Origin of the sequence: Allomesorhizobium aridi (assembly GCF_043769475.1) — a bacterium.
Taxonomy (GTDB): domain Bacteria; phylum Pseudomonadota; class Alphaproteobacteria; order Rhizobiales; family Rhizobiaceae; genus Allomesorhizobium.
Window position 1 is genome coordinate 3,234,966 of sequence record NZ_CP171729.1, and the last position, 56,070, is coordinate 3,291,035.

Below are 56,070 nucleotides of genomic sequence, written 5' to 3' on the forward strand. Positions count from 1 at the left end.
ATGACGGCGCCCTCGCCGTACACCCTCGCTTGCACCTCGTCGCAGGACATGCTGGTGGAATTGTAGCGCGAAATCGCCTGGGCCTCGGCGGCCAGAAGCGACAGGCAGACGGCAAGCAGCAAAGACTTCATGGCTATCCTCCTGGCTTTTGATACGAACGCCGGCGTGGCAGCGCCGGTTGCAATCCGTCGGCCGCGAAAGCCCGATGTTTCAGCGGCCTGGGAGCAAATCTACGGTCACGCATTTGCGCACGAGGCAGGAATTGGCATCGCGCGTGGGCACGAAGGCTGTCTCCGCCACCTGCTCGGGCTTGCAGTATCGCCGGTTGGCGACATAGCGACCGTAGAGCGGCAGGCCGGGATTACGCATGGAGCGCCATTGCAAAATGACGGCGCCCTCGCTCATCACGGCCGCCTGGATGGCGGCGCAGCTCATGCTGGTTGTGGTGTATTTTGAGATGGCATGGGCGTCGCCGGCGAGCAGCGTGAGGAACAATGCAATAGACGCAGCTTTCATGGTGGCCTCCAATGACTGCCAGCATCCCAAGATACGGCAGTGAAGCCGTGTTTGTTGCAGCCGCCTAGCCCCGCCAGCAACGGTTGCGATCACAAGCCGGTGATCGTTCGTTCGCTCAACCTCTTGTATTCGTCTCCGCTATCCTCTATATGAGCCTCGTTGATATTTTCGGCCGATCGATCTAGTAGTCCCGCGATTTTTCGCGTTTGCTGACGTCCCCAAAAATCTCGATACAGCGGCCAAGTGGCTATCGCTTGGTCAAACAACGTTGCAAACGTAAGGAAACACAGAAATGGCAACTGGTACCGTAAAGTGGTTCAATGGAACCAAGGGTTTCGGCTTCATCCAGCCTGACAATGGCGGCGCGGACGTTTTCGTCCACATCTCCGCTGTCGAACGCGCTGGCATGTCGAACCTCGTTGAAGGTCAGAAGATCAACTTCGAGATCGAGCAGGACCGCCGCACCGGCAAGTCCTCGGCCGGCAGCCTCAGCAAGGCAGGCTGATTTAACTGGCGCGCCCGGACGAAAGTCCGGAGCGCTCAGCAAGTCACGGATGTACTGGCGGCTGCGCGACAAGCGCGCCGGAGCACGTCGATCGAAGACCGGGGCAGCGGATTGCTGCAGGCTTCGCGAGACTGGCTCCAGATCAGTCTGACTGGCAGCGGAAGGCGGGGTAATTCCCGCCTTTTTGTCGTCTGGAGATAGGCTCAGCAATTTCCGACTTCGGTGGCAACTGCCACCCAAGGTCCCATTGCGATTGTTTCCAATGGTCCGCTGTGGGTGGAAAGCGGAAGATTGACGCTTCAGAATCTCTCTCAGTAGAGTCTAATTACTTATTTCACGTTCACGAGCGTTATGGCCCTGATTCGGAACTATCGGCACGAACACTTTGCCGGCGTTGAAGCGCTTTGGCAGGAGGCGTTCCCAAATGATGGTCCTTGGAACGAGCCCTCAATCGCCATTCCAGAAAAGATGCGCTTCCAACCTGAGCTGATGCTGGTCGCCCTCGTAGGCCCGCTTATTGTCGGCTCGGTGATGGCCGGATACGAAGGGCATAGAGGGTGGATTTCCCGTATTGCCGTTCTGAAAACGCATCGCCACAAAAGGATCGGCCAAACGCTGCTTTTGGAAGCTGAAAAGCGCCTAGTGGCACTCGGCTGTATCAAGATCAATTTACAAGTCGTGGAAACCAACTCAGCGATTGTTCGGTTCTATGAGCAAGCGGGGTATTCGATCGAACCGCGCATTAGTATGAGCAAACATTTGCCACGCAAGGTCTGAGTTGGATCGAATGCAGTTCCGATGGCTGCCACGAAATGGCCTGCCCAAAAAACTAAAATGAGCTTCCGGCGGACGTAACCGCTGCTGCGCCGGGCAATCGGGCGTCTTACGGCAGCCATTTCTCCGGCACATGCCCCGGATCCGCCTTCACCCGTTCGAGCCAGGCCGAGACCGCCGGATAGGCGTCGAGCTCAAACCCGCCCTTATGCGCGTCGTGCGTATAGGCGTAGAGCGCGATGTCGGCGATGCTCATATCGTTGCCCGCGAAGAACGGCGTCCGCGACAACTGCTTTTCCATCACGCCCAGCGCCTTGTTGCCGCGCGTCAGCGTCAGTTCGAGCCGCTCAGGCGTGGCGTCCTTGGCGCGTTCGGGAAAGGTCAGGATCGCCTTGCGGACGGCGATATAGGGCTCATGGCTGTATTGCTCGAAGAACAGCCACTGATAGGCGAGACCGCGGAGATAGCGGTCGGCCGGCAGGAAGCGCGTCCCCTCGGCGAGATAGATCAGGATGGCATTGGATTCGGCGAGCAGCCGTCCGTCATCCAGTTCGAGCAGCGGGACCATTCCGTTGGGGTTCTTCGCCAGATATTCGGCCGAACGCGTGGAGCCGTCGTGCGAACTCACCTCGACATGCGTGAAGGGCTGGCCGAGCTTGGCCATCAAGAGCCGCGGCTTATAGCAATTGCCGCTGTCGATCATTCCATAGATTACCGTCATGCGCGTCCGGCTCCTGGCGCATTACTCCGAAAACCGGAGTCGGCTTCGGAAAAGTCATGCGCGGATTACAGTCTCAGAGCGTCCTGCGCGTCCGAAAAGCACGCGCGGCGCTCTAACGTGTGAAGCCAATCTATCGCGTCGGACGCAACAACCATCCAGTCATTTGTTTTGGCGCGACCATCAGCGCTGCTGATGGTTTCTGCCGGAGTTGGCAAGCTTGCCCCCGCGGCGAAGCATCGCCTCGATCTTCCTTGGCTTTTCGTCCAAAGCCGACCCCGCCAGCGTCGACGGCGCAAGCAGCATCCCCTGCAGGTAATCCGCGCCGGCCTCAACTGTCGCTTCCAGTTCGGCGGGCGTTTCGATGCCCTGCACCAGGAGCTTTGCGCCAAGCCCCTTGAACGCCGTGATCACCGCTGGAAACAGCCGGGCGGTCTCCGCGCTTTCCTGCACGCCGCGAAACCAGGCGCCGTCGATCTTGATGATGTCCGGCTCGATCTGCGATATCCGCTCGATCGCCGGCAACCCGACGCGGAACTCCGCAACCGAGACGCGCATGCCGTGGCCGCGCAATTGGCGGGTCAGCGCCGTCAGCGCCTTCGGATCGAGATTCGGCGCGTCGGCGATCTCGCAGATGATCATGTCGGCGGGAACGCCGGCTCGTTCCGCGATCACTGCGACCGAACCTTGCTGGCCATCGTCGTGGCGCGGATCGATCGTCAGGTAGAGGTCAAAGAGTTCGGGATCGTCGACGCCGACATTGCGCTGGTTGCGCAGATGCAGCGTTCTGCACAGCACCTCCACGAATTTCCGGTCGGCTTGCGGCGTTTCCTCGAAGAATTCAGCGGGTGCGACGGGGCTTCCTTGACGGAGCGGAGCCACCCGCGCTTCGACGGCGACCGGAACGAGGTTCCCGCCCTCGCGGCTGAAGATCGGCTGATGGGCGGTCTTCAGGCGGTATTGCCCATAGATGCCGGTTTCGATGCCGACCTCGTCGGCAAAAAGTGCACGCACCAGATCGGATGGAATATTCCTTCGCTCGGTCATTGGCTGCGCTCCCTGGGACGGAAGCGTCTGAGCAGCCCGACGGGGCGTCATCCAGCGAGCGGCTGGGAGACCCGGACTTCACTTAAACGCAACTGCCCTGTTCGTCGGCTCTGATCGGCCGTTGCGCCAGCTTCTATCAGGGCAAGTTTGACCGGCGGTTAACGCGGCGGCAGAATCATCACACGGCGCCCACGGCACTTGCGATTTCGCGCGCAATCCGACATGAGATGCGCGGCCGATTTTCTGTTGCCGAAAACCATGAACCGGAGACATTGCTGTCATGGCCTTCCTTGCCGATGCCCTTTCGCGCGTAAAACCCTCCGCGACCATCGCGGTCACGCAGAAGGCGCGCGAACTGAAAAATGCAGGGCGCGACGTGATCGGCCTCGGCGCCGGCGAGCCGGATTTCGATACACCCGATAACATCAAGAACGCCGCCATCGAGGCGATCCGCCGCGGCGAGACCAAGTATCCGCCAGTTTCAGGAATCGCGCCGCTGCGCGAGGCGATCGCAAAGAAATTCAAGCGCGAGAACAATCTGGAATACCGCCCGGAGCAGACGATCGTCGGCACCGGCGGCAAGCAGATACTCTTCAACGCTTTCATGGCGACGCTTAACCCCGGCGACGAGGTCGTCATCCCGACGCCGTACTGGGTCAGCTATCCCGAGATGGTCGCGCTCTGCGGTGGCACCGCCACCTTCGCCGAGACCACGATCGACAACGGCTTCAAGCTGACGGCGTCCGCGCTCGAAAAGGCGATCACCCCGCGCAGCAAATGGCTCGTGCTGAACTCGCCGTCCAACCCGTCGGGCGCCGCCTATAGCGAAGCCGAACTCCGGGCGCTCGCCGAGGTCCTGTTGAAGCATCCCAATGTCTGGGTGCTCACCGACGATATGTACGAGCACCTGACCTACGGCGACTTCGTCTTCAAGACGATCGCCGAGGTCGAGCCGGCGCTCTACGGCCGCACGCTCACCATGAACGGCGTGTCGAAAGCCTATGCCATGACCGGCTGGCGCATCGGCTATGCCGCGGGACCCGTCGAGCTGATCAAGGCGATGGACATGATCCAGGGCCAGCAGACGTCCGGCGCCTGCACCATCGCGCAATGGGCCTCGGTCGAGGCGCTCAACGGCCCGCAGGATTTCATCGCGAAAAACAAGGCGATCTTCCAGGGGCGGCGCGACCTCGTCGTGTCGATGCTGAACCAGGCGCGCGGCATCACCTGCCCCTCACCCGAAGGCGCCTTCTACGTCTATCCGTCCTGCGCAGGGCTGATCGGCAGGAAAACAGCGTCCGGCAAAGTCATCGACAATGACGAGACCTTCAGCGCCGAACTCCTGGAGGCGGAAGGCGTCGCGGTAGTGTTCGGCTCGGCCTTCGGCCTCGGGCCCAACTTCCGCATCTCCTACGCCACCTCCGAGGCGCTTCTGGAAGAGGCCTGCACGCGCATCCAGCGCTTCACTGCCAGCCTGAGCTAAGCCGCGACAGGACATGCACTTAGATGGGAGCCCGGTCACCGCGCCGGGCTTTTGTCATTTTCGGTCAATCCGGCAGGCCATTCCCGATTAACCGATCCTACACTGCGCATCGGTTAGCTTCGGCGACGTGTTTTGCCAAGTCCGGGGGGATTGGCCGTGAAGTCAGCGACTGCCCGATCGATATTCGTCGCCGTGCTCGGCATGCTGGCGCTCGGAAGCGCCGTCTTCTTCGGCATCGGATTGACGGTCAACAAGGCGGTCTCCGTCGATGCCGACCGCAAGGCCCGCGACTGGGCGGATTATTTTATCGGCAACATGCCGCGCCTGGACGAACTCATCGCCTCCGGCCGGCCCGACGCGGCGCAGTTGGCCGTGATCGCCACGGCCGAGAATGTCGGCGACGTCTTCCGTTTCAAGCTGTTCGACCGCGACGGCCGCACCAAGTTGGTCTCCGACGAGGCCGCATACGTGAAGGAAGGCGCTTCATACGAGCACAGCGCCAAGGCCGCCGCCGTCCTGGAAACCGGCATCAGCAACATCTCGCTCAACGACGGCACCGGCAAGAAGAACCGGCCGCCGCTTTATGTCGAGGCCTATGTGCCGATCGTCGACGGCCAGGGACAGGCGCGGGGCGTCGTCGAGGTCTATATCGATCAGACCCAGACCGCGGCGTTGTTCAAGACGACGTTCACGACCGTGGCGGCCGGTCTCGCGATCGCAGCCGCCCTGATGTTCGGCCTGCCCACGCTCGCCTTCCTGTTCCGCAGCCGCCAGGCGGCGGGAAGCCAAGCGGCATGTGGAATATCTCGCCCGCTACGAACCGATGACGGGTGTGCTCAACCGCGCCAGCTTCACGGACCGTCTGTCGGAAGCCCTCCTCCAGCGACAGGCCGACGAACAGCTTGCCGTCGTGTTTCTCGATGTCGACGACTTCAAGGCGATCAACGATACGCACGGCCACGAAGCCGGCGACGAGTTCCTGAAACACGTAGCGCGCTGCATCCAGCGCCTGTGCGGCGAGGACGACATCGTGGCCCGGCCGGGCGGCGACGAGTTCACCCTGGCGCTGCGAGGTCGCGGCGCCGACGAAGTGGTCGACTTTGTCGAGCGGCTGAGGCGCGCCGTCGGCGAACCGATCGTCATCCGCGGCAAGACCGTTTCCGGGCGGCTGTGTTCGGGCATCTATATCGTCGACCAGCCGACCGATATGGCGGACGCCATGCACAAGGCCGACGTCGCACTCTATCAGTCCAAGATCGACGGCAAGAACACCCACCGCGTTTTCTGCGAGAGCATGGAAGACGCCATGCGCGCCCGCTGGGCGCTCGAGCAGCAGCTCCGCGAGGCCGTGGAAAACGAGCGTTTCGAGCTCTACTACCAGCCGCTTCTGCGCGCCGACACCGGGGCCTGCGCGGGTTTCGAGGCCTTGCTGAGGCTGTCCGACGGCCAGGGCGGTCACGTGCCACCCATCACCTTCATCCCGGTTCTCGAATCGATGGGCTTCATCAACCAGGTCGGCAAATGGGTCATCGAGCAGGCGACTGCCACCGCCGCCTCCTGGCCTTCGCATCTGACCGTATCCGTCAATCTCTCGGTGCGGCAGTTCCAGGACCAGACCCTGGTTGGCCAGGTCAAGCACGCGCTGGCGCAGTCTGGCCTAAGGGGCAGCCAGCTAGAGCTTGAAGTGACGGAATCGATGCTGATGGAAAATACTGATTGCATCGCAAGCCAGCTCAAGGAACTGCGCGCGCTCGGCGTGTCCATAGCCATGGACGATTTCGGCACTGGATATTCGAGCCTCGGCTATCTCTGGCAATTCGGCTTCGACAAGCTGAAGATCGACCGCTCCTTCATTGCCGCGCTCGAGCAGAACGACAGCCAGGCGCGCGAGATCCTCGACACCATCATCATGCTCGGCCACAAGCTCGATATGAGCGTGACCGCCGAGGGCATCGAGACCGACCATCAGGCGCAGGTGCTGGCCTCTCTCGCCTGCGACCATTTCCAAGGCTATCTCTACGGCCGTCCGGCGCCCGCCAGCGAAATCGCGCCCTATCTGCTCGACCGTTTCCGCGGCGAGGTGGCCCTTGCCGAGCGGTCGGGAAAACCCGCCACTGCCGGCACCGGGCCCACGCTGGCCGCCGCCGGCAAGTAGCCACCGCTCCGCCGCCGGGAGAAAAATCTCGACATAAGCCGTGGCCCAATCCGGTCGTGCGGTGACCTTCGCGCCTGCTTGCCTCTTGCCCTCCCGCCTCTCCCATGTGACGATGAAATGACGGCGGGACAAAACCGGTCCCGCTCCGCGACGGCCGGAGGAGGCCGGCCGCCGCCTCGATGTTCAACATTTGAGGAGGAGGTCGTCCGATCATGGGAAATCGCGCAGGAGGAAGGCGTACGGGACCGAAATGCATCGCCATGGTCGGTCCCTTCGCAAGCGGCAAAACAACGCTCCTTGAGGCCATTCTGGCCCGCACCGGAGCAATCCCCCGACAAAATCCCGTCTCGTCAGGCAACACGGTTTCCGATCATTCCGCGGAAGCGCGCGCCCATGCGATGAGCGTCGAGGCGACCGTTGCGACGACAGAATTCATGGGCGAGAGCCTGACCTTCATCGATTGTCCCGGTTCGGTCGAATTCGCCTTCGAGGCCGAACCCGTGCTTGCTGCCTGCGACATAGCGGTGGTGGTGGCCGAAGCCGACGAGAAGAAGATCCCGGGCCTGCAGCTCATCATGCGCAAGCTCGACGACCTCGGAATTCCGCGCATCCTGTTTCTGAACAAGGTCGACAAGGCGGTGGCCGGCGTGCGCGACACGCTGAAGATGCTGCAGCCGGCAAGCTCCACGCCGCTGTTGCTGCGCCAGATCCCGCTGCGCAAGGACGGCATCGTTATCGGCTCGATCGACCTGGCGCTGGAGCGCGCCTACATATACCGCGAGCACGCCGAGAGCGAGATCGCCGAGATCCCGGGCGACGAGAAGGCGCGCGAGGTCGAAGCCCGCTTCGCCATGCTCGAAACGCTCGCCGACCACGACGACCTCCTGATGGAGCAGTTGCTCGACGAGATTCCGCCGCCGCGCGACGCTGTGTTCGACGATCTCGCCGCCGACCTGCGCGAGGGTATGGTGACGCCCGTGCTCATCGGCACGGCCGAGAAGGGCAATGGCGTGCTCAGGCTCCTGAAGGCCATCCGCCACGACGCGCCCGACGTCGAGGCCACCCGGAAACGCCTTGGCGCACCCGAGGGCAACGGCGCGCTGGTGCAGATCATGAAGACCATCCACACCGCCCATGGCGGCAAGCTGTCGATCTCGCGCATCCTGTCAGGCAGCGTCGCCGACGGTTCGGAGTTGGTCCTGCCGGATGGCGCCGTGGCGAAGGTTTCTGGCATCTACCGTATGCTCGGCAAGGACCAGGCCAAGCTGACCGTCGCGAAAGCCGGCGACACGGTGGCGCTGGGCAAGCTCGAAGATGCGCGCACCGGCCAGACGCTGAGCTCGGCCAAGGGCGGCGCGGCGCAACTCGTCGGCCTGCAGCCTGCCCAGCCCGTCTATGCCTTCGCGCTCCGCCCCAAGGAGCGCAAGGACGAGGTCAAGATGTCGGCGGCGATCCATCGGCTGGCGGACGAAGACCCTTCGCTCGGCCTGCGCCACCAGCAGGACACCGGCGAGACGGTGATTTCGGGCCACGGCGAAATGCACCTGCGCGTCACCGTGGAGCGCCTGGAAGGCAAGAACCAGATCGCGATCGAAGGCAGGGCGCCGGCCGTCCCCTATCGCTCTACGATCCGCAAATCGACGCAGCAGCGCGGCCGCCACAAGAAGCAGTCGGGCGGCCACGGCCAGTTCGGCGACGTGGTGCTGGAGATCAAGCCGCTGCCGCGCGGTACCGGCTTCCAGTTCACAGACACTATCACAGGCGGGGTCGTGCCCAAGACCTACATCCAGTCGGTGGAGACCGGCATCCGCGACTACCTGAAATCCGGCCCGCTCGGCTTTCCAGTGGTCGATGTGGCGGTGAACCTGTCCGACGGCTCCTATCACGCCGTCGATTCCTCCGACATGGCCTTCCAGATGGCGGCCAAGATCGCCATGAGGGAGGGCATGGCGGCGTGTTCTCCGGTGCTGCTCGAGCCGATCATGAAGGTCGAGATCTTCACGCCTTCCGATGCGACCGCCAAGATCACCGGCATCATACCCCAGCGCCGAGGCCAGATCCTCGGCTACGACGCCCGCCCCGGCTGGCCGGGATGGGACGTGGTCGAGGCGATGATGCCGCAATCCGAGATCGGCGACCTTATCATCGAACTGGAGGTCGGCGACCTCCGGCGTGGCGAGCTACCGAGCCGAATTCGACCACATGGCGGAACTGACCGGCCGGCTTGCCGACGAGGCGATGAACGCAAACGGCAAGGCGGCTTGAGGGCAAGGCCGAGCTTCCACCCGGCGCTTCCTCTCCCCGTCGAAACGGGGGAGAGGTGTCCGCGAAGCGTTCGGAGTGGGGGTCGAAACGACCCACTCTCAATATGCGATTGACCTGAGTGGTGGGGGGACTCCGCCAAAGCGACGTGAAGCTTTCCGACAAAGAAAAACGGCGTCCGGGGGTCTCGAACGCCGTTTTTCGCGGACCGTACCGCCGTTGGGGAACGGGCGGGAGGATGGCGGCACGTCAGGTCCGCCGCGTCGTTCGCCGTCCAAGGGACAGCGATTGGATTTGATGCCGGACGGCATCTGAATAGGCCGGACGCGACGGCTGCCTAAGCCTCGGATTTTTCGAGTGATGCCCCCATCTCCCGAAACGCCCGAAACGCCGCGTCCTGTTTTCTGGGTAGCAAATCAAGGGCGCTCGCGGCAGGTTACCGGATGTTACATATAACCGTTACGTGCGGGCGAATACGGCGGCTGTAACTGTTGCAAGGCGCGGATATCGGCGGGAACCCAGGCGGCAGCCGCAGGTCCTCGCTTCACAAATGAGCAAGCATCGCGAGCGCCTGCGCGATTCCGATGCAGCTATCCCGGGTGTATGATGGCCGGCTAAAAGCGCGCGGCGAGCCGTTTGACGTCCGCCGCTTGCCGGCTGGTTTCGGTATCCGGCTGATCAAAATAACGGTTGGCCGCTGAAATTTCGGCTGCCGGGCGCCGTTCACCCGTTTCGGGCAACAAAAAAGCCGGATCTGAGAAGACCCGGCTGAGTTTGTTGGAAGTGCCGATTAAGGCTAAACCTCCAGAGGGGAACACTCCCAGGCGCTAATGGGAGGAGGAACGCGCCCGGAAGATGTTTAATATATGGGCTGGTCCTGCTCAGGAAACAAGCACCCAGTTTGCAATGCTCCCATGCAAAATGACGCACCCTGTGGTATAAGCTTCACTTCTACCAGATAGAACCAAGAGACGCGAAGCCGGATGCTTGAACCAGGCCAACCCGGTGCGGTCTATCCGCCTCCGCGGAGAATTGAAAGAAACGACGATGCGTAAGCCTTCGGCCATCGCCGGCAGCGCGGCGTTCCTGATCTTGGTGCCGGGCGTGGTGGCCGGTCTGGCTCCATGGTTGCTGACGAACGGCTACGGCCTGCCCTTGTCTTCGTCGGCCGCTATGATCGCGGCGGGGTCGATCCTGGTCATGGCCGGCCTTGCGGTCCTTCTTCATTCCTTCGCGCGCTTTGCCTTCGAGGGCGCCGGCACGCCCGCTCCTATTGCGCCCACCGAAAGGCTGGTCGTCGGCGGCGCTTATCGCTACGTGCGCAACCCGATGTATGTGGCGGTCCTGTCGATCATCATCGGGCAGGCGCTGCTTTTCGCGGATTGGTCACTGGTTCTCTACGCCGGCGTCGTCGCGGCCGCCGTATTCACTTTCGTCCGGCTCTACGAGGAGCCGACGCTTGCCCGCCGCTACGGCGACGAATATGAGGCCTACCGCCGCGCCGTCCCGGGCTGGCTGCCCCGTCTCACGCCTTGGGTGGCGCCTTAGCGCATGACCCCGAAAACCGGACTCGGTTTTCGGAAAGGCTCATGCGCAAATTCAAAGTCTTAGCGCGTCCTTGGCGCGTCCAAGGAGACGCACGGCGCGCTAATAGGACCAGTTGCGCGCCTTGGCGAACATGAAATCGCGAAAAACCTTGAGCTTGGCCTGGTTCTTCATCGCGTCGGGGTAGACGAAGAAGGTATCGAAGGACGGCGCTTCGACTTCTGGCAGAATCGGCACGAGGCCGGATTCCTTGTCGGCCATGTAGTCCGGCAGCATGGCGATACCGAGGCCGCGTCTGACAGCCCTGCGTATCGACATCAGGTCGTTGATCTGGAGAACCGCGGCGCGTCTGGTTCCTTCCAGCCGGCCGATCGTCTCCAGAGTGTTGAGCCCGGCGAGATAGGCCGGCACCGGTTCGCCGAACGTCACGATGCGATGCTGGTCGAGTTCGGCGACCGACATCGGCTTGCCGTAGCGGTCGATATAGGCCTGCGTGGCGAACACATGCAGATGGACGGTGAACAGCCGGCGCTGGATCAGATCCGGCTGCTGCGGCTGGCGCAGGCGCACGGCGCAGTCGGCCTGCCGCATGGTCAGGTCGAGTTCCTCGTTGGTGAAGACCAGTTGCAGGTTGATCTCCGGATAAAGCTCGAGGAATTCCTTGGCGCGCTCGGTGAGCCAGCCGGTGCCAAGCCCGACAGTCGTCGTCACGCGCAGCGTGCCGGTTGGCTTCTCCAGCGTCTCGGTCAACCGCGTCTTGACGTTTTCGAGCTTCATCAACACGTCGTGCGCGGTCCGGAACAGCATCTCGCCCTGCTCCGTCAGCACCAGTCCGCGGGCATGCCGGTTGAACAGCGGCACGCCGACATCGTGCTCGAGCGCGCTGACCTGCCGCGAGATCGCCGATTGCGAAAGCCTCAGCGTCTCGGCGGCATGCGTGAACGAGCCCGCCTCCGCGGCAGCGTGAAACACGCGTAACTTGTCCCAGTCCAGAGACATCTCTCCCCCTCGTTCGCATTCGCCCGGGAAGCGGCTGCCTCCCGATGACCTGCGCCAGTTAGTTGTTCCCAGCCGGCTTTGCCGGTCTAGGTGTGTCGAGTTTCAGTTCAACACACCTTATTCCGCCGCCTCGCGAACCTCTTCGAGGCTCGCGAGGTATTTTTCCGCTTCCAGCGCCGCCATGCAGCCGAGGCCGGCCGCCGTCACCGCCTGGCGATAGACGTCGTCGGTCACGTCGCCGGCCGCGAACACGCCCGGCACGTCTGTCTGGGTCAGATCGGGAGCGGTCCACAGATAGCCGTTGGGCTTCTGCTTCAGCTTGCCCGCGAACAGTTCCACCGCCGGCGCATGGCCGATCGCCACGAACACGCCATCGACCTTGAGATGCGTTTCCGCTCCGGTCACCAGATTCTTCAACTTCAGCCCGTCGGCCGAAGGCGGCATCGGCGCCTTGCCGGGTCGGCCGGTGATCTCTTCCACCACCGTGTCCCAGATGACCTTGATGTTGTCCTTCTTGAACAGCCGCTCGCGCAGGATCCGCTCGGCGCGGAAGTCGTTGCGGCGATGGATCACCGTCACGCTCTTTGCGATGTGCGAAAGATAGAGCGCCTCCTCGACCGCCGAATTGCCGCCGCCGACCACCGCGACATCCTTGCCACGGTAGAAGAAGCCGTCGCAGGTGGCGCAGGCCGAGACGCCGAAGCCCATATAGGTCTGCTCGCTCGGGATGCCGAGCCATTTGGCCTGGGCGCCGGTGGCGATGATCAGCGCGTCGGTGGTGTAGACGGTGCCGGAATCGCCCGTCGCCCGGAACGGCCGGACGTTCAGGTCGACCTCGGTGATCACGTCGTTGACGATCTCGGTGCCGACATGTTCCGCCTGCTTCAGCATCTGTTCCATCAGCCACGGCCCCTGGATCGGATCGGCGTAGCCGGGGTAGTTCTCGACGTCGGTGGTGATGGTGAGTTGTCCACCCTGCTGCAGGCCGGCGACCAGGACCGGCTTCAGCATGGCGCGCGCCGCGTATATGGCCGCCGTATAGCCGGCCGGACCGGAGCCGATGATGAGGACGGGCGCATGCTTGGAGGTCATGAACGTGCTTTCGACAGAGGGCTGAGCGCAATGCGCCGGCTTGGTGATCCTGAAAATCGGCCCTTAATCTAGGTGTTGCCCGTCAAGTCAGCAAGGCGGCGGCGCAATCGTCCCCGGAAAGCTTCGGCCCCGGCCGGCTTCAAACCGGCATGCGGCTTGCAAAATTCCGCAAAACCGGGCCTGACGGACAACCACCAATGGTTTAATGACAGACCGCCGGCTCCGTCGGGTCCTCAACACGGAAGAAAAAATGCCGATCAAGGCCGAACTCGATGCGATCGACTGGAAAATCCTGCGCGAGCTGCAGAACGAGGGGCGCATCACCAATGTCGAACTGTCGCGGCGCATCGGCATCTCCGCCCCGCCCTGCCTGCGGCGCGTCAAGCGCCTGGAGGACTCAGGCATCATCCGCGGCTACCGCGCGCTGCTCGACGGCCCGTCGCTCGGCATGGATGTCGTGGCCTTCTGCCTGGTCGGCCTGCACCACCAGGCCGAAAGCGAACTGAAGGCTTTCGCCGAGCGCACCCGCGGCTGGCCGATCGTGCGCGAGGCGTGGATGGTTTCGGGCGAATCCGACTTCCTGCTCCATTGCGTGGCGAGCGACCTCGGCGCATTCCAGCGCTTCGTCATCGAGGAACTGACCTCCTCGCCCAATGTCGACACGGTGCGCACCGCGCTCACCATCCGCCAGGTCAAGGACGAAGGCATGGTGGCGATCCAGGTCAAGTGAGAGGCAATGGTCCACATGCAAAGCGCGGCCTCATTCGCGTTCCAACTTGCGACAAAGTAGTTTCTAAATCTATATGACAGTTTCTAAATCTATATGACGACGCTTCTGCCGCCATTCCCAAGGTGATCAGTTCGATTGCAACCCGATATGCGGCGGAACCGCCATATCGGCTGCGATCCTCGTAGCTCAATGAGTCGGATTCGATGATTGGTAAGACTTGATGCGATTTGCATATAGACCTGAGATTGATGGCCTGCGTGCAATCGCCGTGCTGATCGTAGTGTTCTTCCATTTCGGCGTCCCGGGCTTCGCCGGTGGTTTCGTCGGCGTGGATGTCTTTTTCGTCATCAGCGGCTACTTGATCACCCGTCTGATCCAGCAGGAAATCGCAACGACTGGCGAGTTCAGGTTTTTTGAATTTTACGTGAGGCGGGCGCGCAGGCTGTTCCCCGCACTCGCTTGCGTCCTGGTGGTAAGTTTGCTAGCGGCTGTTGTCATCTTTTCACCTGAGCACTTGAAGAGATTTGCCCGCGAGCTGATGACAGCGGTGCTGTCGGTCTCCAACATCTTCTTCTTCTCTGAATCCGGCTATTTTGACATTGATAAACAGTTCAAGGCTCTGCTCCACACGTGGTCCTTAGGCGTTGAAGAGCAGTTCTACCTTGTCTGGCCTGTCTTCCTTTTCTTTGCTCTAAAGCTGGGCCGGAAAGCCTTCTTCAGCGCTTTGATCGTCAGCTCGATTGCAAGCCTCGTAGCAGCAGAATTTTGGATCGACCGATCGGCTGCATTCTTTCTCACGCCGTTTCGCGTCTTTGAATTCGCTTTGGGCGCTGGGCTCGTCTGGTTGGGAAAATATGAAAAACCAGGGTTTCCAGCAGAATTCGCCGCCGTTTGCGGCGTTGCGATGATCGGCGCCGCGGCCCATCTGCTGACCCCCAGCTCTCATTTTCCCGGCATTTTAACTCTCGTCCCCACACTGGGCGCAGCTTTGATTATCTACGCCCGCGACGCGAAGTTCGTCGGCCTGCTCACGAAGAACCCGCTCAGCGTCGGCATCGGAAAGATCAGCTACTCGCTATATCTGGTGCACTGGCCGTTGTTCGTCTTCTACTACTACTTCAATTATCGGCCGCTAACGGGGCTCGACCGTCTGGCGCTGCTAGCGACTTCCATTGCGCTGGCAATAGCACTGAATCGCCTGGTCGAAGAGCCCTTCCGATACGCGAAGCCTCACTCGAAAAGGACAAGACGGTTTGTCACGCGGGTCGTGGCAACGGGAACGGCGATCCTCATATTTGGGGGGTTGGTTGTCCTCGGAAAGGGTTGGGATTGGAGGCTATCACCCGAAACCGCGAGATTGCTTGCCAGCGCCAACAGGCAAATCGCAATCGAAGAGACCTGCCAGTATCAGACGCCGCAAATAACCCAAGATCTGCAAACGAAGCTGGACAGATGCTTTTCTGAACGAGGCTCGGCTGTTCTCGTATTGGGAGACAGTCACGCCGAAGACCTGTTCAATGCGCTCGCCTACAACAGCCACAAACGCCATGTGATCGGGCTGACCGGGCCGGGTTGCAGGCCTGTCGACCCCAAGCCCGGCTGCTATTTCGAAGAACTGCGGGCCTTCCTCGAAGCCAACAAAGGAAAAATCGACAACATCGTATTCACGCAGATGGGGAGCTACTTCCTCACCTATGGCGGCCGCCTGCCAATAGACACGGCCGTCTTACAAAAGACCGTCGACTTCGTGTCGGAGGTAGGGCGGCACGGCGTGCCTACCGTTTGGGTAGGGCCGCAGTGGGAGCCGAACTACGAGGTCGAGCATTTTGTGCCTGTGGCTAAACCCGCAGTGGGGGAGGCGTTCCTCAGCCATCAAAACGAACACATCGACGACGTGGAACTCGAGATTCGCAGATTGCTGAAAAACGTTCCGGTTGCCTACGTGTCCAAGCTCGACACGATTGGAAAGCTGACGCAGGCGCTCTTCGTTGTCGACAATGAGTACACGTATGAGGACACAGACCATTGGTCTGCAAAGGGCGAAGAGGTTTTCGGAGACATCCTCATGCAAAACGCGATACTGAACCACATATTCCTTGCCTATCCGCGCGACTGAGGCAAGGCGCTCAGTTTCGCAAATCGTCGTTCGCGCGACCGCCTTTCGCGGCGGCCGCGCATCGCCTGCCGAAAGCCTCAGATCGGCTTCCAGTTGGGATCGACCTTGGAAGCTTCGGCCCGCCATTCGTCGCCGTAGTCGACGTTCTGCCAGTCCTTGAACCATGGGCCCCCGTTGGTGAAATGGACGGCGCCCGGCGTGCCGGTGGCCGGTTTTTCGTTCCAGCCCTCCAGCCAGTTCCACCGCTCCGGCAATGCTCCGATTTCGTCGTCGGCCGCCCACTGCATGCGATGCAGATAGGCTCCTGTCTGGCTGTTGATCACTTCCGGCGTCAAGGTTTTCGTGGACGGGTGTTCGCAGTTGAACAGCATGAAGGACGACCAGTTCTTGCGCGGGTAATTGGTCTGCACCTTGCCGTCCATCTTGATGGTCGCCTTCGGCGTGTAGTCGTGCTTGACGCACAGCACCGCCTTCGACGGGTCCAGATATTCGGTCAGCTTGGCGATGTCGTCGAGGAACAGGAAGTCGCAATCGCAAAACAGCGCCCAGCCCTTGTAGCCGGCGAGCCACGGCGTGAAGAAGCGCGAATAGGTGAATTCGGTCGAGGCCAGCGGGTCCACCTCGCGGGTATAGGCGCCCTTTTCCACCAGTTCGGGGAGCTTGATGGCGTGCACTTCGACCGGGATGCTCGCCCGCTCGATCAATGTTTTTTTTCGCAACGTCATAGGCGATTGGCTCGCGGGAATCCCAACCGATGTAGATGTCGAACTTATTCATGAATCATCCTTCTGCGCTTGTTGACGCACGCTTCTCGTCTTCTGTCGGCCAGATCCGAATATTGCGTTCCTTGGCCTTGCCTTCGATCCACGCGCGTTCGTCGCCCCAAGCATGCCGTTGCCAGCCTTGCCAGTCGAAGCCGGCGATTTCCACGTCCCACTCATCGGCCGGAAGTCGCGCGAGCGCATACCGGATACCGAAATATCCGGTGCTTGGAAACCTTCGAATTTTAATCAGGGAATACGGCTCGAGGCCCAATTCCAGGCAACCCTCTTCGTAGAAGGCCGGAGGAAGGACGGCGACCGTCTTGCCGGCCGCGCCGTACATCATCAGCGCCGGCCATGTCCACTCGGCGCGCCGCCCCTTGATCCAGGAGAGGAAGTTCGGCCGTAGGCCGTACTTCTGCACGGCTATCGGATGCGAGACGAGAATGACGAGATCCGCCGCCTGCACGATCGGTGACGTTGGGTAATCGGGATTTTTCAGCCGCCGCTGCATCGGGTTTCCCGTATTGCAGACAAACAGCCAATCGGTCTTCGTGCCGCTCATTCCGATCGATGCCTTCGGCTCGTTGAAGCGAACCACATGATCGCTGGCGTCGACGCGTTCCGACATATCGAAGGGCAGCGGACCATTGCCGACAATGAATAATCTTTTTCTAGAGCCTTTTCCGCTCATGCCACTGGGTTCTCCTGGCCGTCCCATCGGGCCCCGGCGGTCGCGTTGTTTAAAACGTTGCATGGCTCGACCGCAAACCGAATCTCTTAGGACCACAGCTGCCAATGGATTGGAACGCTTAGCGTTCTGCGCGCCACGGCTGTCACCTTCTGCCGATCGCCGCCGCGCGCAACGCCAGCCGGTACCACGCCCTTTTGACCTCCCGCGACAGGATCTCGCCGAGCGGCTTCGACTTTTTCTGCACGATGGTTCCACCGAGCAGGTGGCCGATCTGCCGGACCGCCGGCGGCCGCACTGCCAGGACGCGGATGTCTGCAAGCCAGCGCATCTGGATGGTCGTATCGACCGGACGGTCGAAAGTCTCGGTCGCTTTCAGAAGTTCGGCTGCCGCCTGCCGGCCGACAAGCTGCATCTGCATGCCCAGCCCGGTATGGCCGGGCTCGACCAGCGCCACGCCGCCGGCTTTCGCAACCTCCGCTCCGCTGTCGGTGTGGCTGCGATAGGGAAAGCGGATGTAATCGCCCGGCCGGATCGTCTTCATGGCCAGCGCCAGCGCCGGCACGAACAGTTCTTCGTCGGGCTCGACATCGTCCTCGATGATCAGCCCGGCGTCGAGCCCGCCGTCGACGATCGCCCGCCAGGCCTTGCGGTGCGACAGGAAACAGCCGATCTCGGCCTTGCGTAGCGCGAAAGGATAGCGCGGACGGTGGAGATGGTGGCGATAGATCGCATTCGCCTCGTCCTCGGTGAGCGCCATCCCGTCGACAGCGTCGAGTATGTTGACCGGCAGCGGCAGCGTGGCCGCCAGCCGCTCGACCTGAGGCTTGCGCAGTTCCGCCCGCGCGAGATGGATGATGAAGGCCTCGGCGCGTATCTCCGGCGTCGCAGTCATCCCTGCGCCCAGACCTGTTCGTAGACGGCGCGGACGCCGTCGGCTTCGCGCTGCAGCGGAAAGCGCTCCGTCACATGCGCCAGCGCGTTCGCACCGTGCGCCTCGGCCAGCGTCGGGTCGGCGAGATAGGGACGGATCGCTTCGGTGAGAGCGTTACCGTCGCCCGCCGCAACCACCGCGCCGGTGACGCCGGGCACGATCATCTCGGCATAGGCGCCGGCGTCGCTTGCCACCACTGCGGTCTGCGAAGCCATCGCCTCAAGCGGCGTCAGCCCGAAGCCTTCGTTGCGCGAGGGCGCGACATAGAGCGAGACGAGCCTGTACCACGACTTTATATCCGCAACTTCGCCCAGAAAAACGACGCGGTCCGCAAGGCCGGCCTTCGCCACCCGGTTTTCGAGTTCTTCGCCGAAGTCCTTCTGCTCCGTCGTGACGCGCCCGGAAATCACAGCTGTCCAGTCGAGATAATGCGGCAAAAGCGCAATCATCGCGTCGACGAAGAGGTCGGTGCCCTTCTGGTGACGGACGCGGCCGAAACAGCCGACGGCACATTTTCCGGGCAGGCCGGACGCGGCGAATTCGTCGCCTCTGTCCTTGGGCGGGTGGAACTGGTCGAGATCGATCCCGTGCATGACCACCGTATGCGACGCCTCGAGGAATCCGCCCGAGCGGGCGCTGGTCGCGATCACCGCGTCCATCCGCCGGATCAGCCATTTGGTGAACGGCCTGTGGTCGCGTTGCGCGGCCGAGGTGAAAACGAGCTTCAGCGGCGCGCGGAATATGCTTTTCAGGATTAGCCCGGCGGTCATCTCGGTGTTGCGCCGCGCATGCCAGATGCGCTTGCGCCCGGAGGCCGGCCGCTTCAGCAGTGAGAAAACCTGCCACCACCGCATCTTCGGCAGGCTGTCTGGCAGGCCGGGGCCGAGCGTAGCAATCCCGACCGTCTGCGCCTGCAGCGGCACGAGCTGGATGATCGTGCTTGTAACACCGGAAAGCCGCCGCTTCAGATTGGGAGCGACGACCTCCACCCGGGCCATGTCCGGAGCCGCAACGCGCCGGCCGCCGGCCTCGATGCGTGCGTCCACCTCAGATAAACTGCACCTGGACGACTTCGTAGCCGCGCGGGCCGCCGGGCGCATTGACCTCGATGGTCTCGCCGACTTCCTTGCCGATCAGCGCGCGCGCGATCGGCGACGAGATCGAGATACGGCCAGACTTCACGTCGGCCTCCTGGTCGCCGACGATCTGGTAGGTCTTTTCCTCTTCCGTGTCCTCGTCGACCAGCTTCACGGTCGCGCCGAACTTGATCTTGTCGCCGGAGAGCTTCGAGATATCGATGACTTCCGCGCGCGCCACCAGATCCTCGAGCTCGTGCACGCGGCCTTCATTGAGGCTCTGCGCTTCCTTCGCGGCGTGGTATTCGGCGTTTTCGGAGAGGTCGCCATGCGAGCGCGCTTCGGAGATCGCCTCGATGATGCGCGGGCGCTCGTCCTGCTGACGCCACCGCAGCTCTTCCTTGAGAGCTTCGAATCCGCTGGCGGTCATCGGCACCTTATTCATTGCAATCGGCCTTTCATTCCCATGATTCCGCCCCGTCCGGCTCTTCGCGGGACGGTGGCGGGCAAAAAAAGAAAACGGTCCAGCAGCCTTGGCGACGGAACCGTTCTCAGCTCAATTTATCCCAATATAGCAAGCTCGCGCGCATTTTCACGCGAAAAAATGACAGGCGGGCAAGCCCGTGGCAATGGCGGTGGGCAATGGGCAATCGGCAACCGGAATCACGCTGCCTACTGCCTCCTCCCTACTGCCCATTGCCTACTGCCTCTCGTCACCATACACCCATCTGTGATCGCGGACAGCTGGGTTTCTGCCGCTCCCGCCGCGAAGGTTTCTTGTCTGGCGCGCCTCGATGCCTATGTCGAAACCATGACCGGGATCAGACAGAACCTCTCGCGCGCGCTGCTTTCGGCGGCGCTATCCGCCTCAATCGCCCTGCCGACCATGGCCGAAAGCCGAACGCTGAAAACCGAAGAGGTCGCAGTCCGCGCCGACATCGTCGCCGACGGCCTCGAACATCCCTGGGGCCTCGACTTCCTGCCCGATGGCGATGTCATCGTCACCGAGCGTCCGGGCCGCATCCGCATCCTCTCGGACGGCGAGCTTTCCGGTCCGGTCGAGGGCGTGCCCGACGTCGCGGCGCGCGGCCAGGGCGGTCTGCTCGACATCGCCGTCTCGCCCGATTTCGCCTCCTCCGGCCTCGTTTTCTTCAGCTTTTCCGAGCCTGGCAGCGGCGGCGCCGGCACGGCGGTGGCGCGGGCGAAGCTCGTTCGCGACGGCGCAACCGCCCGCCTCGAGGACATGGAGACGATCTTCTCGATGTCGAAGAAGTCCCGCACCCGCCATCATTTCGGCTCGCGCATCGTGTTCCGGCCGGACGGCACCTTGTTCGTCACCCTCGGCGACCGCGGCTCGGACGAGCGCGCGCAGGACATGAACGATCATCGCGGCTCGATATTGCGCATCAATCCTGACGGCTCGATACCGGCCGACAATCCGTCGCCCGATGGCTCAAAACACCTCCCCGAAATCTGGTCCAAGGGCCACCGCAACGTCCAGGGCGCGACATTCGATCCGGCGACCGACGGGCTCGTCACGGTCGAGCACGGCTCCAGGGGCGGCGACGAGGTCAACCGCCCCGAGGCCGGCAAGAATTACGGCTGGCCGGTCATCTCCTACGGCGTCCATTACTCCGGCAAGAAGATCGGCGTCGGTACCGAGGCGGAAGGCTACGAGCAGCCGCTGTTCTACTGGGATCCGTCGATCGCCCCCTCAGGCCTCATCAGCTACCAGGGCGAGATGTTTCCGGAATGGAACGGCGACCTGATCGCGGGCGCACTGAAGTTCCAGTTGGTCTCGCGTTTGAAGCGCGACGCGTCCGGCAAGATAACCGGCGAGGAGCGCATGTTCGAAGGCGAGTTCGGCCGCATCCGCGACGTCAACCTCGCCCCCGACGGCTCGATCTGGCTGCTCACCGACGAAAGCGACGGTGTCATCGTCCGCCTGTCGCGCGCAGGGTGAGGGCCGGTCTGCCGCCCCCTCTCCGCCTCGCTGCGCTCGGCACCTCTCCCCCACGTTGTGGGGGCGAGGAACCGCGCGGTGAAGGCAGCGTCTTACCTCCAGCTTGGGTTCCTCGCCCCTGCGAAGCGGGGAGAGGTGGCTCGGGCGAAGCCCGAGACGGAGAGGGGGTTTTTGCCTAACGCGCCCGCTCAACCTTTGCCCTTCACATACGCATCTATCTGCGCCGACAATTCCGCATATTCCTCGCAGCCGGTGCCGCAACGCTTCTCGATTTCGGAAAGCTGCTCGCGCGCGGCGGCGACATCGCCGAGTTGCAGATGCGCTTCGCCGAGATATTCGCGAACCTGCGTGTAGTCGGGGTCGGCCCTCAACGCCTCCTGGTAATAGCCGAGACCGACAAGAATACGGCCCTGCTTGCGGTGCGCATAACCGAGATAGTTCAGGATGCGCGGATCGGCCTTGTTATCGGCCAGGCTGAGCACGGTGATCGCCTCGTCATAGCGCCCGGCGAGCGCGAGCTGGCGACCGGTCGCGTAAAGGCTGTCGTCGTCGATGACGCCCTGCCCCTGCTGCGGCACGCATTTCTTGGTCTTCTTGTCATAGACTTGGCCCCTCTTGCACTGGGGAACAGAATCGCCGCCGCCACCGCCTCCGGCCGAAAATGCCGGCGCCACGATGAGCGGCGCGGCGACCAGAAGCGAGGCGAGGCTGATAACAAACCGGCTCTGCATGGGAAACCTCCTCAATGGGTGCATCGGGATATTAACGGTTTCGGCGCGGCTGTTCTTCCAGGCTTCGTTCTGCCCACCTCTGCCGCCGTGTTGCAATCATCTTGCCACCATGGCCGCCGAAAGCAACGCCGCAGAAGTGGCAGGATCGCGCTGTCCCTAAGCCGGCGCCACGCTGGCCCTTGCCGTCGCGATCCCTGCTGGTAGATGTCCCATTCGAATTCTCTTCAGCCGGAAACCGAATTGACCCGCATTCAGGCCAACCTCGTTTTGCTGCTTGCCGGCGCCATGTGGGGCATGGGCTTCGTCGCCCAATCCACCGCAATGGCCGCGATCGGGCCGTTCCTGTTCATCGGCCTGCGCTTCGCAATCGCCGCGCTTGCGATCCTGCCGTTCGCGATACGTGAATCGCGGCGCGCCGATCGCCCGCTGACGCCGGCCAACTGGGCAGCGTTCCTGCGGATCGGCCTGCTCCTGTTCAGCGCTGTCGGCTTCCAGCAGGTTGGCCTCCTGTCCACCACGGTCACCAATTCCGGCTTCCTCACCGGCCTTTACGTCGTGATGGTGCCGTTCTTCGCCGTTCTCCTGTTCCGCAGCTGGCCGCATCCGGTGGTCTGGCCGGCCGCACTCACCGCGCTCGCCGGCATCTGGTTCCTGTCCGGCGGAGCGATCGAGGCGCTGACCATAGGCGACTGGCTGACCGTTCTCGCCGCCGGCTTCTGCGCGCTCCAGCTCATCTATATCGGCCGCAGCGCCAGCCCTACCGGCCGGCCGGTGACGCTCGCCGTCACCCAGTTCGCCGTCTGCGCCGTCATCGGCATGGCAATCGCCCTGGTTGTCGAGCCTTTCGACTGGAGCGCAATCCTCCGCGCCGGCCCGGAAATCCTCTACGCCGGCGTCTTTTCGGGCGGCATCGCCTTCACCCTGCAGGTGGTCGGCCAGCGCTACACGACGGCGCCGCAGGCGGCGATCTTCCTGTCCTCGGAAGCGGTGTTCGCCGCCCTCTTCGGCGCCTGGTTCCTGGGCGAGCGGCTTCCGGCCGCCGGCATTCTGGGCTGCGGCCTTATCTTTGCGGCGATCGTCGCGGTCGAGGTGCTGCCGGTACTTCTCGCGCGGAAACCTTCTACGCCCTAGCATGATCCCGAAAAGTTGCAGACTTTTCGGACAAGATCATGCGGCTGATAAACCAGAGGCCCATTCCGGCTCTGCCGGAATGGATTAGGCTCTAAGTGTCCGTTCCAAAAAGAGTTGAGTGATTTCAGCAGGTTGTGATTCCGTCGGATTTGCGAGATTCGATGGAGATCACGATGGCCTGGACTGAAATCACCCGTGCGCATTATGAGCGGCGTTGCGCCCGTTACGCAAGCGATCTGACCGATGCGGAGTGGGCGCTGATTGCGCCGATGATGCCGTCGGCGAACCGCATCGGCCGGCCGCGCAAGACGGACCTGCGCGAGGTCGTGAACGCACTTCTTTACCTCGCCTCGTCGGGCGGCGCGTGGCGATTGCTGCCGAAAGACTTCCCACCCTTTTCAACGGTGCAGAAGTACTTCTATCGCTGGCGTGAGGAGGGCCTGTTGCGGACCATCAGCAACAGCCTCGTCATGGCGGCGCGCGAGGCCGAGGGTCGGGAAGCGAGTCCGACGGCGGGCGTGATCGACAGCCAATCGGTCAAGACCACGGAAAGCGGCGGAATTCGGGGCTTCGACGCAGGAAAGAAGATCAACGGGCGCAAGCGTCACATCGTTGTCGACACCATCGGGCTGATGGTCGGTCTCGTCGTCCATGCCGCCGATATCCAGGACCGGGACGGCGCACCGGCTGCCCTCAAGACCATTCTCGAACGCTGGCCGTGGCTGCGACACGTCTTCGCCGACGGCGGCTATGCCGGGCCGAAGCTTAAGGGCGCGATGCAAAAGATCGGCACGTTCACCCTGGAGATCGTCAAGCGGACGGACAAAGCCAAAGGCTTCGAGGTCCTGCCGCGCCGCTGGGTCGTGGAGCGCACATTCGCATGGCTGGGGCGATGCCGCAGGCTGGCTAAGGACTGGGAGAAATCCATCGCCTCCGCAGAAGCCTGGTTATACGTCGCCCACATTCGCCTGCTCACACGCAGGCTCGCAAGAGCTTGATATCAAAACATCCTTTTTGATTCAGGCTCTAAAGATCAGCGCCGCGCCACCGGCGATCAGCGCAAACCCGAGCGCGTGGTTCCAGGTGATGCCTTCCTTGAGATAAAACACCGAGAAGACCACGAAGACGGCGAGCGTGATCACTTCCTGGATCGTCTTCAGTTCGGCGGCCGAATAGACCGAATGGCCCATACGGTTGGCGGGCACCGCCAGCCAGTATTCCAGGAACGCTATCCCCCAGGAGAACAGGACCACTGCGTAGAGAGGCGCCGCCTTGAACTTCAGATGCCCGTACCACGCGAACGTCATGAAGACGTTGGATGCGAGCAGGAGCAGCACCGGCACGATCTTGGGCGACAGGAGCAGCGTCATGGGAGAATCACGTCCGGAGGAAGGCAGCGCGCCATTTCAGGCGATGGCCCGCTCCTGTCAATCGCCCGCAAGGCTCGCCAATATCGCCGCGTGACGTTGCCGCTAAATCGGCTATCATCAGCCAGGGGGTTAGGAGGAGATTTTGCAGCAGCAGCTCGACAGAGAATGGGATCTGACCATCGGTCCTGACACGGTTCGCCTTTTCATCGAAAAGGCCAAGGCGATCAGCGCTGCGGTCAACGAAGACTACGCAGACGGCAGCGAACACGAGGTCGAGCTCGACGGCAACTCCCGCGACAACCACCATCATGACGGCCTGGCCGAGGAAAAGACCGACGACCTGACCGCCGAGGAACTGCGCCAGCTCATCGACGACCTGAACGTCGACGAGGCCGCCGAGCTGATCGCGCTGATGTGGATCGGCCGCGGCGATTACGACGCCGACGAGTGGACCGAGGCGGTGAACGAGGCGCGCCAGCGCGGCAACCGGCGCACGTCGAAATATCTGCTCGGCATGCCGCTTCTGGGCGACTGGCTCGAGGAAGGGCTGGAAGCGCTCGGCGCGTGATCGTAGGTAATCGATCGTGATCGCCGCCGCGCGCGCGGCCGGCAACCTTCGGCGGCAATCGGCCGTTCTGGCCCCGATGATCTTCCCGCGCCTGGTCCAACTCCGAGAATTTGCCGTCCTCCTCGCCCTTTCGGCGGCTTGCATCGGCGTTGCGCAGGCCCAGACCCCCAACCTGCCCGACAAGGTTCCGGTTCCCGAAGTCCACCCGCCGCCCGCCGGCAACATCCCGCCCGAGCGGCTCGGTGAGCCGCCAGTGCCCGAGCCGAAGCCCGACGATGCACCTGCGCCGGATGCTCGGCCGCCGGCTGGCCCGGCTTCGCAGGACGCCGATAAGCCTGCGCTGCCTGGGCAAGCGCCGGCTGCTGGCGAAGGTCCGGTCGGCCCTAACGCCGGCGGCTCCGTGGAAAAGCAGGCGCTGCCCGCCGCCGATCCTCCCGTCCCGGAGCGAAAACCCGGTGAGCCGGCCGCGAAGCCGGGGCCGGCCACCGACAAAACCCCCGACCTACCCAAGCTACCTCCCGACCCGCGCTCGGCGATGCCGCGCTTCGACATCATCCCGCCCGACGAAACCGCCTGCCGCGCGCGGCTGCGAGAACTCGGCGTAGCGTTCGAGGAGCGCCCGGCGCAAAGCGATCCGGCTGGCTGCGCCCTGCCCTACCCGCTCGCACTGACAAAGCTCAGCGCGACAATATCGCTCGAGCCGGAGGCGCTGATGAACTGCGCCATGGCCGAAGCCGCCGCCCGTTTCGCGACCGACATCCTCTCGCCCGCGGCCAAAGCCGAATATGGCGAGGAACTCAAATCCATCGGCCACGCCTCGGCCTACGTCTGCCGCCCGCGCAATGGCGGCTCGAAACTGTCGGAGCACGCCTTCGGCAACGCGCTGGACATTGCCCGCTTCACCCTGTCGAAGGGAACGGCCGTCGACGTGAAGCCCGCGCCCGGCCCGAAGGCGGCAAAATTCCTCGGCGCGATCCGCAAGGCCGCCTGCGGGCCGTTCAAGACCGTTCTCGGACCGGGCAGCGACGCCGACCACGCGCTGCATTTCCACTTCGACCTCGCCCCGCGCCGCAACGGCGGGACGTTCTGCCAGTAATTCCGTCGCCCCGTCCTTGGGATTCAGGTCAGGCCGAGGCGAAAATGGCGGATTTCGAGAACCGGAGCGGAGCGGACATTTAGGTCCGTGAGCACCGGAAGCGCAGAAAGCCGCCATTTGCAGGCCGGCCTCACCTGAATCCCCGCCCCAATCCCGCCGCAGGCGTAAAGATAGCCGCTGACCTTTCCTTTACGCTTCTCCGCTAGGCTCGAAGACCTCGGGACAGGGAACCGGTCGATGGGCATACCTTTGCCGCGCGCCCGCGCCATATGGTGCGGCGGCGCCCTCATTCTGCTCGCCGCGCTTTCGGCCTGCACCACCGACGATGTCATGTCGCTCCGCCCCGACGTCGATGTCGGCGCGCAGACCGCGGCGGTCCCAGCGCGCGGCCTGCAAAGCCTGGTCCCCTCCAATCCGATGATGGCCGCCTATCCCCGGCTGGAAACGCCCGCCGCGCCAACACTGACAATGTCCGCGGACGATATCGCCTGCCGCCGCGACCTGCAGAAGCTTGGCGTGCAGTTCAGGAGCCTCGCGCCGATCGACGACGGCGGCGCCTGCCGCATCGATTTCCCGGTCGAAGTCTCGGCCATCGGCCGCGTCCAGATGAAGCCGGCAGCGACGCTCTCCTGCGAGATGGCCGCCACTTTCGCGCGCTGGACCAGGAAAGAACTCGTCCCGTCGGCGCGCTGGCGCTATCTCTCCGGCGTGAAAACCATCCACCAGGGATCGAGCTATTCCTGCCGCAACATCCGCGGCTCGCGTGGAAAACCATCCCAGCATTCGGTGGGCAATGCGCTGGACATCATGCGCATCGAGCTGAACAACGGCAAGGACATCGACGTGCGCAAGCCCGGCTGGTTCGCCTTCCGCCAGCGCGGCTTTCTGAACACTGTCCGCGCCGACGGCTGCGATTATTTCACGACAGTGCTCGGCCCCGGCTACGATTACGACCACCGCAACCATTTCCACTTCGACATCATGCCGCGCAAGAACGGCTACGTCGCGTGTAAGTGAACGGCGTCTGGCTTCCTTCTCCCCGTCTCTATACGGGGAGAAGGTGCCGGCAGGCGGATGAGGGGCAGCGCAAAGTTTCGATTGTCAAGCGATCGCTGGATCAGTCCATCCTTTGCAACGGCTCGCCAGCAAGCTTAATCTCCTGCCCCACGCAACTGGGCGGAGCAAAATGCGTCGACGCAGAATGCAAACGCGGGTAGCGGGCTGGGTGCTGGTGCTCAGCCTCGCCTATGGCGCATTCGCCTATCTTGTAGCGCCGGAATTCTGGTCGTGGCTCGATCGCGGGGACACCATGCTCCCGGACAAGATGGTGACCACGACGCCGCAGGGCATTCCCGGCGACCCCATCAATGTCGGGCTCGTCGGCTCGAAGCCCGAACTGTTGCACGCCTTCGCCGCCGCAGGCTGGAGCGCCGCGGACGCCATCACATGGCGCTCCAGCCTGGAGATCGGCGAAAGCGTGCTCTTCGACCGGCCCTATTCGGACGCGCCGGTCAGTACGCTTGTATTCGACGGGCGCAGGCAGGATCTGGCGTTCGAAAAGTCCGTCGGCAAAAGCGCCGACCACCGTCATCATGTCCGCTTCTGGCTGATGCCCGACCCCGCTCCCGATGGACGACCGCTCTGGCTCGGTTCGTCAAGCTACGACCGTGGCGTCGGATTCAGCCACGACACCGGCCAGATCACGCATCACATCGGGCCAGACCTCGACGCCGAGCGCGACTTCCTGATGAGCGGGCTGGAAACCGCAGGCCAGTTCGCCTCGACTTACAGTGAAAAAGGCGTCGGGCCGACCAAAACCGGGCGCAATGGCGGCGGCGATCCGTATTTCACCGACGGTATGGCGACGATCGGCGTGCTCCGGCCATAGAGCGTCGTCCCCTGGTCGGATGCGGTTCTACCCCCGACCCGTCCGGGTTCTCGATCTCGCCGAGTTTTGGCGGCAGCGAGGCGCGAGCGCTCATTGTTTCTTCTTTGCAACAGGTTCAGCCAATTCCGCGCAGCGGCGCCTCACGGCGTAAGCTTTAAGCTTTGTCTTTGGGTCGATTTCATTGAAATACTGCTCCTGTAGGGGAGGCAGATGAGTCGCCGTTCGCTTTTTTTGAAAGTGAGGGGGTAGAACCGACTCGGAGAGGGTAATTATCAAGCCGGTGGGACATCACCAATGTCGGCAGCCGTCTGCCTGCTCGCGTCACTGCTGAGCTGCCCGTACTCAGATACGGGGGCACGGCTTCAACCCTCGACCGAACACACACAATCGATCAGGCGCGAACGATTGGGTAAACGGCCCACACCCATCGCCGCCAGGTTCGGCCCAGACGAACGATTTGGTCCCACCCACCCACAGATTCCAATCCCATTTATCTTCTCGAAGGTGGATGAAATCCAAAAGCTGGAATATCAAGAACCACGCGACGAGAAGCGCGAGGAAATAAAAGTATCAGTCGACAAGCCAAAACAAAAGCCAAAGACCAGAACCAAAATCATCTTGGAGACGACGCAAACCAGGACGGTCAAGGCAGCCTATACCGGACAGACCCCGCTCGAGGAACAGTGGCGACTGTCCTCTCTGTTTGGTATCGGCAACGCCGACAACCCCACTCTATCCCAATCTGTCCCCCGTGTATCCGGCGTCGAGATAGCAAAACCCGGATATCAGGAAGTCATACGTGCGGCCAGGATCCACCAGGTGCCAGTGGATCTGGCTCTGCGAGTGGCCAAGCAGGAATCACGCGGTAACTGTGGTGCTAAATCATCGGCCGGCGCCCTGGGCGTGATGCAGGTCATGCCAGGTACGGGTGCCAAACACGGTTACTCGACCAAGCAGCTAATTAACTGTCGTACCGGGGCGGAGGCTGGCGTCAAAGAACTCAAACACCTGCTCAGATTGTCAGGTGGCGATGTGAAACAGACGCTGACCGGTTACAACTGCGGCGAAAAATGCATGTTCGGTCGGCGTAAAAAACTGCCGCTAGAGACGGTGAACTATATTCAGGTCGTGACGGGAAACTAGCCAGAGGATCACGGCCCCATTCTCGTCGCCGGTTATGACGCGGCTCGGCAAGCTCGACCGCGGCGTCGGATTCAGCCACGACACCTGCCAGATCACCCCCCACATCGCTCTACCTCCCCGGGCACCTTCCCGAAGCCGCCACCGTGATGCTATTGGAAAACCATGTTGTATCTTGAAATCGGCATCGTGGTCGTCCTCATCTGCGTCAACGGCCTCCTGGCGATGTCCGAGCTTGCCATTGTCTCGTCGCGGCCCGCCCGGCTCAAATCCATGATCGACCGCAACATCAAGGGCGCGGGACGCGCTCTGGCGCTGGGCGCCGATCCGGGAAAATTCCTGTCCACCGTCCAGATCGGCATCACGCTTGTCGGCGTGCTTTCCGGCGCCTTTTCCGGCGCCACGCTCGGCCTTCGCCTGACCGGCACGCTGATATCGGCCGGCGTCTCCGCCAATATCGCCAACGCGCTCGGCGTCGGCGTGGTCGTCGCCCTCATCACCTACGGCTCGCTGATCATCGGCGAACTCGTGCCCAAGCAGATCGCCCTGCGCAATCCGGAAGGCGTCGCCGTCAGGGTGGCGCCGGCCATGACCATCCTGTCCAAGATCGGCGCACCGCTGGTCTGGCTGCTCGATATTTCCGGCCGCGGCGTTCTGTGGCTGCTTGGCCAGCGCGGCGAGAGCGAGGAAAAGGTAACCGACGAGGAGATCAAGATGCTGGTCGCCGAGGCCGAGCATCACGGCACTATCGAATCCGACGAGCGCCGCATGATCGCCGGCGTGATGCGGCTCGGCGACCGCGCGGTCCGCGCCGTCATGACGCCGCGCACCGAAGTCGACTGGATGAACCTGCAATGGGACGAGCCGACCGCGCGCAAGATGCTGATGGAGACGCAGCATTCGCGCCTGCCGGTCGGCGAAGGCAGTGTCGACGCCATGGTCGGCGTGGTGCAGACCCGCGAGATTTTGGCCGCCATGCTGGCGGGTCGCGCCTTCGATCCGCGCCGGCACGTGCGGGAAGCGCCCATCGTGCATGACCAGGCCGACGCGCTCGACGTGCTCGCCACGCTGCGCGAATCCGAAGTGCCGGTCGCGCTGGTGCATGACGAGTATGGGCACTTCGAAGGCATCGTGACGCCCGCCGATATCCTCGAGGCGATCACCGGCGTGTTTCGCGCCGACGCCGAAGAGGGCGAACCCTACGCCGTGCAGCGCGAGGACGGTTCATGGCTCCTCGCCGGCTACATGCAGGCCGACGAGATGCGAGACCACCTCGGCATCGACCTGCCCGACAACCGCGACTACGAGACGGTCGCCGGCTACGTGCTGTCGCACCTGCACCATCTGCCGGCCACCGGCGAAAGCGTCGACGCCCAGGGCTGGCGCTTCGAGGTCGTCGACCTCGACGGCCGCCGCATCGACAAGGTCCTCGCCACCCGCCTGCCCGGGGTGCACCGGCGGCAGGGTGGTGGGCATTAAGTCGAGTAGCGAATAGCGAATAGCGAATAGCATTGTCCCGGCTTTGGGCCTGAAGACAAGAACCTTTCCCTATTCGCTACTCCCTATTCGCTATTCGCTTTAAGCCGCCTTCACTTCCGAAATCACCGCATCCTTGTCCCGCGCCGCCTTCAGCACCTTGGCCCACCAGGCGACGTCGTCGAGCATGGCGCCGGCTGCCTGGTTGAGATGGTCGAGCTCTTCCAGCTTCTTGCCCTGCAGCACCGCGAGATAGTCCGGCCAGAGGATGTGCACGGCGGCCTTGGTCGGCGCCATCTGCATCTCGATCGCGACCTGGCGAAGCTGCTCGATGGCGCGCGCGCCGCCGACCCCGCCATAGCCGATGAAGGAGACCGGCTTGCGGTTCCATTCGCGGCCTGCGTAGTCGATCGCGTTCTTCAACACCGCGGTGGGCCCGTGATTGTATTCGGCGGCCGTGAAGATGAAGCCGTCGAGTTCCGCGACCTTGGCGCCCCACTTGCGGGCGGCCTCGCTTTCAGGCGCTGCCCACGCCGGCGACTTCGCCTCCTCGAAGAAGGGCATCGGGTAGTCGCGCAGGTCGACGATTTCGATGTCGAGATCGCCGCGCGCCTTTGCTATGCTGGCGATCCATTCAGTGGGCTTGTCGGCAAATCTGGCTTCGCGGGTCGAGCCGATCACGATGCCGATCTTGGGTTTGGTCATGGTTTCACCTCTTGCGTTGGTATAAATTGGATACCGACACTATATAAGAGACCATCAAAATCCCTCGCAAGGAGGCACTTTTTTGAAACCAAGGCACGTTCACCGCAGTGAGGATTGCCGCGCCGTCAGCGAAATCCTGCAGCGCGTCGGCGACAAATGGACTGTGCTGGTGGTCGGTAAGCTGGGCACGGGCCGCATGCGCTTCAGCGAATTGCGCGCCGCCGTCGGCGGCATCTCGCAGAAAATGCTGACGACCACGCTGCGCGGCCTCGAGCGCGACGGCTTCGTCACGCGCACGCAATACCCAACCATCCCGCCCCGGGTCGACTACGAATTGACCGACCTCGGCTTCGAGCTTCTGGAGCCGGTCAACGCGCTCGGCGAATGGGCGCGCAAGAACACAGCCCGCGTCAACGAAGCCCGCCAGAAATTCGACGCCGCCTGCCCAGAAGGCAGGAGCGGGAATCATTTTTAAGGCAGTAGGGCAGTAGGACTGATCCCAGCCTGTCAGAATGCTTGCCCTACTCCCTACTCCCTACTCCCTACTCCCTACTCCCTACTGCTGCTCCGGCACCAGTTTTGTCGGCATCTCCAGCAAGGAGAACTCCGCATCCTCGCAAGTGATGTCTGGATGGGTCGGGCTGAACATTCCCAGCGGATTGTCCTTGAACAGCCAGGCATGCAGGTCGTAGTGGTGGAACCCTTGAGGGATCAACGGTTCATGACCCTCCATCGGCCCCTGGAAAGGTTGACCGAAGAGGCTCGGACGCTCCTTGGCGGCCGCTAGGGGTACGAGCCATTCGGCCGCGACGAGCTGGAGTTTTCCGCCGACCGGCTCATAGATCAGCACGTTGGGCTTCATGGGATCGGGCGGCCCCTGTACCGTCAGGTTGACGAAGTGGATGCCCATGCCCCCTTTGGGGTAATCCAAATGCCCCTCCATCTTCGAACCGTCATAGTGGACGCAACCCACTGTCGAGAGATAGAGGTCGCGGACCGCGACGTAAGGATCCTTGTACTTTGCGAGCGCCTCCCGCATGGCGTCGATCTTGTCCATCGGGACGTCTTCGGCATTCACTGTTCCGATCCCCGGCCCCATACAGACCAGCGACATCGCCGCCGCGATACAAAGACGGCCAACACTGCACTTAGGCATTGTGCTTCCTCCCTTGATTTTCAAACGGGCAAGCGCCCGGCAGGCGCTTGTCTATCGTCAACTTGACGGACCGGGGCAGGGGCAAATTGGTGCGACCGCCCACGCCGCTGCTGCAGCGGCGAGGGACGCGCGGATTTCTTGCCCGTCATGTTTTCACCCGGCAGCGATGAATCGCTTCCAGCCCCCGGCTCGTTCTATGGAAACCTCATGGCCGTGGATGTGTCTCCCACCGCAGGCTTCCTCGATTGAGGCTGCTCTCAAGTAGCGAAATTTGCAAGCCATACCTTCAGCCGTGGGTGCCAATCCTTTCGGAGAAGCCGGCTACGCTGGAGCCGGTCCGGCACACTGCCCAGGACCGCCCGGCTACTCACTGCTCACTTCTTCCGGCACCGCCTTCGGCCTGCCCTCGCTGTCCAGTGCCACCATGATGAAATCCGCGTCGGTCACCCGTTCCATGACGTCGGTGAGATAGCGCTGCGCCCAGGCTTCGACCTTGAGCGTCATGGAGGTGCGCCCGACCCGGTTGACATGGGTGTAGATGCACAGCGTGTCGCCGATCTTCATCGGCTTGGCGAAAGACATTTCCTTGACCGCGGCCGTCACCACACGGCCCTTGGCCCGCTCGGCGGCTCGAATGCCGCAGGCCAGGTCCATCTGCGCCATCACCCAGCCGCCGAAAATGTCGCCGGCGGCGTTGGCGTCGGAAGGCATGGCGAGCGTGCGCAGCGTCAGTTCGCCCGTCGGCTGTCCGTCGACATAATGCACCATGCTGCTTCTCCATCTTTCTTCCTGCCGTAACGTCGCCAGCCTGTTGCGTCAACGACAAGCCGGACCGGCAACACGGTCGCTTTTGTCACAAGCCATGCCGGAAGCCCCGGTGCCGAAGGCGCGCGCCCGCCCTTAGGATGATTCAAAACATCAGGATGTTGGCCGGCGACGTTTCAAGTTCCATGCAAAGCTATGATTTCATTGTAGTCGGCTCTGGTTCCGCCGGTTCGGTTGTGGCCGAGCGCCTGTCGGCGAGCGGCCGCTTTTCGGTGCTGGTGCTCGAAGCCGGCGGCACCGACCGCCGCTTCTATGTCCAGATGCCGCTCGGCTACGGCAAGACTTTTTCGACCCCGCCGTCAACTGGAACTACAAGACCGAGCCCGATCCCGGCCTCGCCGGCAATGCCGATCACTGGCCGCGCGGCAAGATCATCGGCGGCTCAAGTTCCATCAACGCCATGGTCTGGATCAGGGGCCAGCGCGAGGACTACGACGCCTGGGCGGCGGCCGGCAATCCGGGCTGGGGTTTTGACGACCTTCTGCCGCTGTTCAAGGCGATCGAGCACAACGAGGCCGGCGCCGACGAATGGCGCGGCGTCGGCGGCCCGCTCCACGTCACCGACTGCTCGCGCTCCGTCCACCCGCTGACGGCGCGCTATCTGAAGGCCGGCCAAGAGGCAGGTCTGCCACTCAATCCGGATTTCAACGGCGCCTCCCAGGAAGGCGTCGGCATCTACCAGATATCGACCCGCGACGGCCGCCGCATGTCGGCTGCCCGCGCCTTCCTCCGCCCCGCCATGAGGCGCAAGAACGTCCGGGTCGAAACCCGCGCGCTGGCTACGAAAATCCTGTTCGAGGGCAGCCGCGCCGTCGGCGTCGAATACATCCGCAACGGCCGCACCTCGACCGCCCGCGCCGGCCGCGAGATCGTGCTCTGCGCCGGCTCGGTCAACACACCGCAGCTTCTGCAACTCTCCGGCGTCGGCCCGGCCGATCTCCTGCAGTCGCTAGGCATCCCGATTGTCCATGCCAACGCCCATGTCGGCACCAACCTGCAGGACCATCTCGGCATCAACTACACCTTCAAGGGCAGGATCCCGACGCTAAACCAGTTGCTCCGGCCATGGTGGGGCAAGCTCTATGTCGGCATGCAATATCTCCTGCTGCGCAACGGACCACTGTCGCTCTCGATGAACAATGCCGGCGGCTTCTTCCGCACCGATCCGGCCATGGCGCGGCCGAACATGCAGCTCTATTTCCAGGCTTTTTCCACTGTCATCCCGAAGACCGGCGAGCGCCCGATCCTGACTCCCGATCCCTGGCCGGGTTTTTCCATCGGCCTGTCCAATTGCCGCCCGACCAGCCGCGGCTCGATCACGATCCGCTCGAAGAATCCGCTCGACTATCCGAAGATCATGCCCAACGCCTATTCGACCGATCAGGATGTGGCCGAAATGCTGGCCGCGGTTAAATTCGTGCGCAAGATCGCCTCCATGCCGGCCATGGCCGAGATCATCGAGGAAGAAGTTTTGCCGGGCCCGTCGATCGCTTCCGACGACGATCTGACGCAGGATTTCAGGAAGCGCTCCGGCACGGTCTATCATCCCGTATCGACCTGCCGCATGGGTCCCGATCCCGCGCGCTCTGTCGTCGATCCGCGCCTGAAGGTCCACGGCCTCGCCGGACTTCGCATCGTCGACGCCTCGATCTTCCCCGACAATATTTCCGGTAACACCAACGCAGCCGCGATCCTCACAGGCGCCAGGGGCGCCGCGATGATACTGGAGGACCACTCATGAAAATCACCGATGTCAAAACCTTCGTCGTCGGCAATCCGCCGCCCGGCATCGGCGGCAAATACTTTATCTTTGTGAAGCTCACGACGGACTCCAATGTCGTCGGCTATGGCGAGGCCTATAACGCCACCTTCTCCGCCCACGTCACGGCAAAAATGATCGAAGACTTGGCCGGACGCTACCTCGTCGGCCGCGATCCGCACGACATCGAGACCTTCTTCCGCCGCGCCTATTCGTCCGGCTTCTCGCAGCGCCCCGACATTTCCGTCATGGGCTGCTTCTCGGCGCTCGAAATCGCCTGCTGGGACATCATCGGCAAGGAAGCGAACAAGCCCATCTACAAGCTGCTCGGCGGCCAGGTGCACGAGGCGCTGCGCTCCTACACCTACCTCTATCCGCACACCGGCAGCGTTCACTCCGAGGACGCTGTCGGCAGGAACGTCTACAACGATCCCGACCTCGCCGCCGCCTGTGCGCTCGAATATGTCGAGCAGGGCTTCAATGCGGTCAAGCTCGACCCCGCCGGCCCCTACACCGCCTTTGACGGCCACCAGCCGCGCCTCGCCGACATCGATCTCTCCGCCCGCATGGTCAAGGCGATCCGCGAGGCCGTCGGCAACCGCGCCGACATCCTGTTCGGCACCCATGGCCAGTTCACCGCATCGGGCGCACTGCGCATGGCCCGTGCCATCGAGCCCTATGACCCGCTCTGGTTCGAGGAGCCGGTGCCGCCGGACATGCCGGAGGTAATGGCGCAAGTCGCGCGGCAGACAACAATCCCGATCGCCACCGGCGAGCGGCTGACCACGAAATTCGAGTTCGCGCGGGTGATCGAAAACCGCGCCGCCGCCATCCTGCAGCCCGATCTCGGCCGCTCCGGCGGCATCCTCGAGACCAAGAAGATCGCCGCGATGGCCGAGGCCTACCACATCCAGATCGCACCGCATTGCTATTGCGGCCCGATCGTCGGCGCCGCCAACATCCAGCTTGCCGCCACGCTGCCCAACTTCCTTATCCTGGAGTCGCTCAAGCAGTGGGACGGCTTCCATGCGGAATTGCTGAAAAAAAAGATCGAATGGCGGGACGGCAACGTTATACCTTCGAAGGAGCCCGGTCTCGGCGTCGAACTCGACGAAGCGGTCTGCGAGGCTCATCCCTGGACCGGCCAGGAGTTGCACTTGCAGATGGCGCAGGACCCGTTGTTTCCCTGAGCGCGGGGGTCGTTTCTCGCCAGGCCCTGTTGGAAAAGCGGCGTTTCTGCCGCTGCCCTGGCGGTGGCCCCGGCCGGCTGAGAATCCATTTATTTTCAATGTTCTAATATACGCCGCGGAATCGATTTCCGACCCGCTTGAATCACTGTCTCAACTGCCTGATGCGATGCGTCAGCACCGGCAATGAGTCATCTTTCGAAAGCTCAAGTTGGCGGCCATGCGCGGGGCAGCAAAGCAAGAATAAGGGCCGCCACAACTTGCTGTATAGGCCGTACGTTTTTGACATATGGCCGAATGTCGGACTACCACTATTTACTATATCCGAAATTCCGCGCCGGGCCCCTGTTCCCACACCGGCGGAAAGATGTATGATTTATTAATAAAGTATGAATGCCGGCGGTTGTATTTGGCTGCCATACAACAGGTGGAGCAGTGCCCATGAATCTCGCAAACATCCTGACGAGAAAGGATCCTCTGAAGAAGGCGTTCGTCACGCTTGAAGACGGAATGACCGACCTTCTCAACGAAGAGTTCATGCTTCCTCCTGACGCGGAACCGGCGCAGCCAAGCAGCGACGACATCGTCGAAGGTCTGGCCGAGGAATTCAGCGCGCAACTTGCCGCCGAGATCGAGACGGATGAAACTGTCGAGGTCGAAACAGAAAACGACGACGCGGCCGCCGAAGCTCCCCCGGCGCCGGAGGAAAATGCCGAACGGCTCACCTCGCACACCCAGAACCGTCTCGCCGGCCTTGCGGCGGTGGATGAAGCCCGCAACGCTATCCAGCAGGACCTGACCCAGATCAGCACGGCGCTTTCCAGCATCGTCGCCTCGCAGAATCTCAGCCGCGAATTCCTTGATGACTGCTATGCAGACATTCGCCGAGCAAACGAACTCGAGATCATGAACACGAACTACGCGGCCGAAAACCGCCGGCTCGGCGACCGCGTCGACAAGCTCGAAAAGCTGCGCGCCCGCTACGACCAGTTGATCGAAGTGCTGAAGCGGCGCGAAGGCAGGCTGATGATCGAGGCCGAGGATCTGCGCAGATCCCTGAGCTCGGCCAAGCTGGAAGCCGTCGAAGCCAAGAACGCGATCGCCCGCGCCGAGTTCGTCCAGGGAGAACTTCACACCTCGCTGGCCGCCAAGACCAACGAGGCCGAGCGCTACATGCGCGAGAACGAGATGCTGCGCGAAAAGAACGTCAACATCGCGCTCGATCTCGATAAGGCCCTGCAACGGCAGGCCGAAACCCGCCGCAAATACGAAGATCTGGCGGCGGTCCACGCCAGCGAGTCGGCGCTTGTCGCCAAGACCGCGGCCAAGCTGGCGAGCGAGGAGAAGGAAGCGGCGCGGCTGCAGAAGCTGAACGATATGCTGGAGGCGCGCCTTGTCGAGGCCAACGAGCACATCACCGGCTTCGCACGCGAAATGCATGAGCGCGAGGAGCTTTACCAGAGCGAGAACCATGCGCTGAAGGGCGAAATCCAGACGCTTCTTTCCCGCGTGCATGCCAGCGCCGCCGAACAGGCCGAAACGGCGGTCGAGTTGACCGCGCTGAAGACCCGGATGAACGAACTCGAATCCGAGAAGCAGTTTGCCGAACGCAAATACGCGGGGCTCGCCGCCGAGGTCGACAGCGAGCGCAAGCAGGCAGCGCGCGAAGGATCCGGCGAGGACGAGCCCGCCGGCGCGCTGGACGCTCAGCAGGCCGAAGCGATGCGCCAGCAGGTCGAAGAACTGACCAAGACCGTGCAGCGCCTGAGGCGTTACGAGAAGCTGGCAAAGGTGCGCGTCAAGGCGAACGACTTCCCGGCCAGTTTCGGCGTCAAGCCCAAGGCCAGGAACGGCTTCCGGCCCAAGCTCGCGGCGGGCTGAGAACCCGCTGCGAGATTACGGCTTCAGGATCCGGCTTGCGGCGAAGTCGTCGGGCTCAATGTCTTCATGCCGGCGAAAAGCGCCAGCGACACCAGGCCGATGACGCCGAAGCCGGCCATGTAGAGCAGCGGCACAGGCTTGCCGCCGACGGCGTTCATCAGCCCCGCCGCGACGACGCCGGCCCCGTAGACGCCTGCAAACAGCAGCGCCAGCCGCGCCAGCATCGCGTCGTGCCGCGACAGGAAGAACGACACAGCGACCGTCAAGAGCATGGCCGCGATCAGGCGCGAGCTCAACTCGTCCTGCGGCCAGTTGAACACCAGCGGATAGGGCGCGGTGGGAGTCAGGAACAGCGCCGCGCCCCAGATCGCCAGCGCCACCCCGGCAAGCAGCAGCCAGCCTCGCACCGTTTCGCCCGGCGCCTGCCGCGCGGCGCCCGCATCGTCGCCCCGCGCCAGTTCCAGCGCCGAGCCGGCGCAAAGCACGATCACCACCGCAAAGAAGCCGTAGGTCACCGGCCGCGTGAAATCGAAGCGGTCGAGATGCAGCGTCACCGCCGCCAGCGCCAGCGGCACGAGGTAGACCAGGATCAGCATGCAATACAGCCGCGTCCGCGCCACGCCCGGATGCTCCAGTACCGCCACGCCGGTCACCCCGAACGCCAGCGCCGCCACGCCCAGCATGCGCGATGCGAGCGGCGGCAGGTCCCAGGCAAAGCTCGGCTGCAGGTCGAGCCACCAGAACGGTGCGCCGATCAGCCCGCCAACCGTCGTCGCTATCAGCACGAACCGGCCTACGGCAGACCGGCCGGCGCCTTCCTCGTCCCGGCCCCAGCGCCGGAACGCAGCCGCCATGGCGGCCAAGAGCGCGACCACGGCAACGCCGAACCACATGTCTTCCGTCATGGCATCCCCCAACCGCGACCCGCGTTCCGGCAGCATGCCACGATCGCGCCGATTCACGAAGAGCGGGCGCTGATGCCGCTGCACAAAAAGCCGGCGCCGGGACGATTTCGGTTTTCGGGATCATGTGCCAGGTGTTGAGATTCAAGTCAGGCCGAGCCGGGATCGAACACACCGCACACGGAAAGCTTTTTGCCTGTTCACAAAAAAAGACCGGCCCCGCTAGGGGCCGGCCGGTCGTCATTCAAAATGTCTTGGCGATAAAATCACATAGCCGCTTCGATGGCGGTCGCGTTGCTCGTTCCTTCCTCGAGCCGTCACCTTGACCTTGGCGCCGGCGGCGAGCGCGTCGATCGCGACGCCCTCCGCAGCCACGACCGCCGTGCCGTCCTGCAACGTGACGGTGCGCGTTGCCGGATCGACCGACTGCACGACGCCCTCGACGGTGGCCGCATAGGCGGCGCCGATGAAGGCGAGCGAGGCGATGGCGGTTGCAAGGATCTTCTTCATGTTCTGGTACTCCCGTTTGGGTTTTTGTCCCGCGGCTAAAATATGCCGCCGGACGGCCTGGAGATAGGCCGGAGGGCGTCGCCGCGCAAATCACAAACAGTGAAATTAAGCAACAGGAACAAAGGCTTATTTATGCCGCATTTGGCGCAAGCCCACCCGTTTTTGCCGATCTTGGCGGCGGCGCCGGACGGATTGTTACAGCCGCTTGCCTTTTTTATCACGCCCTTGCGCCGAAACCGCCCGTGCCGTGTTACGGCCCCCTCCCCGCCGGATTTCGCGCCGCGGCGATCACGAAGCCTCTGAAATTCCGGCGGAGTTTCGTCGTTTCGTCCGGGCGTTCCCGCACCTCGCCGTATCTGTTACCGTGGCGCCCGCGATGGAGACGATCATGATTGCCGGACACCTTGCCCTCGTCATAGCTGCGGTCTTTGCCGGCGCGGCATTCTACATCAACATCGCCGAACACCCGGCCCGGCGGAGCCTCGACGACCGATCGATGCTCACCCAGTGGAAGCCCGCCTACAAGCGCGGTTTCGCCATGCAGGCCTCCCTGGCCGTCGCGGGATTTCTCCTCGGCTTGCTGGCGTGGTGGCAGACCGGCGCATGGTTCTGGCTGGCCGGCGCGTTGGTCCTTGTCGCGAACTGGCCCTACACGCTCCTTGTCATGATGCCCGTCAACAATACGCTCATGTCGACGGATCCCGCGTCCGCCGGACCGGAAAGCCGCGAACTGCTGGAGAGATGGGCACGGCTGCATGCCGTCCGCACCGCCCTCGGCTTTGCCGCGACGCTGCTGTTCCTCGCGGCGACGGTTCGATAGGGGCGCCCACGGCGGCTTGTTGCGCCGGTCAGCCTTTCTCATTGTGCCAGGCCGTGCCGCCGCTTCACAGCGGCCAGCGCTTCTGGCAGAGAGTGCGGCGCATCCCCTCCGCGCCGAAGGTCACCCCCTTGCATCCCTCCATAGAAATACTGGGCTCGCTCGCGGCCCTGATCACCACGCTCGGCTGGCTGCCGCAGATCCTCAAGATCGTCCGCGAGCGCAAGGCCGGCGACATATCGCTGGTCACCAACGCCACTCTGGCCGGCGGCGTGTTCCTGTGGGTCGTCTACGGCCTGTTGATCGGCTCCTGGCCGGTGATCATGGCCAATTCGGTGACCTTCCTGTTCATCCTCGCCATTGTCGGACTGAAGCTCCGCTTCGGTTAGAGCATCGTGCCGAAAGGTGGATGCCGGCTTTCGGCAAAAACGATGCGAAAGCAAAAGCTGGAGCGAGATGCCCGATTCCGAAATCGGGCGGCTTGCTCTAGGCTGCTTCCACGTCGTCGCTCGCCCCCACCTTTCTCACCAGAGCCGCCGTCGCCAGCATCGCCGCCATGTCGGCGATGATCGGCTCGACATGCTGCCGGTAGTCGAGCGGCACGGAGATCGGCGGCAGCTCGAAAAAATTCTTCTTGGCCGGCAGGAGCAGGAACCCGTCGCCGCCATGCAGCGCCACGCGCGCCGGCTCGTCCGGCCACGCCTCGCCCAGCCACTGCAGCGCCTGCGCCAGTCGCCCGGTCACCAGCGGCTGCGCGGCGGCGGCATTGTCGGTGCGAAACTCGTAGTTCTCGTCGAGCGCCGGAATGCCGCTCGTCACCTCCTCCAGATCGCCGTCACCGAACAGCCCGCGGAAGAACGAAGTCACCATGTTCGCCTTGTGCGTAGCGACCAGCAGTCCCGGAAAGGGCGCCACCGTGTCGAACGCCAGCACCACGCCCTTGAACTTCGTCTGCTCCGACTTTCCTTGCTTGTTGGCGAGCTCCGCCTCGTAGAGCTCGAACACGAATCCCTCGTATTTGCCCGAGACCACATCGTCGAAGCGCTGGATGTCGAACGATCCCACCGCCTCGCGCGGCAGCCGGTCGAAGGAGGCCGGAGTTCCCTCGTGCTGGTAGCGGAAATCCTCGATGAAGCCGAACACGATCGGCAGCAGATGCTCGCGAAACGTCTGCTGCACGTCCCTCGCCGGCTTGGTCGCCATCCAGTAGGCGAACATGCCGGCAATAAAAGCGCAGACATAGAGATAGAGGTGCGGCGTGGAGCGCCATTGCTCATTCGGATCGGCGAAATCGTTGAACCCCCACGCCAGCGCCGCCACGACCGCCGCGAGCAGGCCGAGATAAACCGGCGCGCGCCAGCCGACTTGCCTGCGCGCCGCCCTGCGCTCGCTTTCGTATGTTTCGAGATCCGCCCTGATGCCGGCGATCACCGCCTCGTCCGGCATGAAATCCCTGGCCTCCATCGGCGCCCTCCCCTTTTCGCGGACAGTATCCGCGCCGGGCAAGCATAGCGGTTTTCGGAGGAAAAATCTGCCAGACTCCGGACCGGACGCCGGCGCCAATCAGCGGCGCCGGAATCTTGACCTTACGCGGCGGTCCTAGGCGGCTCTCGCCGCAGGCGTCTTGGCGGCCAGTGCGCTGCCGATGCGCTCCGATAGCCAGCCGAGCAGCGAACCGATCACCATGGATACGACGATGTTGATCAGCGGGTTGTCGACCAGCGATGCAGATGTCAGCGTGCCGAGCTTGCCGGCGAGCAGTGCGTAGCCGGCAACGCAGGCAAAGCCGTAGACCGATGACGGAATCGAGCCGAAAGCGCCGATGTTGGCCGCAAGCACCATCGCCGCCGCGCCTATCCCGACACAGATTCCGGCAGCGAGAGGGACGCCCAGGCCGCCGGCCAGCGATGTCGTGCCCAGCAGCGCTGCCCAGCCGATGAACGCGCCCAGTATATGTGCCGGAATATTGGTCTTCAGCGCCGCTTCCTTGCCGCCCGAATGATAAAATGCCGCCCAGGCAACGAAAGCTGCCCATATCTGCAGGCCCAAACCGGCAAACGGCCCGACGAAAAGCCAAGTCGCAATGCCGCCGAGAGCTCCGATACTGATTGCAAGTGCTGTGAGCAAAGGCATGTCAAATCCTCCAACCGGATTCCGTAAGCAATCACACCGCGTGTGACTTGCCTCGTGACAGTGCCCTGCTGCCCACAAAATCAGCAATGTCCCCTTGCGTCAACTTGCCTTCGGCGCCCGTCCCCAGCTTTGCGCCTGCGTGGCCGGGACGCCGCGCGATGCTACCGTCGCCAGGCAGCCGCCGGGCTACTCCCCGGCGTCGGGAATGTAGCGGTCGGCGGGGTTCTTGAAATGCTTCCAGCCGCGGTCGCGGGCGCGGCCGAGCGCGGCCCGGTAGATCGCCTCGATCTGCGGCAGGATTTTCTGCGGCGACAATTTCTCCGTCACCGTCAAACGGTCGAACGTGCCGGCCTGCAGCCTCGAAGCTTCGTCGCTGGCAAGCCGCCCGGCCGCCCGCGCCATGCCTTCGACATCGCCCACCGCGAAAATGCGCTCGCGCGGCAGCAGGTCCGCCATGTTGCCGACATCCGTCGCGATCGCCGGTACGCCCAGCGCCATGGCCTCCAGCGGCGCGATCGGCGCTTCCTCAGCAGCCGAGGTGAGCAGGAATACGTCCATGGCCGCCGCCAGTTCGGCCGCGTCGTTGCGCCGGCCGGGCAGGTGTACGCGCCCGGCCACCGCCGGATCGCCGAGTGCTTCGCGCCAGCCGGGCATGACCTCGCCGCTCGACAACCCGCCGATCAGCAGCAGTTCGGCGTCCAGTCCCGAAGCGACGAGCCGCTTCAGCACTCGGATCGCGTCGACCTGGTTCTTGCGTGGGCTGATCCCGCCGGTCGAGCCGAGAAGCAGCGCGTCCTGCCGGATGCCGAGCTTTTCCCGCGCGGCGGCCCGGTGCTGCGCCGATATGGGTGCGAGCGCCGCCGCATCGAACATGTTGGGAACGACATGCATCCTGCTTTTTGAAACCAGGAGCCGCTTCGTGTAGTAGCTGGCCGTCTGCCGGCTCAACCCCACCACCGCGTGGGCGAAGCGCCACGGCAGCTGAAACTGCCGCGAATGCGCGGTCATCACCGCCGGCGCGCCGTCGGCAAGGGTGAAGATCATCAGAAACTTGTTGGCGCTGCTGCCATGCGCATGCACCAGCGTGCGTCCCCAGTCCCGGATCGGATAGCCGGTGGCCCGCAGGTCGGCGGGAGTGGTCTTGAAGCTGGACTCCAGCATCTTGAGCGGCCCGGCGAAGCTCTGCCTGCCGATCCACGAATTCCTCGGATGCACCAGCATCAGCTCGTGCCCCGCCTTGAGCTGCTCGTCGATCAGGATCTTGGTGCTCGTCGCCACCCCGTTCAGGGAAACATGGCTTACGAGATGAGCGATCTTCATCGGCGGGTCGGCTTTTCTCTACTGGCCGTTCGGGCGCATTAGGCGGTTTCGATCAGCCGCTTATCCCACAACCCCGGGGCGGATCAAGGGTGGCGCGGGGAGTTCGCTATTTGTCCGACAAATATTGACACCGGTTCGCGGGTGAGTTTAGCTTCGACTGGAAACGAAAGCGCCGGCGATCAAAGTGCCTGCGCGGCTGAGGAGGTCGCGCGGCGGGAGGGATTGCCGACATGCCAGACGGCCGCGGCTGCGTTGCAGCCGGACCGCCGGCGCCGAACGTTTCTGCGAAAACGACAAAGGGAGGAACTCATGAGACTGAAACTGATCGCAAGCGCATTGTTGATGGCCGCGGCGTTCACCGTGTCCGGCTCCGAGGCGCAGGACAAGAAGCAGCTCGCCTTCGTGGTGAATGGCGCGTCCGATTTCTGGAAGCTGGCCGAGGCGGGCGTCAGGAAGGCGCAGGAAGAACTGCCCAACTATGATCTATCGCTGAAATATCCCGAACAGGCCGCCGCCGCCGTGCAGCAGCGCCTGATGGAAGATCTGGTCGCCAGCGGCGTCTCGGCCATCATGGTCAGCGCCGTCGACCCGAAATCCTCGACCGACTCGCTGAATAAGGTCGGCGCGCAAGTGCCGCTCTTCACCACCGACAGCGACGCCCCCGACACCAACCGCATCGCCTATATCGGTTCGTCCAATACGGACGCCGGCAAGCAGGCCGGCGAGATCGCCCTGAAGGCGCTGCCCGACGGCGGCAAGTGCATAGGCTTCGTCGGGCTTCCGGGCGCCGACAATGCGCGCGAGCGCATCGAGGGCATGAAGGAAGCGATCGCCGGCTCCAAGGTCGAGCTGATCGACGTGCGCGGCGACGACATCGACCAGACCCGCGCCAAGCGCAATGTCGAGGATGCGCTCGCGGCCAATCCCGACATCGACTGCATGGTGGGCTTCTACTCCTATAACCCGCCGCGCATCTACGAGGTGCTGAAGGAGAGCGGCAAGCTCGGCCAGGTCACCGTGATCGCCTTCGACGAGGATCCGATCACGCTAGGCGGCGTGCGCGAGGGCACTATCGCCGGCACCGTGGTGCAGGATCCCTACGAGTGGGGCTACCAGGGCATGAAATTGATGGCGAAGTATCTCGAGGGCGACAAGTCGGTCGTGCCGGAGAACAAGCTGATCATCGTGCCGACCAAGATGATCGACAAATCCAACGTCGACGCTTTCGAGGCGGAACTGAAGGCGCGCATCAGCGGCTGAGGTTCTGACCCTAGAGCGAGCAGGCCGGCGCTATCTCCCAGCCGGCCTGCTTCGTGCGCCTTGCAGCGTCTGACCTGACCAGCATAGGGTGTGTTGAGATTCAGGTCAGGCCGAGCCTGACAATGGTGGATTTCGAGAACGGAGCGGAGCGTACTTTCGGGTACGTGAGCACCGGAAGCGCAGAAAGCCGCCATTTGCAGGCCGGCTGAATGTCAACATGCCTTGGTTCGCCTGATGCCGAATCCATTTCTGAACATGACGGGAATTTCCAAGGAGTATCCCGGCATCAGGGCGCTGGACGATATCGGCCTTTCCGTCAGCCCGGGCGAAGTGATCGGGCTGGTCGGCGAGAACGGCGCCGGCAAATCGACTTTGATGAAAATCCTGGGCGGTGTGGTCGAGCCCACCGGCGGCGAGATCGAAATCGACGGCGGCAAAGTCGACCGGCTTTCGGTCAACGGCTCGATGCGCGCCGGCATCGCCTTCGTCCGTCAGGAACTCAACCTCTTCGACAATTTGACGGTTGCGGCCAATATCTTCATCGGCCGCGAGCCGCTGAAGGGCGGCCCGCTGAAGCTGATCGATCGGGCCAAACTGAACCGCTGGGCGCGGCCGCTGCTTGGCCAGCTCGGCGCCGATTTCGAGCCGGACACGCCGGTCGCCTCGCTGTCGCTTGCGCAGATGCAAATGGTGGAGATCGCCAAGGCGCTATCGCTGAAGGCGCGCCTCATCATCATGGACGAGCCGACGTCGAGCCTGACGGCCTCGGAGACCGAGCGCCTGCTGGCGATCGTGTCGCGGCTCAGGGCCGAAGGCGTCAGCATCATCTTCATCTCGCACCGTCTTGCAGAGGTCGAGCGCTGCGCCGACCGCGTGGTCGTGCTGCGCGACGGCAAGCGTGTCGCCGAACTCGGCCGCAGCGAGATCCGCGCCGATACCATGATCCGTTTCATGATCGGGCGCGACCTGAAGACCCTGTACCGTCCTCCGGCCAAGCCCTTCGGCGAGCCGGTGCTCGAACTGGTCGGCGTGAAGACCGGCTACCGCCCCGAACAGGCGGTTGGCCTTGCCGTACGCAAGGGCGAGATACTCGGGCTGGCGGGCCTCGTCGGCTCAGGCCGCACCGAACTGGCGCGGGCCCTGTTCGGCATCGATCCCCTGAAGGGCGGCGAAATCAGGATCGACGGCGAACGGGCATCCATCCGTTCGCCGCGCGACGCGATCGAACGCGGCATCTACCTCGTTCCGGAGGACCGCAAGCGGTCCGGGCTGATCCTCGATTTTCCGATCCGCGAAAACATCACTTTGGCCAGCCTTCCGGCGCATGCCCGCTACGGCATCGCCGACGCGTCGCTGGAGGACGCCCGGGCCAACGAGCAGCGCAAGCGGCTCGACATACGCTGCCGCACCGTTTCGGCGGCGGCAGGCTCGCTCTCGGGCGGCAACCAGCAGAAGGTCGTCCTGGCGAAATGGCTGTCCATGGCGCCCCGCATGCTGATCTTCGACGAGCCGACGCGCGGCGTCGATGTCGGCGCCAAGAATGAAATCTACCGCCTGATGCGCGAACTCGCCGACCACGGCGTCGGCATACTGATGATCTCCAGCGACATGGAGGAAGTCATCGGGGTCAGCGACCGCGTCGCCGTCATGCACGAGGGCCGCATCGCCGGTTTTCTCGAACGCCAGTCGCTCAGCGAGCAGGCGATCATGTCCCTCGCCGTCGGAAGGATCGACAATTGATCGATTTCGCCTTGCGCTCCGCCGGCCAACCCGGAAATGTCTGCCGATGATCAACCGCAAGGACCTATGGCTGTTCGTGCTCATCCTCGTCGTGGGGACGGTGGTCGCCATCATCAACCCGAGGTTCCTGTCGCCGATAAACCTTTCCAACACGGCCAATCTCATCGGACTGTTCGGCATCTTCGCCGTCGCCCAGGCCTTCGTCATCATCTCCGGCGGCATCGAGCTGTCCGTCGGCTCGATCATCGCCCTGCTCGGCGTCCTGTTCGTCGACCTGGTCGCGAGCGGCAGCGTCGATCCCGGCATCGCCTTCGTCATCGTGGTGCTGATCGGCTGCGCCATAGGGTTCCTGCATGGATTCCTCGTCGCCCGCGTCGGGCTCCAGCCTTTCGTCGTGACCTTGTGCGGCCTGCTGATCTATCGCGGTGCCGCGCGCTACTACACCGACGAGGCGACCGCCGGCTTCCCGTTCGGCGCCAGCTTCCCGATGCTCGAATGGCTGGTCGCGGGGCGGTTCTACGGCATCCCGCACAGCCTCATCGCCTTCCTGCTCATCACCGTCGTCGCGGGCGTCGTGCTGCACCGTTCGGTGTTCGGGCGATACCTGTTCGCCGTCGGCAAGAACGAGGAGGCGGCGCGCTACAGCGGCATCCACACCTCGCGCATCATCATCGCCGCCTATGTGATCTGCTGCGGCGTCACCGCGGTCGCGGCAGTGTTCATCGCCATGTACACACGCTCCATCTCGCCCTCCTCGCATGGCAATTTCTACGAACTCTACGCCATCGCGGCGGCCGTTCTCGGCGGCTGCTCGCTGCGTGGCGGCGAAGGCTCGATCCTCGGCGTGGTGCTCGGGACGGTGCTGCTGCAGGTGCTCCAGAACCTGGTCAACCTTCTCGGCATTCCAAGCTCGCTGAATTTCGCCGTGATGGGCTCGGTTATCCTGATCGGCGTGCTTGCCGACCAGCAGTTTTCGAAGAGCCGCTTCGGCGCCGCCGGGCGCGCATACTGACCGGCCGGCGGTTCCGCTACCGCCCGCATCCTGACAGCCTACTGTCAGGAGCGGCTTTCGCCGGCGGTCATTCGGTCGCGCCACCCTTTCCATCTCAGGCGATTCTGCCCATATTCGGACCATGGCCAGATCTCCCGAGAAGAACTCCCCGCGTTCCGCGGCCAATGACGACCGCGCCGGCAAGCCGAAGCGGCGCAGCCCGCTGACGGATTTCATGGACGCGGCCGAACCGCTGCATCCGCGCGGCTTTTCCGAAGCGCCCCAGGCTGAGTTTTCCGGCGCGCCGCTCGGCGGCTCGATCTCGGATTGGGCCGAGGAGATTTCGAAGGAAGCGGAGCGCAACGCTGACGCGCCCCAGGGAGAGGGTAAGGGTGAGGGGCAGCGCAAATCCAAAAAGATCCCCGAGCGCTCCTCCGCGCCGACCAAGACCGCGCGCGGCACCTCGATGGGCGGCGCGGCAACCGCCAAGGAGCGCGCCGCCGCCGGCCTCAATCCAGTCGCCGGCCTCGACATTTCGCTGGAAGACGCCGAGCAGATGTCGTCCGGCGGCGTCACCGCGACCGTCGCCGCGCTCTCGGCGCTGATCGAATCCGGCAATCCGCTGCACAAGAACGGCGAGCTCTGGGTGCCCCACCGCCCTGCCCGCCCGGAGAAATCCGAAGGCGGATTGTCGATCAAGATGGTCTCGGACTTCGAACCCGCCGGCGACCAGCCGACCGCTATCCGCGACCTCGTCTCCGGCATCAAGGAAAACGACCGCACCCAGGTGCTGCTCGGCGTCACCGGCTCCGGCAAGACCTTCACCATGGCCAAGGTGATCGAGGAGACGCAGCGCCCGGCGCTCATCCTCGCGCCCAACAAGACGCTCGCCGCGCAGCTCTACAGCGAGTTCAGGAAATTCTTCCCGGAAAACGCGGTCGAGTATTTCGTCTCCTATTACGACTACTACCAGCCCGAGGCCTACGTCCCGCGCACCGACACCTTCATCGAGAAGGAATCGTCGATCAACGAGCAGATCGACCGCATGCGCCACTCGGCCACGCGCTCGCTGCTGGAGCGCGACGACGTCATCATCGTCGCCTCCGTCTCCTGCATCTACGGTATCGGCTCGGTCGAGACCTACACGGCGATGACCTTCCAGATGCAGGTCGGCGACCGCCTCGACCAGCGCCAGCTGCTCGCCGACCTCGTCGCCCAGCAATACAAGCGCCGTGACATGGATTTCACCCGTGGCTCCTTCCGCGTGCGCGGCGACACGATCGAAATCTTCCCCGCCCACCTTGAGGATTCCGCCTGGCGCATCTCGATGTTCGGCGACGAGATCGAGAGCATCACCGAATTCGACCCGCTCACCGGCCAGAAGACCGGCGATCTGAAGAGCGTAAAGATCTACGCCAACTCGCACTATGTCACGCCGCGCCCGACGCTCAACCAGGCGATAAAATCGATCAAGGAAGAGCTGAAACTCCGCCTTGCGGAACTCGAACGCGCCGGTCGCCTGCTAGAGGCCCAGCGGCTCGAACAGCGCTGCCGCTTCGACCTCGAAATGCTGGAAGCCACCGGGTCCTGCGCCGGCATCGAGAACTATTCGCGCTATTTGACCGGCCGCCGTCCCGGCGATCCGCCGCCGACGCTGTTCGAGTACATCCCCGACAACGCGCTGGTCTTCGTCGACGAGAGCCACGTCACCATCCCGCAGATCGGCGGCATGTACCGCGGCGACTTCCGCCGCAAGGCGACGCTGGCCGAATACGGCTTCCGCCTGCCCTCCTGCATGGACAACCGGCCGTTGCGCTTCGAGGAGTGGGACGCGATGCGCCCGCTCACCGTCGCCGTTTCGGCCACGCCCAGCAGCTGGGAGATGGAAGAAGCCGGCGGCGTCTTCGCCGAGCAGGTCATCCGCCCGACCGGCCTCATCGACCCGCCGGTCGAGATCCGCCCGGCCAAGACCCAGGTCGACGACGTGGTCGGCGAGATCCGCGAGACCACCAAGGCCGGCTACCGCACCCTCGTCACCGTGCTGACAAAACGCATGGCCGAGGACCTCACCGAATACCTGCACGAGCAGGGCGTGCGCGTGCGCTACATGCACTCCGACATCGACACGCTGGAGCGCATCGAGATCCTGCGCGACCTGCGCCTCGGCGCGTTCGACGTGCTGGTCGGCATCAATCTTTTGCGCGAGGGCCTCGACATCCCCGAATGCGGGTTCGTAGCCATTCTCGACGCCGACAAGGAAGGTTTCCTGCGCTCCGAAACCTCGCTGATCCAGACGATCGGCCGCGCGGCAAGAAACGTCGACGGCAAGGTGATCCTCTACGCCGACAACGTCACCGGCTCGATGGAGCGCGCCATGGCCGAGACGGCGCGCCGCCGCGAGAAGCAGATGGCGTGGAACGAGGCCAATGGCATCACGCCGGAATCGGTCAAGTCGCGCATTTCCGACATCCTCGACTCCGTCTACGAGAAGGACCACGTCCGCGCCGACATTTCCGACTTCGCCGCCGCCGGCGCCATGATGGGCAACAACCTCAAAGCCCATCTCGAGGCGCTGCAGAAGCAGATGCGCGACGCCGCCGCCGACCTCGATTTCGAACGCGCCGCCCGCCTGCGCGACGAGATCAAGCGCCTGCGCGACATCGAGCTCGCGGTCTCCGACGACCCGCTGGCCAAATACGCCGAGTCCGAAAGCCCGGTCTCCGGCCGCGAAAAAGGCAAGCACAACAAGGGCCGCGCCATCCACCGCGCGGTGGATGATAGCCTTTCCTCTCCCCGTTCACGGGGAGAGGATGCCGGCAGGCAGGTGAGGGGCGGCGCCGACCTCTCCGCTTCGTCATCCTCGGGCTTGACCCGAGGACCCATGCCGGAACGGAACCGGCAGTCCGCGGCCGGCTCCGGCAAATCCTCCCTCTTCGCCAAACCCCATCTCGACGACATGGGCACTTCGGGCGACCACGCCGTTCCCGCCAAAGCCGTCCCGCGCTCGCTGTTCAAGAAGCAGTCGGCCGGCGAAGCCCACGGCTCCGACTACGGCGTCCCGGACGACAACAAATCCCTGTTCCGCAAGAACTCCCTCGACGAGATGACCGTCCGCCGCACCGAAAAGCCTGTCGAAGGAAAAGTGCCGGCGAAGCCGCCTTCCTCTCCCCTTGCGGGAGAGGACAGTTCGCCCCGCGAGGCGAAGACGAGCGGTTCGGCGAACTTGGTGAGGGGTGATGATGGGATAAAACCCGTCGTCCGCGCCCGTTCCGGCGTCGGCTCCTACGAAGACCCCGCCGACGCAAAGCGCCAGACCCGCCGCCCCGGCAAGACCGGCCGCCCGGGCCAGTAGCGCTCACCCTTGCTCGCCCGTTAACCCTCATGAACGCCCGATGAACGGCGCATTACGGCACTGTTCAGCGCCTGGCGCGCATCTTGGCGGCAGCCACTGAAGGAGAGAAAACATGGCCATCATCCGCGGAACCAACTATTCCGAGAGCATCTACGGCACCGCTTACGGCGACACGATCTACGGCTATGGCGGCCATGACTACATAGACGGCCGCGCCGGCAACGACCTGATCTACGCCGGCGCCGGCGACGACGACATTCTCGGCGGCACGGGCGCCAACGATCTGTGGGGCGGCACGGGCGCCGACTGGTTCATCATGAGCGCCCGCTCGACCGGCTCCAGCGACGACTGGATCGGTGACTTCACCTTCAACGTCGACCGCATCGACGTGTCGTCCTGGGGTGTCAGCGACATCAGCCAGTTGCGCGCGCTCATGTTCACCGATTCCACCGGCAGCGCGACGCTCAACGCCACCTACAACGGCTACAATCATTTCCTCACGGTCGACGACGTGCTCGCCAGCGAGTTGATCTCCTCCGATTTCGTGTTCTCGAACTCGGGCGCCAGGAGCGTGGTCGGCACCGCCTACGCCGACACCCTGTTCGGCTCGCGCTACGGCGACACGCTGACCGGCGGCGGCGGCAACGACAAGCTGCTCGGCGGCCTCGGCAACGACCGGCTCAGCGGCGGCAGCGGCAATGACGACCTGCATGGCGGCGCCGGCGCCGATTTGATGACCGGCGGCAGCGGCTACGACGCATTCGTCTTCGCCGCCGCTTCCGAAAGCACGCCCGCCAGCCGCGACCGCATCTCCGATTTCCAGGAGGATATCGACTTCATCGATCTCGCCGACATCGACGCCAACGCCAACCTCTCCGGCAACCAGGCCTTCCGCTTCGTCGGCGGCGGCGCGTTCACCAGCGCGGGCCAGCTCCGCTACGCCTTCTCCGGCACGGACACGATCGTCTCGGGCAACACCGACAGCGATTCCACACCCGAATTCCAACTCGCCCTCAGCGGCCACCACTACCTGATCGCCGACGACTTCGTGGTGTGAGGGCGCGCCCTTCCTTCTCCCCCGTCCTGAGCTTGCCGAAGGATACGGGGAGAAGGTGGCCCGAAGGGGCCGGATGAGGGGCAGCGCCTACGCAACTCCGGTGAGAAGGCCCCTCATGGTGAGCCTGTCGAACCACGCACCACGCCACAACTCGCCTCCACCATCCCCGCCTTCGACAATCTCAAAAGTGGATAGAATTCACCCTGTTCCGGCTCGACCAAAGAAATCATCCTTGCAGATCAATAGCATAACAGCCGATGCGAAGATTTTTCGCACCCCTGTTTGTCCACACCCCCCGCGCATAATCTCCTTGTAGCGTGACGCGCGGTTGTAGCGCGCAAATTCGAATGGCGCAGTGCGCAAGTTCACTTGGCACTGGTTTAATGTCGTTACATCAGCGCTCGATCGCGTTGGCCCTTCTATTGCGTGGCTCCGTTCGCGCGCTGCCACACCACCTTGGGATTTTGGAGGATTGTCCGGCCGGACCCCTTCGGAATCCTGCCTCGCGTGATCCTCTCAAGGCCGGGATCGCTTCGGAGGAGATTGATCGTTGATTCGATTGTCTGCTCGTCTCCCTTGGGCTGCAATGCCCTCCAGAGTTCCCGGCCAACTTTAGTCAGACCAATCCCATCGAAAAACAGCCTGGTTCCAGGCTTGCCGACCCCAATGATTCCAGTCTCCCCCACACGGTAGTGCATGATGCCCTCCGCCGAGATTGCTCTTTCAAGCCTCGCGTTCTGGTCAGAGTCCAGAATTACGCCGGCTGATCGCGCGGCGCCGATCAGCAATGATTGTTGCTTTGTCTCTGGAAAGTCGATCAGTGCAACCGAACCGTCTAGCGCGCGGTCGAGAATATACTCGATCCCTTGCGCCATCTCTCCATCAAGGATTGAGATTAGATGCAAAGTCGCTAGGGAGAAGGAGGCCGGCTTGCGTATCTCGCCAGCCAGCACACGTGCCCAGAGGTCGCGGAGCCCATCCGAGGTCGCCTTGGCAGCGTAGCCTTCAAAGACGTTGAGCCAGTCGTCGCTCGGACCGGGACTATCTGCCGGCGAAGGTTCAGCCTCCAGGTCCTCGATCGTTTTGCCGGCTACCGCATCCTTGTTTACTTGCTCCCTAAATGCCCTACCGATCAGGTTGTCGAAGCCTCTGATCATCCGAGGAACGTCTTGGATGCCGAGTTCGGCTGCTCGCGCTGCTGCCGCCTTCATCACGATGCTGCGGGCTTCGGTTTTATCGTCAATGGATTGCCGGATTTGCCGGAGGTACGCAGCTGGTATCTCCGCCGCCTCTCCGACGAGCCTACTTATTGCTTTCCCGGCGGGACCGGCGAGGATTTGGGGCAGTCCACCTTCAATGATCCTGTCAAGCCACCTGTGGGATCTCGAAATAACCCTCGTCGTCAGCCATCAGCGCCCTCCGCGGCTCTCTGCACCCTCTGATGATAAACAACTCATCCGACGCGGGGGAGTCCGCTGGACCCGCCTAGACCGAAGCGCGAGTGCCATTGTTCGGTCATGTCGGGTGTGATGATCCACACCAACTCGCGCTCTTTTCGTGATTGGATGGCGGCATTGCCTGCGACTGTCGTGTCCCATTCGTCTACTTTGTCGGCGATGTCCTTGCAGAAGATGTCCACCTGAAGCTGGAGCACTCTGTTTCCCCTATCATCAAGGCCACTGTTATTGTGGACCGTGTACGGCCCAGGCGCGATGAAGCAGTAGCGTTTGAGGGTTTGCGCCGCCCGCTGCTCCTCAGCATTGTCTGAGCCGCTGTGTAGCATCGCGCAACGCAGTGCATAGAGGTCCTCCGCCGGCAAGAACAACGATGGTCGCTTTGGCCGGCGGTTGCTCCAAGCTTCGTATTCCGCCTCGTAGGCAGCCTGACGACGGTCACGATCCTCCTGATAGCGACCATAGTCTTCGTAGGACGATGGGAAGGTGAAGGTCGGCCGCAACGGTCGCTCAGCTTCCCATGCGTCGAAAGCAGGACCTTCCCAGACGTTGAATTGCACTGTGTACACAGGCTCAATCCACTGGCGAGCCCAACCGACATATCGATCCTTTGACCCCTGCTTGGGATTTTCTAACCCTCCGCAAATATCGGGCAATGCCAAAGCCGTAAGCAGGGCGCTGTAGCTGTTTCCGTTGGCAAGCGCGAGCCGAACCGCTTGCGTGAACCGCTTCATCTCTATCTCCTATTTCAGGCGCTAGCGGAGCATGCCCTTCCGTTCAAGCCAACGCTACGAAATAATCAGCTCCTGCGCTGGCCGACCCTTGCCGCCGGCGACGGTGTAGAGCAGCGCCACCAGTGCCGAGTTCATGTTGGCCGGGTTGGGCTTTCCCTTGGAAGCTGCACGCAGATGGTCGGCCGTGGCGATGGTCGTCGGGAATTCCTTCCGGTTGCGCGGCCGTGATCGAGAGCAGATCCTCCCCTGCGAAGCGGGACGTAGCGGCTGCTGATCCTCCCCCGTTTACGGGGGAGGGGGACCGCCGAAGGCGGTGGAGGGGGCGCTGCGATCTCAAAAGTGGATAGAATCCACACTCATTTCGTCCTGGTCGAAGAAATCCGCCTTGCGGATCAACGACATAACACCCGGCTCGAAATTTTTCGCACCCTCGTTTATCCCCACCCCCTGCCCCTCCCGCATAATCCTCGGCATCGCCCTTGCGGGAACCGGTTCCGGACCGGGGATCGGTAGGGCGGCGGTGACCTCTCCCCGTGGATTCGGTTCCCACGGGCCTGAGGGCGTCCGACGGGCCGGCATTCCGAGCGAAGCGCCAAGGCTTCGTGAACGGAAGGCGGATCATCCGCGCGTCATTGTCCATGGAAAAAACATGGAGCGGGGCGCGTGACCGGTCGACTGGGGCGACAGACACCGGCGGGGCGCGGAAGCTGCGCCACGTATTCAATTTCGGTAGGCAAGGCCATGCGCCCCGCTTCCCGACTCCTGAAGCCCTGAGTTCATCGAAGGGTCGAAGGGCTCAAACAATAGCCAGGGCGGAAACGCAGCGTGGCGACGAAAAAACTTGCCTGAAAGGATCAGCAATGGAACTGGATGACGAAGTGAAAATGCTGCGGTACATGCGCCAGGACGTGATCACTGCCGCGCGCGACATGAAAGCCGCACTGATCGACCTGTACGCACCCGGGAAGTCGCCGTGCCCGGAGGTGCTGACCGCGGTGCAACTGCTCGCCTCGGACGAAGGCTTCCACGCCGAATGTCCGAACCATGCCTGCCGCCGCACCGGCCTGTGTCAGGCCAGTGACGTCGAACCGGAGTGCGCGCCGCTGTGGCCCGAGGCGCTCCGGGAGCGATTGGACGATATGCTCGTCGGGATCGCGCTGTCGGCTTTTCGCACCGAAGCCTCCCGTGCAGCGATCCACGCCCGTCTCGTGCAGGCCTTTGGACCGGACCCCGCGGCGCCAAGCGGGAAAAAGCGCAGCAGGTCGGCAGCCGGGACGCCCGGATGAAAACGCGCCGTCCCGCTTGAGAGGGAGCGACGATGAGGAGAGACCGTCCGAGAATTCGCTCCGGCGAGGCAGATGGCGTGGTTTTCGAGAACCGGAGCGCAGCGGACATTTGGGTCCGTGAGCACCGGAAGCGGAGAAAACCGCGTCAGGTGCCCGCCGGAGTAGAATTATCGAACGGTCTCTCAGCAGGGTCCGTTCGGGTTGACGATCCGGTAATCCGCCGCCAGCGCTTCG

General features: G+C 63.2%; 51 protein-coding genes and 3 pseudogenes (2 of these 54 running past the window's edge). 29 read left to right on the forward strand and 25 right to left on the reverse strand.

Annotated elements, in window-relative coordinates:
- Together ACG873_RS17895 and ACG873_RS17900 are read right to left on the reverse strand one after the other, a co-directional pair.
- On the reverse strand, window positions 1-131 hold the start of the coding sequence (locus tag ACG873_RS17895; protein WP_394886378.1) for a hypothetical protein. The gene continues 193 nt to the left of window position 1, outside the view; only the first 131 of its 324 coding nucleotides appear in the window; the start codon lies at window positions 129-131; the stop codon falls past the left edge of the window.
- Between the two features lie 79 nt (window positions 132-210).
- Window positions 211-516, reverse strand: a complete 306-nt coding sequence (locus ACG873_RS17900; protein ID WP_394886379.1) for a hypothetical protein — start codon at window positions 514-516, stop codon at window positions 211-213.
- Between the two features lie 292 nt (window positions 517-808).
- Here ACG873_RS17900 and ACG873_RS17905 point away from each other — a divergent pair, with 292 nt between their 5' ends.
- Entirely contained in the window at window positions 809-1,021 is a 213-nt protein-coding gene (locus ACG873_RS17905; RefSeq protein WP_008835680.1) for a cold-shock protein, read from the forward strand.
- A gap of 351 nt (window positions 1,022-1,372) precedes the next feature.
- A complete protein-coding gene (locus ACG873_RS17910; protein WP_394886381.1) occupies window positions 1,373-1,798 on the forward strand; it encodes a GNAT family acetyltransferase in 426 nt (141 codons plus the stop codon).
- A gap of 106 nt (window positions 1,799-1,904) precedes the next feature.
- Here ACG873_RS17910 and ACG873_RS17915 read toward each other — a convergent pair whose 3' ends face one another.
- Window positions 1,905-2,516, reverse strand: a complete 612-nt coding sequence (locus ACG873_RS17915; RefSeq protein WP_394886382.1) for a glutathione S-transferase family protein — start codon at window positions 2,514-2,516, stop codon at window positions 1,905-1,907.
- A gap of 180 nt (window positions 2,517-2,696) precedes the next feature.
- Window positions 2,697-3,560 (reverse strand): EAL domain-containing protein, encoded by an 864-nt coding sequence (locus tag ACG873_RS17920; RefSeq protein ID WP_394886384.1) that lies wholly within the window; start codon window positions 3,558-3,560, stop codon window positions 2,697-2,699.
- A gap of 280 nt (window positions 3,561-3,840) precedes the next feature.
- On the opposite strand from ACG873_RS17920, the gene ACG873_RS17925 reads away from it, so the two are divergent.
- The gene (locus ACG873_RS17925; RefSeq protein ID WP_394886386.1) at window positions 3,841-5,043 is read left to right on the forward strand and encodes a pyridoxal phosphate-dependent aminotransferase; all 1,203 of its coding nucleotides are present in this window, start codon (window positions 3,841-3,843) and stop codon (window positions 5,041-5,043) included.
- Window positions 5,044-5,526: 483 nt separating this feature from the next.
- Here ACG873_RS17925 and ACG873_RS17930 read toward each other — a convergent pair whose 3' ends face one another.
- The gene (locus ACG873_RS17930; RefSeq protein ID WP_394886388.1) at window positions 5,527-5,832 is read right to left on the reverse strand and encodes a hypothetical protein; all 306 of its coding nucleotides are present in this window, start codon (window positions 5,830-5,832) and stop codon (window positions 5,527-5,529) included.
- A 7-nt stretch (window positions 5,833-5,839) separates the two neighbouring features.
- Between ACG873_RS17930 and ACG873_RS17935 the strand changes: the two genes are divergently transcribed.
- The 3 genes and pseudogenes from ACG873_RS17935 (at window position 5,840) to ACG873_RS17945 (ending at window position 11,008) form a co-directional block, all read left to right on the forward strand.
- Entirely contained in the window at window positions 5,840-7,198 is a 1,359-nt protein-coding gene (locus ACG873_RS17935) for a putative bifunctional diguanylate cyclase/phosphodiesterase (RefSeq protein ID WP_394886389.1), read from the forward strand.
- Between the two features lie 212 nt (window positions 7,199-7,410).
- A pseudogene (locus ACG873_RS17940) lies at window positions 7,411-9,463 on the forward strand (elongation factor G).
- Window positions 9,464-10,507: 1,044 nt separating this feature from the next.
- Entirely contained in the window at window positions 10,508-11,008 is a 501-nt protein-coding gene (locus tag ACG873_RS17945; RefSeq protein WP_394886391.1) for a methyltransferase family protein, read from the forward strand.
- A 99-nt stretch (window positions 11,009-11,107) separates the two neighbouring features.
- Here the strand turns inward: ACG873_RS17945 and ACG873_RS17950 are convergent, their stop codons facing one another.
- Window positions 11,108-12,004, reverse strand: coding sequence for a LysR family transcriptional regulator (locus tag ACG873_RS17950; protein ID WP_394886393.1), 897 nt, complete (start codon window positions 12,002-12,004; stop codon window positions 11,108-11,110).
- A gap of 117 nt (window positions 12,005-12,121) precedes the next feature.
- Entirely contained in the window at window positions 12,122-13,096 is a 975-nt protein-coding gene (gene trxB / locus ACG873_RS17955; protein ID WP_394886395.1) for a thioredoxin-disulfide reductase, read from the reverse strand.
- A gap of 250 nt (window positions 13,097-13,346) precedes the next feature.
- On the opposite strand from trxB, the gene ACG873_RS17960 reads away from it, so the two are divergent.
- Both ACG873_RS17960 and ACG873_RS17965 read left to right on the forward strand, forming a co-directional pair.
- Complete coding sequence (locus tag ACG873_RS17960; RefSeq protein WP_394886397.1) at window positions 13,347-13,826, forward strand: Lrp/AsnC family transcriptional regulator; 480 nt, start codon at window positions 13,347-13,349, stop codon at window positions 13,824-13,826.
- 220 nt (window positions 13,827-14,046) lie between these two features.
- A complete protein-coding gene (locus ACG873_RS17965) occupies window positions 14,047-15,942 on the forward strand; it encodes an acyltransferase family protein (RefSeq protein ID WP_394886399.1) in 1,896 nt (631 codons plus the stop codon).
- A gap of 77 nt (window positions 15,943-16,019) precedes the next feature.
- On the opposite strand, the pseudogene ACG873_RS17970 reads toward ACG873_RS17965, so the two are convergent.
- The 5 genes and pseudogenes from ACG873_RS17970 to greA all read right to left on the reverse strand — a co-directional run bounded on the left by ACG873_RS17970 (window position 16,020) and on the right by greA (window position 19,849).
- Window positions 16,020-16,719: pseudogene (locus tag ACG873_RS17970) on the reverse strand (glycosyltransferase).
- 3 nt (window positions 16,720-16,722) lie between these two features.
- A complete protein-coding gene (locus ACG873_RS17975) occupies window positions 16,723-17,397 on the reverse strand; it encodes a hypothetical protein (RefSeq protein ID WP_394886400.1) in 675 nt (224 codons plus the stop codon).
- A 142-nt stretch (window positions 17,398-17,539) separates the two neighbouring features.
- Window positions 17,540-18,289, reverse strand: a complete 750-nt coding sequence (locus ACG873_RS17980) for a glycosyltransferase family 25 protein (protein WP_394886402.1) — start codon at window positions 18,287-18,289, stop codon at window positions 17,540-17,542.
- Window positions 18,286-19,326: a glycosyltransferase family 4 protein gene (locus ACG873_RS17985; protein ID WP_394893578.1), complete on the reverse strand. Its 1,041-nt coding sequence runs from the start codon at window positions 19,324-19,326 to the stop codon at window positions 18,286-18,288. The genes ACG873_RS17980 and ACG873_RS17985 overlap by 4 nt, the downstream gene beginning before the upstream one ends.
- 49 nt (window positions 19,327-19,375) lie before the next feature.
- Complete coding sequence (greA, locus tag ACG873_RS17990; protein WP_008835664.1) at window positions 19,376-19,849, reverse strand: transcription elongation factor GreA; 474 nt, start codon at window positions 19,847-19,849, stop codon at window positions 19,376-19,378.
- A gap of 366 nt (window positions 19,850-20,215) precedes the next feature.
- Here greA and ACG873_RS17995 point away from each other — a divergent pair, with 366 nt between their 5' ends.
- Window positions 20,216-21,367: a PQQ-dependent sugar dehydrogenase gene (locus tag ACG873_RS17995; RefSeq protein ID WP_394886404.1), complete on the forward strand. Its 1,152-nt coding sequence runs from the start codon at window positions 20,216-20,218 to the stop codon at window positions 21,365-21,367.
- A 188-nt stretch (window positions 21,368-21,555) separates the two neighbouring features.
- Here ACG873_RS17995 and ACG873_RS18000 read toward each other — a convergent pair whose 3' ends face one another.
- A complete protein-coding gene (locus ACG873_RS18000) occupies window positions 21,556-22,098 on the reverse strand; it encodes a tetratricopeptide repeat protein (RefSeq protein ID WP_394886405.1) in 543 nt (180 codons plus the stop codon).
- Window positions 22,099-22,338: 240 nt separating this feature from the next.
- Between ACG873_RS18000 and ACG873_RS18005 the strand changes: the two genes are divergently transcribed.
- Together ACG873_RS18005 and ACG873_RS18010 are read left to right on the forward strand one after the other, a co-directional pair.
- Window positions 22,339-23,229 carry a DMT family transporter gene (locus ACG873_RS18005; protein ID WP_394886407.1) on the forward strand — a complete coding sequence of 297 codons (891 nt, stop codon included), beginning with the start codon at window positions 22,339-22,341 and terminating at the stop codon, window positions 23,227-23,229.
- Between the two features lie 173 nt (window positions 23,230-23,402).
- Window positions 23,403-24,227, forward strand: coding sequence for an IS5 family transposase (locus tag ACG873_RS18010; protein WP_394885740.1), 825 nt, complete (start codon window positions 23,403-23,405; stop codon window positions 24,225-24,227).
- A 21-nt stretch (window positions 24,228-24,248) separates the two neighbouring features.
- Here the strand turns inward: ACG873_RS18010 and ACG873_RS18015 are convergent, their stop codons facing one another.
- Entirely contained in the window at window positions 24,249-24,599 is a 351-nt protein-coding gene (locus ACG873_RS18015) for a DMT family protein (protein WP_394886409.1), read from the reverse strand.
- Between the two features lie 142 nt (window positions 24,600-24,741).
- On the opposite strand from ACG873_RS18015, the gene ACG873_RS18020 reads away from it, so the two are divergent.
- The 6 genes from ACG873_RS18020 (at window position 24,742) to ACG873_RS18045 (ending at window position 30,770) form a co-directional block, all read left to right on the forward strand.
- Window positions 24,742-25,167 (forward strand): DUF3775 domain-containing protein, encoded by a 426-nt coding sequence (locus ACG873_RS18020; protein ID WP_394886411.1) that lies wholly within the window; start codon window positions 24,742-24,744, stop codon window positions 25,165-25,167.
- 16 nt (window positions 25,168-25,183) lie between these two features.
- Window positions 25,184-26,263, forward strand: a complete 1,080-nt coding sequence (locus ACG873_RS18025) for an extensin family protein (RefSeq protein ID WP_394886412.1) — start codon at window positions 25,184-25,186, stop codon at window positions 26,261-26,263.
- A gap of 237 nt (window positions 26,264-26,500) precedes the next feature.
- Window positions 26,501-27,280: an extensin family protein gene (locus ACG873_RS18030; protein WP_394886414.1), complete on the forward strand. Its 780-nt coding sequence runs from the start codon at window positions 26,501-26,503 to the stop codon at window positions 27,278-27,280.
- 169 nt (window positions 27,281-27,449) lie between these two features.
- The gene (locus tag ACG873_RS18035; RefSeq protein WP_394886415.1) at window positions 27,450-28,151 is read left to right on the forward strand and encodes an LssY C-terminal domain-containing protein; all 702 of its coding nucleotides are present in this window, start codon (window positions 27,450-27,452) and stop codon (window positions 28,149-28,151) included.
- Window positions 28,152-28,445: 294 nt separating this feature from the next.
- A complete protein-coding gene (locus ACG873_RS18040; RefSeq protein ID WP_394886417.1) occupies window positions 28,446-29,294 on the forward strand; it encodes a lytic transglycosylase domain-containing protein in 849 nt (282 codons plus the stop codon).
- Between the two features lie 162 nt (window positions 29,295-29,456).
- A complete protein-coding gene (locus tag ACG873_RS18045) occupies window positions 29,457-30,770 on the forward strand; it encodes a hemolysin family protein (protein WP_394886418.1) in 1,314 nt (437 codons plus the stop codon).
- A gap of 99 nt (window positions 30,771-30,869) precedes the next feature.
- On the opposite strand, the gene ACG873_RS18050 is transcribed toward ACG873_RS18045, so the two are convergent.
- Window positions 30,870-31,472 (reverse strand): NADPH-dependent FMN reductase, encoded by a 603-nt coding sequence (locus ACG873_RS18050; protein ID WP_394886420.1) that lies wholly within the window; start codon window positions 31,470-31,472, stop codon window positions 30,870-30,872.
- An 82-nt stretch (window positions 31,473-31,554) separates the two neighbouring features.
- Between ACG873_RS18050 and ACG873_RS18055 the strand changes: the two genes are divergently transcribed.
- The gene (locus ACG873_RS18055; protein ID WP_394886421.1) at window positions 31,555-31,947 is read left to right on the forward strand and encodes a winged helix-turn-helix transcriptional regulator; all 393 of its coding nucleotides are present in this window, start codon (window positions 31,555-31,557) and stop codon (window positions 31,945-31,947) included.
- An 81-nt stretch (window positions 31,948-32,028) separates the two neighbouring features.
- Here ACG873_RS18055 and ACG873_RS18060 read toward each other — a convergent pair whose 3' ends face one another.
- Window positions 32,029-32,628 (reverse strand): hypothetical protein, encoded by a 600-nt coding sequence (locus ACG873_RS18060; protein WP_394886422.1) that lies wholly within the window; start codon window positions 32,626-32,628, stop codon window positions 32,029-32,031.
- A 363-nt stretch (window positions 32,629-32,991) separates the two neighbouring features.
- Complete coding sequence (locus ACG873_RS18065) at window positions 32,992-33,396, reverse strand: acyl-CoA thioesterase (protein ID WP_394886424.1); 405 nt, start codon at window positions 33,394-33,396, stop codon at window positions 32,992-32,994.
- A 182-nt stretch (window positions 33,397-33,578) separates the two neighbouring features.
- Between ACG873_RS18065 and ACG873_RS18070 the strand changes: the two are divergent.
- The 3 genes and pseudogenes from ACG873_RS18070 (at window position 33,579) to ACG873_RS18080 (ending at window position 38,280) form a co-directional block, all read left to right on the forward strand.
- A pseudogene (locus ACG873_RS18070) lies at window positions 33,579-35,194 on the forward strand (GMC family oxidoreductase).
- On the forward strand, window positions 35,191-36,402 hold the full coding sequence (locus ACG873_RS18075; RefSeq protein WP_394886426.1) for a mandelate racemase/muconate lactonizing enzyme family protein: 1,212 nt from the start codon (window positions 35,191-35,193) through the stop codon (window positions 36,400-36,402). The pseudogene ACG873_RS18070 and the gene ACG873_RS18075 overlap by 4 nt, the downstream one beginning before the upstream one ends.
- A 438-nt stretch (window positions 36,403-36,840) precedes the next feature.
- On the forward strand, window positions 36,841-38,280 hold the full coding sequence (locus ACG873_RS18080) for a hypothetical protein (RefSeq protein ID WP_394886428.1): 1,440 nt from the start codon (window positions 36,841-36,843) through the stop codon (window positions 38,278-38,280).
- 23 nt (window positions 38,281-38,303) lie between these two features.
- Here ACG873_RS18080 and ACG873_RS18085 read toward each other — a convergent pair whose 3' ends face one another.
- Window positions 38,304-39,185 (reverse strand): hypothetical protein, encoded by an 882-nt coding sequence (locus ACG873_RS18085; RefSeq protein ID WP_394886430.1) that lies wholly within the window; start codon window positions 39,183-39,185, stop codon window positions 38,304-38,306.
- Window positions 39,186-39,422: 237 nt separating this feature from the next.
- On the reverse strand, window positions 39,423-39,692 hold the full coding sequence (locus tag ACG873_RS18090; RefSeq protein WP_394886432.1) for a DUF1344 domain-containing protein: 270 nt from the start codon (window positions 39,690-39,692) through the stop codon (window positions 39,423-39,425).
- Between the two features lie 388 nt (window positions 39,693-40,080).
- On the opposite strand from ACG873_RS18090, the gene ACG873_RS18095 reads away from it, so the two are divergent.
- Window positions 40,081-40,512 carry a DUF1772 domain-containing protein gene (locus ACG873_RS18095; protein ID WP_394886433.1) on the forward strand — a complete coding sequence of 144 codons (432 nt, stop codon included), beginning with the start codon at window positions 40,081-40,083 and terminating at the stop codon, window positions 40,510-40,512.
- A gap of 53 nt (window positions 40,513-40,565) precedes the next feature.
- Window positions 40,566-40,898, forward strand: a complete 333-nt coding sequence (locus tag ACG873_RS18100) for a SemiSWEET family sugar transporter (protein ID WP_394886435.1) — start codon at window positions 40,566-40,568, stop codon at window positions 40,896-40,898.
- Between the two features lie 97 nt (window positions 40,899-40,995).
- Here ACG873_RS18100 and ACG873_RS18105 read toward each other — a convergent pair whose 3' ends face one another.
- The 3 genes from ACG873_RS18105 to ACG873_RS18115 form a co-directional block, all read right to left on the reverse strand.
- Entirely contained in the window at window positions 40,996-41,973 is a 978-nt protein-coding gene (locus tag ACG873_RS18105; RefSeq protein WP_394886436.1) for a DUF3137 domain-containing protein, read from the reverse strand.
- 135 nt (window positions 41,974-42,108) lie between these two features.
- On the reverse strand, window positions 42,109-42,642 hold the full coding sequence (locus ACG873_RS18110; protein WP_394886438.1) for a DUF1097 domain-containing protein: 534 nt from the start codon (window positions 42,640-42,642) through the stop codon (window positions 42,109-42,111).
- Between the two features lie 186 nt (window positions 42,643-42,828).
- Complete coding sequence (locus ACG873_RS18115; protein WP_394886439.1) at window positions 42,829-43,962, reverse strand: glycosyltransferase family 4 protein; 1,134 nt, start codon at window positions 43,960-43,962, stop codon at window positions 42,829-42,831.
- A 342-nt stretch (window positions 43,963-44,304) separates the two neighbouring features.
- Between ACG873_RS18115 and ACG873_RS18120 the strand changes: the two genes are divergently transcribed.
- From ACG873_RS18120 to ACG873_RS18140, 5 genes are all read left to right on the forward strand, one after another.
- Window positions 44,305-45,222 carry a sugar-binding protein gene (locus tag ACG873_RS18120; protein WP_394893580.1) on the forward strand — a complete coding sequence of 306 codons (918 nt, stop codon included), beginning with the start codon at window positions 44,305-44,307 and terminating at the stop codon, window positions 45,220-45,222.
- Between the two features lie 234 nt (window positions 45,223-45,456).
- Entirely contained in the window at window positions 45,457-46,962 is a 1,506-nt protein-coding gene (locus ACG873_RS18125) for a sugar ABC transporter ATP-binding protein (RefSeq protein ID WP_394886441.1), read from the forward strand.
- 49 nt (window positions 46,963-47,011) lie between these two features.
- Window positions 47,012-47,974 carry an ABC transporter permease gene (locus ACG873_RS18130; protein ID WP_394893582.1) on the forward strand — a complete coding sequence of 321 codons (963 nt, stop codon included), beginning with the start codon at window positions 47,012-47,014 and terminating at the stop codon, window positions 47,972-47,974.
- A 121-nt stretch (window positions 47,975-48,095) separates the two neighbouring features.
- Window positions 48,096-51,305 (forward strand): excinuclease ABC subunit UvrB, encoded by a 3,210-nt coding sequence (gene uvrB, locus ACG873_RS18135; protein WP_394886443.1) that lies wholly within the window; start codon window positions 48,096-48,098, stop codon window positions 51,303-51,305.
- A 112-nt stretch (window positions 51,306-51,417) separates the two neighbouring features.
- Window positions 51,418-52,362: a calcium-binding protein gene (locus tag ACG873_RS18140; protein ID WP_394886444.1), complete on the forward strand. Its 945-nt coding sequence runs from the start codon at window positions 51,418-51,420 to the stop codon at window positions 52,360-52,362.
- Between the two features lie 419 nt (window positions 52,363-52,781).
- Here ACG873_RS18140 and ACG873_RS18145 read toward each other — a convergent pair whose 3' ends face one another.
- On the reverse strand, window positions 52,782-53,573 hold the full coding sequence (locus ACG873_RS18145) for a DUF2806 domain-containing protein (RefSeq protein WP_394886446.1): 792 nt from the start codon (window positions 53,571-53,573) through the stop codon (window positions 52,782-52,784).
- Window positions 53,574-53,815: 242 nt separating this feature from the next.
- Window positions 53,816-54,550 (reverse strand): hypothetical protein, encoded by a 735-nt coding sequence (locus ACG873_RS18150; RefSeq protein ID WP_394886447.1) that lies wholly within the window; start codon window positions 54,548-54,550, stop codon window positions 53,816-53,818.
- Between the two features lie 860 nt (window positions 54,551-55,410).
- On the opposite strand from ACG873_RS18150, the gene ACG873_RS18155 reads away from it, so the two are divergent.
- Complete coding sequence (locus tag ACG873_RS18155; RefSeq protein ID WP_394886449.1) at window positions 55,411-55,836, forward strand: hypothetical protein; 426 nt, start codon at window positions 55,411-55,413, stop codon at window positions 55,834-55,836.
- Window positions 55,837-56,018: 182 nt separating this feature from the next.
- Here the strand turns inward: ACG873_RS18155 and ACG873_RS18160 are convergent, their stop codons facing one another.
- A protein-coding gene (locus ACG873_RS18160; protein ID WP_394886450.1) for a Kazal-type serine protease inhibitor domain-containing protein crosses the window boundary here: on the reverse strand, window positions 56,019-56,070 show its 3' end. Its footprint extends 491 nt past the window's final position; only the last 52 of its 543 coding nucleotides appear in the window; the start codon falls outside the window, past its right edge; its stop codon occupies window positions 56,019-56,021.

Coding starts and splice junctions, on each gene's coding strand:
- ACG873_RS17900 (WP_394886379.1), bottom strand. CDS start 516: ATGAAAGCTGCGTCTATTGCATTGTTCCTCACGCTGCTCGCCGGCGAC.
- ACG873_RS17905 (WP_008835680.1), top strand. CDS start 809: ATGGCAACTGGTACCGTAAAGTGGTTCAATGGAACCAAGGGTTTCGGC.
- ACG873_RS17910 (WP_394886381.1), top strand. CDS start 1,373: ATGGCCCTGATTCGGAACTATCGGCACGAACACTTTGCCGGCGTTGAA.
- ACG873_RS17915 (WP_394886382.1), bottom strand. CDS start 2,516: ATGACGGTAATCTATGGAATGATCGACAGCGGCAATTGCTATAAGCCG.
- ACG873_RS17920 (WP_394886384.1), bottom strand. CDS start 3,560: ATGACCGAGCGAAGGAATATTCCATCCGATCTGGTGCGTGCACTTTTT.
- ACG873_RS17925 (WP_394886386.1), top strand. CDS start 3,841: ATGGCCTTCCTTGCCGATGCCCTTTCGCGCGTAAAACCCTCCGCGACC.
- ACG873_RS17945 (WP_394886391.1), top strand. CDS start 10,508: ATGCGTAAGCCTTCGGCCATCGCCGGCAGCGCGGCGTTCCTGATCTTG.
- ACG873_RS17950 (WP_394886393.1), bottom strand. CDS start 12,004: ATGTCTCTGGACTGGGACAAGTTACGCGTGTTTCACGCTGCCGCGGAG.
- trxB (WP_394886395.1), bottom strand. CDS start 13,096: ATGACCTCCAAGCATGCGCCCGTCCTCATCATCGGCTCCGGTCCGGCC.
- ACG873_RS17960 (WP_394886397.1), top strand. CDS start 13,347: ATGCCGATCAAGGCCGAACTCGATGCGATCGACTGGAAAATCCTGCGC.
- ACG873_RS17965 (WP_394886399.1), top strand. CDS start 14,047: ATGCGATTTGCATATAGACCTGAGATTGATGGCCTGCGTGCAATCGCC.
- ACG873_RS17975 (WP_394886400.1), bottom strand. CDS start 17,397: ATGAGCGGAAAAGGCTCTAGAAAAAGATTATTCATTGTCGGCAATGGT.
- ACG873_RS17980 (WP_394886402.1), bottom strand. CDS start 18,289: ATGACTGCGACGCCGGAGATACGCGCCGAGGCCTTCATCATCCATCTC.
- ACG873_RS17985 (WP_394893578.1), bottom strand. CDS start 19,326: ATGGCCCGGGTGGAGGTCGTCGCTCCCAATCTGAAGCGGCGGCTTTCC.
- greA (WP_008835664.1), bottom strand. CDS start 19,849: ATGAATAAGGTGCCGATGACCGCCAGCGGATTCGAAGCTCTCAAGGAA.
- ACG873_RS17995 (WP_394886404.1), top strand. CDS start 20,216: ATGACCGGGATCAGACAGAACCTCTCGCGCGCGCTGCTTTCGGCGGCG.
- ACG873_RS18000 (WP_394886405.1), bottom strand. CDS start 22,098: ATGCAGAGCCGGTTTGTTATCAGCCTCGCCTCGCTTCTGGTCGCCGCG.
- ACG873_RS18010 (WP_394885740.1), top strand. CDS start 23,403: ATGGCCTGGACTGAAATCACCCGTGCGCATTATGAGCGGCGTTGCGCC.
- ACG873_RS18015 (WP_394886409.1), bottom strand. CDS start 24,599: ATGACGCTGCTCCTGTCGCCCAAGATCGTGCCGGTGCTGCTCCTGCTC.
- ACG873_RS18030 (WP_394886414.1), top strand. CDS start 26,501: ATGGGCATACCTTTGCCGCGCGCCCGCGCCATATGGTGCGGCGGCGCC.
- ACG873_RS18035 (WP_394886415.1), top strand. CDS start 27,450: ATGCGTCGACGCAGAATGCAAACGCGGGTAGCGGGCTGGGTGCTGGTG.
- ACG873_RS18040 (WP_394886417.1), top strand. CDS start 28,446: ATGTCGGCAGCCGTCTGCCTGCTCGCGTCACTGCTGAGCTGCCCGTAC.
- ACG873_RS18045 (WP_394886418.1), top strand. CDS start 29,457: ATGTTGTATCTTGAAATCGGCATCGTGGTCGTCCTCATCTGCGTCAAC.
- ACG873_RS18050 (WP_394886420.1), bottom strand. CDS start 31,472: ATGACCAAACCCAAGATCGGCATCGTGATCGGCTCGACCCGCGAAGCC.
- ACG873_RS18060 (WP_394886422.1), bottom strand. CDS start 32,628: ATGCCTAAGTGCAGTGTTGGCCGTCTTTGTATCGCGGCGGCGATGTCG.
- ACG873_RS18065 (WP_394886424.1), bottom strand. CDS start 33,396: ATGGTGCATTATGTCGACGGACAGCCGACGGGCGAACTGACGCTGCGC.
- ACG873_RS18075 (WP_394886426.1), top strand. CDS start 35,191: ATGAAAATCACCGATGTCAAAACCTTCGTCGTCGGCAATCCGCCGCCC.
- ACG873_RS18080 (WP_394886428.1), top strand. CDS start 36,841: ATGAATCTCGCAAACATCCTGACGAGAAAGGATCCTCTGAAGAAGGCG.
- ACG873_RS18085 (WP_394886430.1), bottom strand. CDS start 39,185: ATGACGGAAGACATGTGGTTCGGCGTTGCCGTGGTCGCGCTCTTGGCC.
- ACG873_RS18090 (WP_394886432.1), bottom strand. CDS start 39,692: ATGAAGAAGATCCTTGCAACCGCCATCGCCTCGCTCGCCTTCATCGGC.
- ACG873_RS18095 (WP_394886433.1), top strand. CDS start 40,081: ATGATTGCCGGACACCTTGCCCTCGTCATAGCTGCGGTCTTTGCCGGC.
- ACG873_RS18105 (WP_394886436.1), bottom strand. CDS start 41,973: ATGGAGGCCAGGGATTTCATGCCGGACGAGGCGGTGATCGCCGGCATC.
- ACG873_RS18110 (WP_394886438.1), bottom strand. CDS start 42,642: ATGCCTTTGCTCACAGCACTTGCAATCAGTATCGGAGCTCTCGGCGGC.
- ACG873_RS18115 (WP_394886439.1), bottom strand. CDS start 43,962: ATGAAGATCGCTCATCTCGTAAGCCATGTTTCCCTGAACGGGGTGGCG.
- ACG873_RS18120 (WP_394893580.1), top strand. CDS start 44,305: ATGGCCGCGGCGTTCACCGTGTCCGGCTCCGAGGCGCAGGACAAGAAG.
- ACG873_RS18125 (WP_394886441.1), top strand. CDS start 45,457: ATGCCGAATCCATTTCTGAACATGACGGGAATTTCCAAGGAGTATCCC.
- uvrB (WP_394886443.1), top strand. CDS start 48,096: ATGGCCAGATCTCCCGAGAAGAACTCCCCGCGTTCCGCGGCCAATGAC.
- ACG873_RS18140 (WP_394886444.1), top strand. CDS start 51,418: ATGGCCATCATCCGCGGAACCAACTATTCCGAGAGCATCTACGGCACC.
- ACG873_RS18145 (WP_394886446.1), bottom strand. CDS start 53,573: ATGAAGGCGGCAGCAGCGCGAGCAGCCGAACTCGGCATCCAAGACGTT.
- ACG873_RS18150 (WP_394886447.1), bottom strand. CDS start 54,550: ATGAAGCGGTTCACGCAAGCGGTTCGGCTCGCGCTTGCCAACGGAAAC.
- ACG873_RS18155 (WP_394886449.1), top strand. CDS start 55,411: ATGGAACTGGATGACGAAGTGAAAATGCTGCGGTACATGCGCCAGGAC.